Below are 55226 nucleotides of genomic sequence, written 5' to 3'. Positions count from 1 at the left end.
CCCGACGCCCTGCACGCGGCCGTGCACCCGTACCCGCCGCCGCACCGTGGTGCTCATCCGCCCTCCCGTGCTCGTCGCCGCCGCAGGCGCCGTCGTCCCCCTCGTACCCGCTGCGCCGTCGGCGTCAGTCGAAGATGTCGCCGATGTCCCCGATGTCGTCGAGGATGCCGCCCAGCACCATCCCGCCCAGGACGGCGCCGAACACGTCGGAGCCGCCCCGGGCACCGGGGCGGCGGCCGCCCTGCCAGCCGTACCCGCCGCCGTACCCGTCCGGTCCGCCGTTGTAGCCGCCGTCCCAGCGCTGCCCCTGGCCCGACCGGGCGATGTCGCGGTGCGCCAGGGTCGCGGCCTCCGCGGCGAGCGCCGCGCCCCGGCGGGCGGCGGCGACCCCGCGCTCGGGGTCCTCCGCGGCGTGGGCCTGCGCCACCTCCCGCTCGGCCTCGGCCAGGCGGGTGCGGGCGTCGGGGCCCACGGGGGCGCGGTAGTCGTCGACGACGGACCGCGCCGCGGCGAGCTGGCGCTCGGCGTCGTCGAGCGCGGGCCCGAGCCGCGACGCCGCCCGGCGCGCGCGCTCGTCGCGCTCCGCCCGCTCGGCCACGGCGTCGTCGAGGGCGGTGTTGGCCTCCCGGACCCGGGTGAGGGAACCCACCGGGTCGCCCGGGGCGCCCGGGGCGGGCAGCGCAGAGAGAGCGTCCTCGAGCGCGGTGACCGCGCCGTCGATGCGTCCCGCCCGCTGGGCCGCCGGGAGCGCGCGCGCCTGGGCGAGCTCGGCCCGGGACTCCGCCACGATCGCGCCGAGCGCCGCCTCCGCGCGCAGTGCCTCGGCCTCGTAGTCGTCGACGGCGCGCAGCAGCCCCTCGGCGCGGCGCACGGCCTCCTCCGCCGCGCGGGCCGCGGCACCGGCCTCCGCGACCTGCTGGGTCGTGAGGCGCTTGCGGGCGGCCGCGGTGCTGCGACCTGCGAACTCGAGCAGGCGCTCCGCCTGCTCGGGGTTGTCCGCGACGGGCAGCAGGGCCCGCTCGGCGTACTGCTCGCGCAGCCGCTCGAGGTCGGCGCGTGCCGCGGGCACGGCCTCGCGCACGCGCGCCAGCTCGGCGTCGACCCGGTCGACGGCGTCGGGGGTCGAGCGGACCGTCTGCCGCAGGGCGGCGAGCCCGCGGTCGAGCTCGTCCAAGGACGCGTCGGCCGACCGGCACAGGTCCACGACCCGCGCCGACCACTCCCGGCGCTGCTGGTCGGTGTCCGGGACGTGGTCGTGCAGGAGCTGGTTGTGGTGGAACGCCTCGGAGAGGCGCTCGCGCGCCCGCCGCAGCGTGGGCGCGAGCTCGCGCGTCTCCCGGTCGCCGAGCTCGGCCTGGGCGAAGGCGAGCTCGTCCTCGGCGAGGCGGGCCCGCTCGTCGGCGCGCACCAGGGCCGAGCCCGCCTCCACGCCGAGCCGCTGCAGCTCCGCCTCGAGGTCCTGTGCCCGCCCGCGCGCCGCCCTGCGGCGTCGTGCCGCCCAGAAGGCCACCGCCGTGACCAGCACGACCACCACGACCAGGCCCGTCACGATCCCGACGATCTGCCCCGCATCCATGCTCGGCATCGTAGGCGGCTCCGGCGGGGTGCGGGGACGACCCGACGACGAGGCAGACGCCCGGGAGCATCGACGAGGGCGACCTGTCAGGGCCAGCGCGCGGTATGCCCGGCGCTGACCCTGACAGGTCGCGGGGTGCGGTGGGTCAGCCGCGACGTCGGGCGAGCCGCAGCGCCACCAGCACCGCCGCGCCGGCGAGCACGACGACGCCGCCCGCGATGCCGAGCACCACGACCAGCTCGGAGGTGTCGCCGCCGCCCGCGTCCGCGGCGGCCGACGCGCCCTCCGTGGTGCCGTCGGACGCCTCGTCCGTGCCCCCGGCCGGGGCGCACGGCGTCGCGCCCGCCGGCGGGGCCGCCTCGGTCCCGGCGGGCGGGTCGTAGGTGAACGAGAACTCCCCGCTGGTGGGGTGCCCGTCGGCCGACACGATCCGCCAGCCCACCGTGTACTCGCCGCCCTCGCCCAGCGCGACGGGGACGGACACGGTGCGGTCCTGCGTCGTCGGGCACCCGGCCGCGTGGTCCGTGCCGTCGGCGTCCGTCACGGTGACCACCGTGCTGGAGCCCTCGCCGGACAGGTCGAGCACCACGTCGTCGAACGTCACGTCGACCGACTCGGGCGGCTCGGTCACGGTCGTCCCCGAGGCGGGCGACGTCCCGACGACGACGTTGTGGGCGCTCGCGGGCCCCGCCGCACCGACGACACCGGCCGCGCCGAGGCCCAGGGCGAGCGCGAACGACCCGGCCGCGGCGAGGGCGCGTCGCGCGGCTGTGCGGCCGTCCGGCGCGCTCACCGCTGCTCCGTGCCGGCGGCGCCGGCGGCGCCGGCGGCGCCGGTGGCCCGTGCGCGCGTCCGGGCGAGGGCGATCACGCCGGTGACGGCGCCGACCAGCCCGAGCCCGAGGCCCGCGGCGCCGAGCGCGAGCGGGAGGGTGCCGGAGCCGTCGTCCTCGGCCGCCGCATCCGTGTGCGCGTCCGTGCCGGCGTCGCCGGCGCCGGCCGCCGACGCCGCGCCGTGGCCGCCGTCCTCGGCGGCCGGGACGACCTGCAGGACGGGGGCCGGGAGCTCGGGCTCCGCGTCGCCGGACGCCTCCTGGTCCCAGGCGACGACCTCGCCGTCGGAGTAGGTCTGGGTGGCGGGGAGGACGATCTCCTCCACGCCGTCCGGGACGGCGCCGGCCGACACGGTGAACCGGAGGAACTCGCCCGGCGCGATGCCGGCGTCGGCGTCGTCGGCGGTCCACTCGATGCTCGCCGGCGCCTCGGTGACGGTGGTGCCGTGCACCTCGACGGGCTCGGGCAGGGGCGCCTGGGTGACCTTCGCGGTCCAGCCCGGCACGGGCTCGACGGACACGCTGGTGAAGGGGGTGTCGGTGGGCAGGTCGACCTGCACCGCGGTGGTCGAGGCCTCGGCGGACTCGTTCGGGACCTTGAAGGTGAGGGTGGCGTACGACCCGGCCTCGGCCGCGTCGGGGGTCACGGTCACGTGCGCCGACGCGGCGGTCGCGCCGAGCACGAGGGCGGGGAGGGCGAGCGCGGCCGCGCCGGCGAGGCGACGCGGGCGGAGGGCAGGGGTGGTCCTGGACATGGGTTCTTCTGCTCCTGGCTGTCAGGTGTGTCAGTCGGTCGTGGGACGGCGAGGGACCCGCCCCCGTCCGACGACGGACCAGGGCAGGGTCAGGCGGCGCGCGCGAGGGCGCCCGGGAGCAGCAGCGGGGGCCCGCGTGGGGGCGTGCGCCGGCGGACGCGGGCCGGGTGGGGGCGCCAGGTGCGCCCGACGACGACGGCGTGCTCGCGGACCACCGGAAGCGCCCGCGGCTCCTGCACGAGGAGCGCGACGTGCCGCAGGTGCCCCACCACGGTGAGGGCCGCCCGGTCGCCCGCCGCGAGCAGCAGGGCGGTGAGCAGCACCGCGGCGGCGTGCGCGGCGAGCATCCAGGTCGTCGTCCCGGCGTCGCCCGCGTGGTGCAGCAGCCCGCCGCCCGTCGCGGGCGCGAGGGAGCCCGGGCCCATGGCGTGGAGCGCGTGGCCGTCCGGGGTGGCGCCCGGGGTCGCGAGCGGAGCCGAGGGAGCACCCGTGCCCGCCGCGCCGAGCACGGACAACGTCGTGTGCTGCACGAACTGCAGCGCGACCATCGCCGGCAGGAGGCGAGGGAGGGTCAGACGGCGGCGCGCGGTCCACACCGCGAGCGGCGCCGTGAGCGCCGCGACGACGAGCCAGGCGAGGGGTGCCGCGGGGAGCGCGCCGCCGGCCAGGAGATGGGCGGCGGCCGCGATGCTGAGCGTCGTGCCGGCGACGAGGAGCTCGCGCACACGACGGACGACCACGGGCACCCCCGCACCCTACCGCGGCGTCGGCCGGGACCTGCAGCCCCGCCCCGGGCGGCCGTTCGGGCGACGGCGGAGCCGGCCACGACACACCGCGCGGGACGCCGGACCCGCCGGGGCCGTCCTGGGCTACGGTGGGCGCCACGACACGGGGTGCGTCCCGACCGGTCATCGCCGCGACTTCGTCACGGCCGGCCGGCGGGCGCTGAGAACACACCCGTCGAACCTGATCTAGCTCGTACTAGCGAAGGGATGTCGACATGAGTGCGCGCGCACCTGAAGACAGCTCCGCCGGCCGCGCCGGCACCACCACCCCTGCTCACGCCGCCCCCGCTCCCGTCTCGTCGCCGACGACGGCGCCGCGGACGGGCAGCAGGCCCCGGGTCCTGGCGGTCGCCGGGTCCGACCCGTCCGGCGGCGCCGGCATCCAGGCGGACCTCAAGTCGATCGCGGCCGCGGGCGGCTACGGGATGGCCGCCGTCACGGCCCTGACCGTGCAGAACACCCGCGGCGTGCGTGACGTGCACGTGCCGCCCGCCGCATTCCTGGCCGCGCAGCTCGACGCCGTCGCCGACGACGTGGCCGTCGACGCCGTGAAGATCGGGATGCTCGCCTCGGCCCCGGTGGCCCGGGCGGTGGCCGCGTGGCTCGACGGGCTGGCGCGTGCCGCATCCCACCCGTCCGGGCCGTCCGGCGCGACCGCGCGCCCCGCCGTCGTCCTGGACCCGGTCATGGTGGCGACCAGCGGGGACCGGCTGCTCGACCCGGCGGCCGAGGACGCCGTGCGGGACCTGCTCGGCCGGGTGGACGTCGTGACGCCGAACCTGCCCGAGCTCGCGGTCCTCGCGCAGGAGCCCCCCGCCGCGGACTGGCCCGCCGCCCTCGAGCAGGCGCGACGGCTGGCCGCCCGGCACGGGGTCCTGGTGGTGGCGAAGGGCGGCCACCTCCTCGCGCGGTCAGAGGCGAGGGACGTGGGCGCCCCGGACGCCCTCGTCGGTCCGCGGGGCGTGCTCGTGGAGCTCGCCGGCCCTCGACTGACCAGCACCTCCACCCACGGCACCGGCTGCTCGCTGTCCAGCGGGCTGGCCGCCCGGTACGCGCGCACGGGCGACTGGGCGGAGGCGCTGCGCGGCACGAAGGCCTGGCTGACCGCGGCGATCCGGGCGGGGGAGGCCCTGCGCGTCGGCGGCGGGAACGGTCCCGTCGACCACCTGGTGGGGCTGCGCGCGGGCGGCGCGGAACCCCAGGCGGCGTCCTGTGCGGCCCGTGCGTCCGGGGCGGGCGCGGAGGACGTCGTCGCCCGGTGGTGGGACGACGCCGCGGACGTGCGCGCCGCGATCGACGACCTGGCGTTCGTCCGGTCGCTGGGCGACGGGACCCTCGACGCCGACCACTTCCGCGCCTACCTGGAGCAGGACGCGCTCTACCTGCGCGACTACGCGCGCTGCCTCGCCCGGGCGAGCGAGCTCGCGCCCACGCGGGCCGAGCAGGCGTTCTGGGCCGGTGGCGCGCACGGCGCCCTGGTGACGGAGCTCGACCTCCACACGCGCTGGCTGGGCGGGGAGCCGCAGGACGTGCCCGCCAGCGCCACGACGGCCGCCTACCTCGACCACCTGCGCGCGGCCGGCGACGACTACGTGACCCTCGTGGCCGCCGTCCTGCCCTGCTACTGGATCTATCAGGACGTGGGGGAGCGGCTGGCCGCGCGCAACCACGCGGGCCACCCGTACGCGGCGTGGCTGGGCACCTACGCCGACGACGCGTTCGCGGACGCGACGCGGGAGGCCGTCGCGATCCTGCGCCGCGCCGCCGCGGCGTCCGACGCGTCCACCCGGGACCGGATGGCGGCGGCGTTCCGCGCGGCGTGCGAGCACGAGCTGGCGTTCTTCGACCAGACGGGCCTCCCCGGCACGACGGGCACCTCAGGCACAGCAGGCACAGCGGGCAGGGGAGGCACGACCGAGGGCGTCGACGGGCGCCCCGCCGATCGCGTCGCGGTGGGCTGACCGCGGCCGGCCGGATCCCCGTCGTGGGGCCCGTCGCGGGACCCGCCGTCCTGCCCGACGGCGGGATCCCGCGGCGGTAAGCGGTGTCCCGGTTCGGGGACCCACCGCGTGATCGGGGCAAGCGTGTCGGAGGCGAGTGAGAGAATGAGTGTGATGCCCGACACGAAGCGCACTTCGCGCAGCCGCAGCCGAGGCGCACGCCGCGCCGATCCCTCCGACAGTCCCAGGAGGAGCCCCGCCTCCTCCGCTCCCCGACGTCCCGCTGCGCCCGGCACCCCGCCGGGTCGCGCCGAGGGGCCGCCCGGCCCGCCGGGCGCCGGCCCTGCGGCGGCCGTCGCCCCTGCGGGCTCCGAGCTCTCCACGTTCGCGTCCGTGCGCCGGCTCTACCCGTACGTCCGGCCCGCGTTGCCGCGCATGGTCGGGGGCCTCTTCTCGGCGCTCGGCGCGAGCCTCGCCGCGCTGGCGATCCCGCGCGTGCTGCAGGCCCTCGTCGAGGGCCCGCTCGCGGAGGGCGCCGCCGCCCACGACCTCGGCGCCCTCGTGGTGCCGGTCCTCCTGGTGCTCGTGCTGGGGGTCGCGGAGGCCGGGTTCGTCCTGCTGCGCCGCAACCTCGTGATGTACCCCGGCACGCGGGTCGAGGCCGAGCTGCGGATGGCGCTGTTCCGCCACCTGCAGGACCTGCCCGTCGCGTTCCACGACCGGTGGCCCGGGGGGCAGCTGCTGAGCCGGATCATGGGCGACCTCGGCCTGCTGCGCCGCTGGCTGGTCTTCGGCGTCCTGCAGCTCGTCGTCAGCATCGTGACGATCGTGGTCGGCGTGGGCATCCTGCTGGCCACCGCCGGCTGGCTCGGCCTCGTGTACCTCGCGGGCGCGATCCCGGTGACGGTCATCGCGTTCCGCTTCTCGCGGCGGTACCGCGTCATCGCGCGCCTGTCGCAGGACCAGTCGGGCGACCTCGCCACGACGGTCGAGGAGTCCGTGCACGGCATCCGCGTGCTCAAGGCGTTCGGCCGCGGGCGCGACGCCCTCGACTCGTTCACCGACCAGGCGGAGGAGCTGCGTCGCACGGAGATCCGCAAGGCGGGCAACCAGGCCACCGTCACCACGTCGCTGCAGCTCATCCCCGAGGTCACGCTGGCCGTCTGCCTCGTGCTCGGCACGGTGCTCGCCGCCCAGGGGCAGATCACCGTCGGCAGCCTCGTCGCCTTCTTCCTGACGACGGCCGTGATCAACGGCCCCGTGGTCGACCTCGGCATGACCCTGTCGATGACGCTCAACGCGCGCACCGCCGTCGACCGCTTCTTCGAGGTGATGGAGACCCCGAACCCGCTGGCCGACCCGGCCGACCCCGTCGAGCCCGGCCCGGCGCGAGGCCACGTCGAGCTCCGCGACGTCACGTTCCGCTACGAGGACGCGGAGCGGCCGGTCCTCGCGCACGTCGACCTCGAGCTGCCCGTCGGCACGACGACGGCGCTCGTCGGCCTCACCGGCTCGGGCAAGTCCACCCTCGCGATGGTCGTGCCGCGCATCTTCGACGTCACCGGCGGCGAGGTGCTGCTCGACGGCGTGGACGTGCGGCGCCTGCGCCGGCACGACGTGCGCCGCGCCGTCGCGGTCGCGTTCGAGGACCCCACGCTGTTCTCCGCGTCGGTGCGGGACAACGTGCTGCTCGGCGTCCCGGAGGCGGGCCCCGACGCCGTGCCGGAGGAGGAGCGCGAGCGGCGCCTGCACGAGGCGCTCGAGGTGGCGCAGGCGGGCTTCGTCGCCGACCTGCCGCAGGGCGTCGAGACCCGCATCGGGGAGGAGGGGCTGTCCCTGTCCGGCGGGCAGCGGCAGCGGCTCGCGCTCGCCCGGGCCATCGCGGCACACCCCGCCGTGCTCGTGCTCGACGACCCGCTGTCCGCGCTCGACGTCGCCACCGAGGAGGCCGTCACCACGCGCCTGCGCGACGTCCTCGACGGCACGACCAGTCTCGTCATCGCGCACCGGCCGTCCACCGTCGCGCTCGCGGACCGGGTCGCCGTGCTGCAGGACGGCCGGATCACGGCCGTGGGCACCCATCGCGACCTGCTCGCCACCGACGCCCACTACCGGCACGTCATCTCCAGCCTGGAGCAGGACTGGGAGGAGTGCGCCGAGCACGCCGACCGGGAGCAACCCGAGCAGGCCCAGACCGAGGAGGTCCAGCGGTGAGCCGCCCCAGCACGCCGGAATCGTCCCAGCCCACGACGTCCGGGCCGGACGAGCGACGTCGCCCCACCGACGCGACCGCGGACGACACCACCCGGCTCGACGCCGAGACCTCCCGCGACGTCAGGTCGCGGTCGCTGCGCCTGCTGGGTGAGCTGCTGCGGCCGCGCCGCGGCGCCCTCGCCCTCGCGGGCCTCCTGGTCGTGGTGTCGACGCTCGGCCAGGTCGCGGGCCCGTGGCTCGTGTCCCTCGCCATCGACTCCGCGGTCCCCGACCTCATGGACGGCGACGTCGGCACCCTCGTGCTGGTCGGCTCCGTCTACCTGGTCGCCGCGGTCGTCGGCGGCCTGTGCGCCGGGGCCTACGTCCGCCAGGCCGCGCGCATCGCCCAGGGGGTGCTGCTGGACCTGCGCCGTCGGGTCTTCCGGCACACGCAGCTGCTGAGCCTGGAGTTCCACGAGTCGTACACGTCCGGCCGCATCATCAGCCGCCAGACGTCCGACCTCGAGGCGCTGCGCGAGCTGCTCGACGGCGGGCTCACCGGCGTCGTCTCCTCGCTCATGCTCATGGTCTTCACCGGGCTGAGCCTGTTCCTGCTCGACTGGCGCTCGGGACTCGTGCTCGCGGTGGCCCTCGTGCCGGCCTGGCTGCTCACCCGGTGGTTCCAGAAGCGCTCGCAGGTGTTCTACCGCGAGCAGCGCACCACGTCGGCGCGGCTCATCGTGAAGTTCGTCGAGACGATGACCGGGATGCGCGCCGTGCAGGCGTTCCGCCGGGAGTCGACCACCGAGGCGGAGTACGGCCGGCTCAGCGAGCAGTACCGCGACGCCAACCTCAACACCATGGGGCTCAACGGCCGCTACCAGCCGGGCCTCGTGCTCATCGGCAACGTCGCGGTCGCGGTCGCGCTCGCGATCGGCGGCTGGCGGGTCTACTCCGGTGGGCTGGACGTCGGCGTGCTGGTGGCGGCCCTGCTGTACGTGAAGCGGTTCTTCCAGCCGATCCAGCAGCTCGGGAACTTCTACAACTCCTTCCAGTCCGCCACGGCGGCGCTGGAGAAGGTCTCGGGCCTGCTGGCCGAGGAGCCGACGGTCGTCGAGCCGCGCCGCCCCGTGGCGCTGCCGCACGCGCGCGGCGCCCTCCGGCTGGATCACGTCACGTTCCGCTACGGCGACGGCCCGGTCGTGCTGCCCGACCTCGACCTCACGCTCCCGGCGGGGCAGACGGTCGCGCTGGTCGGCACGACCGGCGCGGGCAAGTCCACGCTCGCCAAGCTCGTGACCCGGTTCTACGACGCGAGCGAGGGCCGCGTGCTGCTCGACGGCGTCGACGTGCGGGACCTGTCGACGACGGACCTGCGGCGCGCCGTGGTCATGGTGACCCAGGAGGCCTACCTGTTCAGCGGGTCCGTGCGCGAGAACATCGCGCTCGGACGGCCCGGCGCACCGCAGGCGGACATCGAGGCCGCCGCACGGGCGGTCGGGGCGCACGAGTTCATCATGGACATGCCCGACGGGTACGACACCGACGTCAACAAGCGCGGCGGCCGCGTCTCGGCGGGGCAGCGGCAGCTGCTCTCCTTCGCGCGGGCGTTCCTCGCCGACCCGGCGGTGCTGGTGCTCGACGAGGCGACGTCGTCCCTCGACATCCCGGGCGAGCGGCTCGTGCAGCACGGCCTGCAGACCCTGCTGGCCGACCGGACGGCGATCATCATCGCCCACCGGCTCTCGACCGTCGCGATCGCCGACCGGGTGCTCGTCATGGAGCACGGCCGCGTCATCGAGGACGGCACGCCCGACGAGCTGGCGGCGGGGGACGGGCACTACGCCGCGCTCAACGCCGCGTGGCAGGACTCGCTCGTGTAGCCCCGCGTCCATGGCTGGGGGTCGAGCCGGCCGAGAGGTTCTTCGCGGGGACGCGTTCACGGGCGCCAGGGCGCCCTCCACTTCGGGAGGGATACGTCCCCGCGAAGAACCTCTCGTCCGGCGCGACCCTTGTCGGCTCACGGTTGTCGGCCCACGGTTGTCGGCCCACGGTCGTCCGCGAGCGACGGCCGGCAGGCGTGGTGTCACGACCGTCCTGGGCGCGACAGGAGCGCGAGGTCCACCGGGTCGACGATCGTCTCGAGCTCGTCGCGCACCCACCAGTCGCCCGTCCGGCGCCGCTCCTCCGGCGTCGTGTAGCGGTAGCGGAACAGGCGCATCCGTACCCAGCGCGGCGGTGCGCCGTCGAACGGGTCGTGCCGCAGCAGGCGGAGCGTCGCCCGGTCGGCCTCCAGCAGCCGCAGGCACAGCCGCGGCAGCCACGGCACGGGTGTGCCGAGCGGCACGAACCACAGCACCCAGTCGAGGCGCAGGTGGTACGGGGCGACCTGGGGCGGGCGCCGGCCCACGTTGCCGGGCTTGCCGCGGAACCCGTACTCCCGCCAGTCGTCGGGCCCGGGCTCGTCGGCGAGGGTGCCCTCGACGATCACCTCGTCGCGGCGCCGCGTCACGCTCCCGAACGCCCCGTACGCGTTCACGAGCCGCAGCGGATCGAAGCTCGCGTTCATCCTCTGGTGCGACGAGAGGAGATTGAGCGCCGGGCGCACGGACAGCACCGCGAGGAGCACGACGACCAGGGTCGCCGCGACGAGGTAGCCGGTCGGCACCGGGGGTGCCGGGCCGGCGGCCGGGGCGAGGCCGCCGAGCAGGGTGCGCCACACGTCGTCGGACACCATGGCCGCGCCGAGCACGATCGCCGCCCAGTTCAGCCAGGCGAAGTTGCCGGTGAGCACCAGCCAGCCCTGGGTCAGGACGACGACGCCGCCCGCGACGCTCGGCCACGGCTGCGGGAGCCACAGCAGCCACGGCACGAGCAGCTGGGTGACGTGGTTGCCGACCACCTCCGTGCGGTGCCACCAGCGCGGCAGATGGTGCGCGTGCCAGCTGAACGGGCCGGGCATCGGCTGGGACTCGTGGTGGTAGTCCATGGCGGTGAGGTCGCGCCAGGCGGGGTCGCCGCGCCACTTGATGAGGCCCGCGCCCAGCTCGAGGCGGAACAGCAGCCAGCGGGCGGCGAGCACGAGCAGGAACGGCACGGGCACGGCGGGGGAGCCGAACCAGGCGGCCAGGAACGCGAGCTCGCACAGCAGCGTCTCCCAGCCGAACGCGTAGAAGCGCTGGCCGACCGAGACGAGCGAGAGATAGCCCGCCCACAGCGCGAGCAGGACGACGGTGGTGACCCACCACGGCCCGGTCTGCGGCAGCCCCACGACCAGGGCGGCGCCCCCTGAGGTCCCGAGCACCCCCACCACGACCAGCAGGCGGTCGGAGTAGTGCAGGTGGAACAGCGACGGCGCGTCGCGGAACCGCACCCGCGCCGTGAACCGCCGCACCGGCAGCAGCCCGCGGTCGCCGAGCAGGGGGCGGAACTGGCCCAGGGCCTGGAGGAAGGCCAGGCACAGCAGCGCGCCGACGCCGCGCTGCAGCACCTCGCGGGCGACGTCGTAGTCGGCGGTGGCCCACCAGCCGCTGAGCTGGTCCACCTGCCATCCCCGCTGCTCAGGCACGCCTCCACGCTAGTCGCGGGCGGCGTCGCCCGCCTCGACCAGCCGCTGCACGAGGGCGTGCGCGGCCGGGGTCGGCGCGCCGACGGTGAGCGCGAGCACCTCGCGCGTGGCGCCGGGCAGGGGCTGCGCCACGACGTCCGGGTTCCGGTGCGCCCGCAGAGCGAGCGACGGCAGCAGGCTCACCCCCGCGCCGGACGCGACGAGCGCCTGCACGGCCACGTAGTCGTCGGTCTCGAACGCGATGCGGGGATCGAACCCGGCGGTGGCGCAGCGCGCGACCAGGTCGGCGCGGCACCGCTCGCACCCCGCGATCCAGGCGGCGTCGCGCAGGTCGGCCAACGGCGGCGGGACGTCGCCGGAGCCGCTCGACACGTCCGGTCCGTCGAGGGCGTCGGTCGCCCGCCGGACAAGGGCGATGGGCTCGGAGTGCACGACGGTCACCTCGAACCGCGACAGGTCCGTGTCCGGCCGGGCGGTCGGGGCGTCGGTGTGCCGGAAGACGAGGGCGACGTCGACGTCGCCGGCCTGGAGCGCGGCGATCGCCTCCGGGGGCTCGGCCTCGACCAGGCCGACCCCGAGCCCGGGGTGCGCGGCCCGCAGCCCGGCGACGGCGGCCGGCACCAGGGTCGCGAGCGCGGAGGGGAACGCGGCCAGCCGGGCGCGGCCGGCGCGGAGGCCGACCAGGGCGTCGAGCTCGCGCCGCGCGCCCTCGACGCGGCCGAGGATCTCCTCCGCACGCGCGGCGAGGAGGCGGCCCGCCTCGGTGAGGCGGACGCCGCGGCCCGCGCGCTGCAGCAGGGCGATCCCCGCCTCGGCCTCGAGCCGCGCCAGATGGTGGCTCACCGACGGCTGGGCGTAGTGCAGCTCGCGCGCCGCCGCGGTCACCGACCCGGTGCGCGCGACGGCGGCCAGGACGCGCAGACGCGTGAGGTCGAGGTGGGGCGAGGGAGCGGGTTCGACGGACACGGCGCCAGCCTACGACCAATCATCGGCCGTATCGATGACGGGAAGTCAGAACAGGCATTGGACCTATCGGTCGGCGCGGGGCGATCCTGCTGTGATGATGACGACGACGACCCCGCAGCCTGCCCCCGAGGTGCCCGCGCCGCCGACGATGCGCGACGTGCTGGCCGCCGCCCGGCGGATCGAGGGGCTCGTCGTCCGCACGCCCGCCCTGGCCCACCCGGAGCTCGACCGCGCCGCCGCGGAGGCCGGCGCCGCCGGCGCGAGCCTTGTCGTCAAGCACGAGAACCTGCAGCACACGGGCGCGTTCAAGGTGCGCGGGGCGCTGAACCTCCTGCTCGGGTTCGACGACGACGAGCGCCGGCGCGGCATCGTCGCCTACTCCACGGGGAACCACGCCCAGGCGCTGGCCCACGCCGCCCGCCGCACCGGCACGGGCTGCACGATCGTCATGCCCGAGCGCCCGAACCCCCTGAAGGAGCGGGCCGTGCGCGACCTCGGCGCCGACGTCGTGCTGCACGGGGCGACGTTCGACGACGCCCGGGCCCGCGCCGGCGAGGTGGCCGCCGGCACCGGGGCACGCCTCGTGGGCGCGGCGAACGAGCCGGTCCTCGTCGCCGGCGTGGCCACCGCGACGCTCGAGCTCCTGGAGCAGGCGCCGGACCTCGAGGTGCTCGTCGTCCCCGTCGGCGGGGGCTCGGGCGCAGCGGCCGCCTGTCTCGTCGCGAGCGCGCTCGCCCCGGGGCTGCGGGTGGTCGCCGTGCAGGCCGCGGCGTCGCCGGCCGCCCACGACTCCTGGCGCGCGGGCGAGCTGCGCACCGCCGCCAACGCCACCCGCGCCGAGGGGCTCGCCGTCGGGTGCGGGTTCGCCCTCACCCAGGCCGTGCTCCGCGAGCGGCTGGCGGACTTCCTGCTCGTGGACGACGACGCCATCGCCGCCGCGCAGCGCCACTACCTCACCGGCGCGCGGACCGTCGCCGAGGGGGCCGGCGCCGCGGCCCTCGCCGCCGTCCTCAGCCACCCCGCCGCGTTCGCCGGGCGACGCGTCGGCGTCGTCTGCTCCGGAGGCAACGCCAGCGAGACCGAGCTCCGCCGCGCCCTGGCGGCCTGACCCGACGGCCGCGTCGCGACCGCTCACCGGGTGGGATGGCACGGCCCGGGGATACGCTGCCCGGCATGGCCCGCTACTTCGACGTCCACCCCGTCGACCCGCAGCCCCGGGCGATCGGCCAGGTCGTCGCGCTGCTGAACGACGGGGGCCTCATCGCCTACCCGACCGACTCCGGGTACGCCCTCGGCTGCCGCGTCGGCCAGCACGACGGCACGGAGCGGATCCGCCAGATCCGGCACCTGGACGCCGGCCACCACTTCACCCTCGTGTGCGCGGACTTCGCCCAGCTCGGCCAGCTCGTGCGCCTCGACAACAGCGCCTTCCGCGCCATCAAGGCGGCCACCCCGGGGCCCTACACCTTCATCCTGCCGGCCACGCCGGAGGTCCCGCGGCGCCTCGCGCACCCCAAGAAGAAGACCATCGGCGTGCGCATCCCCGACTCCCGGGTGGTGCAGGCGCTGCTGCGCGAGCTCGGGGAGCCGCTCCTGTCGTCGACCCTCATCCTGCCGGGGGCCGAGCAGCCCCTCACCGACGGCTGGCAGGTCAAGGAGGAGCTCGACCACGTGGTCGACGCCGTCGTCGACGCGGGCGAGGTCCTGGCGGAGCCCACGACCGTCGTCGACTGGTCCGAGGGATACCCCGACGTCGTCCGCGCGGGGGCCGGCGACCCGTCCCGGTTCGAGTAAGGGTCCGAGCACCGACCCGGGCAGGCGTCCCGAGCGGCCGGACGTACCCCGCAGGCCTCCCCGGGCGCGGTTAGGGTGCTGCCCATGAGCGACCGCGGACTTGCCCTGGCCCGATCCAAGATGCAGGCGGAGGGCGTCGCCCCCGCCGCGATCGAGACCTTCACCCGCTTCTACCACCTGCTGGAGTCGGGGGAGACCGGGCTCGTGCGCGAGGCCGACGTCGACCCTCTCACCGACCTGCCGCGGCACGCCGACCTCGCGGTCTCGGACGCCGACGCCCAGGCCGCCCTCGCGCAGACGGCGATCATCAAGCTCAACGGCGGGCTCGGCACGTCCATGGGCATGGACAAGGCGAAGTCGTTGCTCACCGTGCGCGACGACGCACGGGGCGAGGAGGGCGGGGCACTCTCCTTCCTCGACGTCATCGTCCGCCAGGTGCGCGCCGCCCGGGAGGCGACGGGCGCCCGCCTGCCGCTCGTGCTGATGAACTCGTTCCGCACGCGCGACGACACCCTCGCCGCGCTCGCGCCCTACGACGACCTCGCCGTCGACGGCCTCCCGCTGGACTTCCTCCAGAACCGCGAGCCCAAGCTGCGCGCCGACACCCTCGAGCCCGTCGAGTGGCCCGCCGACCCCACCCTCGAGTGGTGCCCGCCCGGGCACGGCGACCTCTACCCGGCCCTGCACGCGTCCGGCGTCGTGCGCGCGCTCCTGGACGCGGGCTTCCGCTACGCCAGCGTCTCCAACTCCGACAACCTCGGCGCGGCCCCCGACGGCGCGATCGCCGCCTGGTTCGCGGCGTCCGGGGCTCCGTACGCGGCCGAGATGTGCCTCAAGTCGCCCGCCGACGTCAAGGGCGGCCAGCTCGTCGTGCGCAAGAGCGACGGCCGCATCGTGCAGCGCGAGACGGCGCAGACGCACCCCGACGACGTCGACGTCTCGCTCGACCCGACGGTGCACCGCTACTTCCACACGAACAACCTGTGGTTCGACCTCGAGGCGCTCGCGGCCGAGCTCGACCGCACCGGCGGCGTGCTCGAGCTCCCGCTGATCCGGAACGAGAAGACCGTGGACCCGACGGACGCGTCCTCGCCCGCCGTCGTCCAGATCGAGTCCGCGATGGGCGCGGCCGTGGCCGTCTTCGAGGGCGCGACGGCGATCGAGGTGGGGCGCGAGCGGTTCCTGCCGGTGAAGACGACGAGCGACCTGCTGCTCATGCGCTCGGACGTCTACGAGCTCACCGACGACTACCGGCTGGTCGCCCAGGTCGACGCGCCGCTGGTGAAGCTCTCGACGACCTACAAGCAGATCGCGGGCTTCGACGCGCGGTTCGCCCAGGGTGCGCCGTCGCTGCGGGCGGCGTCGTCGCTCACGGTCGAGGGCGACTGGACCTTCGGAGCCCGCGTGCGCGCCGAGGGCGACGCGGTGCTCACCGACGCCGGCGAGCCCGCCACCGTGCCCGACGGCGCGACCGTCGCCGCGGACGGCGTCACCCCCTGAGCGCCCCCCCACAGCCGGCGGGTCAGGCGGGGAGGACGATGACGCGGTCGGCGCCGGGGACGGGTGTGAGCGTGCCGGCGGACGCCGCGGCCAGGTCGTCGCGCAGGCGGGGGAGCTCGGCCGGCGGCACGAGCAGCGCCAGGCGGGCGACGGCGGCGTACGTCGGCTCCTCGAGGACGGCGCCGTGGGTCTGGGCCCAGTCGCGCAGCAGGTGGTCGACGCGGCCGGCGTCCGCGTGCGGGACGTCGACCGTGACCTCGGTGAGCACCTCGCGCCGGCGCAGCAGCCCGCCGGCCGCGGCCACGTCCAGGGCCTCGGCGACGGCGCCGGAGTAGGCACGCACCAGGCCGCCGGCGCCGAGCAGGACGCCGCCGAAGTAGCGCGTCACGACCGCCACGACGTCGGTGACCTCCCGGCGGCGCAGCACCTCCAGCATGGGCACGCCCGCGGTGCCGGAGGGCTCGCCGTCGTCCGAGGAGCGCTGCTGGTCGGCGTGCGTGCCGACGACCAGCGCCACGCAGTGGTGACGGGCGTCCCAGTGCTCCTTGCGCAGGCGGGCGACGACGGCGTCCGCCGCCTCGACCGACGGCGCCGGGGACAGGTGCGCCAGGAAGCGCGACCTCTTCACCACGAGCTCGTGGTCGACGGGGGCCGCGAGCGTGCCGGGGAGCCCGCCCCGGGGCGTCGCGGGGGCGGGGCTGTCGGGTCGGCTCACCGCACGAGGCTACGACGCCCGCCGACACGCCGGGCCTCCTCCCGGGAAAAAGTGTGCCAAGCGCCAGGATGGGCCCATGACGCGGAGCACGGGGGAGCCCCCCGCCCCAGAGGCTGACGGCGCCGACGCCGCACCGGTCGCCCGGTACCCACGACCGACGGTCACGCTGGACGAGGCGGAGTGGGTGTGGCGCGAGCTGTCCGTGGAGGCGCTGCGCCCGGGCGGGAAGCCGGAGGTCGTGCGGCTCGCCGTGATCGCCGGGCTGACGCGGGCGACCGGGGCGCGCTACGGCGACCTGCTCCGCGTGCGGGCGGAGGACCTCGACCTGGGTCCGGAACCGGACGCCGCCGCGCGCCGCGGGCGGGTCGGGGGCACGCGGGACCCGGCGGAGGGGAGGGTGCTGCTGCGGCACGGCAAGCACCGGACCCTCCGGGAGCACCGCCTGCCGGCGGAGGTGGTGCTGCTGCTGCGGCACTGGATAGTGGTGCGCGAGGAGCTGGCCGCCGAGCTGGAGGGCTCGGTGCCGCGCGCGCTGCTGCTCACGGTGCACCACACGCACGACCACGGCACGACGGTCTCCAGCGGGCTGCCGATCACGCGGCAGGGGCTTGTCCTGTCCTGGCGGCGCTTCGTCCACCGCACCAACGCGCGCTACGGGGCGGTGCGGGCGCCGTTGCCCACGCGGTTCGAGCAGGTGCGGCGGGCGTGGGTGGACGCGGGCGTGCCGGACCTCGGTCGGGACATGGCGCCGGCCTCGGACGCACCCGCGTCCGATGCCTCTTCAGAAAAATAGTGTGCCAAGCGCCCTAAAACACCAACTCGAGCCGCGACACCCTCACGGCAGCAGGGACGAACGGACCGGCCCCGCGACGTACGAGGCCGGCCCGTGGGCGCGAAGACGCGGCTGTGCGTCAGGCGGTGGCGATGCCCAGCAGCGGCGCGCCGGGGGAGTGCGACGGCAGCTCCTGGAAGCCGTACCGGTCGTAGAACGCGCGGGCGCGGGTGTTGCTCGGGTCCATGCCGAGGTGCACGCCGGGCACCCCGCGCGCGGCGAGCGCAGCGCGCAGCGTGTCCATGAGCGCGCGACCGAGCCCGCGGCCCTGGTTCTCGGGCAGCAGGTCGATGTGCAGGTGCGCGGGGTACCGGTCGAGCTCGCCGGGGCTGATGCCGCGCACCATGCGGCCGGGGTCCTTCCCGGCATCGAGCAGGGCCGCCTCCGAGAACCCGGGCTCGCGCCCCGACGGCGGGGCGCCGGCCTCCGGGTGGCGCTCGGCGAACCCGGGGCCACAGGCCCGCTCCCACCACGCCACGAAGTGGCGGGTGTCGGCGACGCCGATGACGTACCCGGTGAGGCGGCCGTCGTCGACACGCAGGACGTCGTCCGCGGGGTCCGCGGGGACGGCATCGCGCGCCGGCTCCTCGTCGGGGCGCACGACGACGAACGCGAGCTCCGGTGCGTACTCCAGGTACGGGAGCGCGAACACCTCGGGCATGAGGAGGTCGTCGGAGTAGTGGCCGCGGGCGTCGGAGCCGGCGGCGGCGGTGCGGACGCAGACCTCGGCGACGGCGGCCCGATCGGTGTCGCGGTAAGGGCGGATCACGGGGTCATCATGCCGCAGGGGTGTCGTCCACCGGAGCGGACGACACCCCTGCGGGCGTGGGCACGACGGCGGGTGCTGCGCCTACTTCTTCTTCCGCGCGCTCGTGGTCTTGGCGGACGTCGTGCTGGCCGCGGCCGTCTTGGCCGGCGCCTTCGATGCGGTCTTCGGTGCGGCCTTCGCGCCCGCGCTGCGGGTCGACGTCGACCGGGCGCCGGCTGCCGCCTTCTCCGCTGCGCCCGTCTCCGTGGTGGCACCTGCGGTCGAGAGGTCGCCGCCGGCGCTCTCCAGGTGGGCGCGGACGAACCAGTGGAACAGCTCGAGCTCGTGCAGGTGACCGATGAGGAGGTCGTTCGTCACGTCGTCGAGGGACTCGGTGTCCTTCGCCGCCTTCCGGTGCGCGGTGATCACGCCCTCGTAGACCTCGTCGAGCGCGCCCAGGTGCTCGATCGCGGACGCACGGCGGAGCGAGTAGTCGTCCCAGGCGCGGGCGGCGACGAGCGCGCCGGGGGTGCCGACGGGGGAGACGCCGAGCGTCGCGATGCGCTCCGCGACGGCGTCGGTCATGGCGCGCACGGCGTCCACCTGCGGGTCGAGCATCTCGTGCACCGCGATGAAGTGCGGACCCACCACGTTCCAGTGCACGTGCTTGAGGGTCAGGTGGAGGTCGGTCAGGGAGTTCAGCCGCTCCTGCAGGATGGCGGCCACCTCTGCGCCCTGCTGCGGCGTGAGCGAGGGCACCGTGTAGCGCGGGGTGTTGCGGTCAGCCATCGGGAGGTCTCCGTCCTCGTCGGGGTCGGCGCGGCCGGGAGGTCAGCGCGCCTCGCCATCGTCACGCCGGACGGCGATCCACGCGAGCGCGGCGAGGGCCACGACCCCGAGGGCCACGAGCCAGGACACCTGGCGCCCCGCCAGCGCCCACGCCGCGCCCCCGACGGCGAGAGAGGCCGCGACGACGACGCCGTCGCGCGCCAGGCCGTGCCGCAGCGCCGCGAGCTCCACGCGGTCCGTCGCGGCCACGTGCGACGCCCACCACCCCAGGCGCGTCACGAGGTACCCGAGCGGGGCGAGCCACAGCACGGCCGGGTCGAACGGCGCGGCGCCGGAGCCGAGCAGCTCGAGGGCCGCCGTCACGAGCGCGACGTGCGCGGGGGCCGGTCCCGGGCGGACCGCGGCCCAGACGGTGACGACGCCGGCGAGCAGGACGACCACCTCGGCGATCAGGTCCGTCCGCGCGCCCGCCGCGACCACGAGGGCGGCCACGGCGACGACGAACGCGACCCGGAGCACCACGCCGGGCAGCCGGCGCCCGAGCTCGACGCCGACCACGGGCAGCGGGCGCCCCGTCTCGTACCGCGACCGCCACCAGGCCCGGACCCGGGCGGGCAGGGAGCGCCTCATCGCGCCCCCACCGCGCCTCGCCGATGGCGTTCGTCGGCGCGGACCAGGGCCTCGAAGCGGAGGGCGGCGTCCTGGCGGGCGTCGCCGGCCCAGCGCACGACCGGCACGCCCTCGGCCGCCATGCGGCGCAGCCGGTCGTCCCGCTCGGCCCGGGTGACCCGCCAGGCGAGCCGCATGTGCTCCTCGTGCGCCCCCCGGACGTCGGGCAGCGTGTCGACCAGGACGACGGGGTGTCCGACGGCACGCCACGCCCGCACGAGCGCGAGCGGCTCGTCGTCGAGCACCGTGCTGAACAGGTACACGACGGCGTCCGCGGGGACCTGCGGCGCGCGCAGCCGCCGGGCGGGGGCACCGACCGGGCTGCTCAGCGCGAGCGCGTGCAGCACACGGCGCAGCTGGCGGCGGCCCGCGGCGGGCAGGAGAGGCCGACTGCGCCGGCCGAGGTCGTCCACCCCGACCCGGTCGCCGGCGGCGACGAGCGCGCCGGCCACGGACGCGGCGGCGTGCCGGGCGAGGTCGAGGGACGTCGGCTCGTCGACGCGCTGCGGGCCGGTGCCGCGCCAGGTGCGCAGGTCCGGCCCGACGTCGTCGCGCGAGTCGACGACGAGCACCGCGGTCGCCTCGGCCGTGGCGTAGGTGCGCCGGACGTACAGGGTCGACAGGTCGGGCGAGCGCCGCGCGGTGGTGTGCCAGTCGATGCGCCGCAGCCGGTCGCCGGGCGCGAAGGGGTGCACGTCGCGCAGCTCGTCGCCGTCACCGAGCCGCCGGGAGGTGTGCGGACCGGTGAGCCCTCGCAGACGGCGGGGCACGGGCACGCGCCCGAGCGGCATCGCCGTGGGGAGCACGAGCCGGTCGGGCGCGGTGACGGAGACGGGGTCCTCGGCCGTCGCCCCGCCGGCGCCGTAGCCGCGTGCGTCGACGTGGAAGGTGCGCTGCGGGCCGGTGCGCACGGTGCTCAGGGTGAGGGGCAGTTCGCGCGGGCCGGCGGCGACCACGACCCCGGCCGTGCGGTGCCCGGGCGCGGAGACCCGCGCGTGCACCAGCTCCGTCCCGGGTGCCGGGTCGAGGCGCAGGACGGCGGTGAGCTCCCCGGGCGCGGCGGCGGCCGAGGTCGGGTCGATCACCACACCGGTGCCCCGTCGCGGCGTGCCCGAGCGCCATGCCCCGGGTCGGCCGGCCCACAGCGCGCCGAGGAGGGGGGCCACGCCGAGCAGGGCGACGTCGGCCCGGCCCGCCAGCAGGCCCAGTCCGAGCACGAGCACCCCGGTGCCGAGCCCGGCGGCGGCCTGAGGGCTGCGTCGCCAGACGGCCGCGGCCGCGCTCGTGGTGGTGGGCCCGCTCATGCGCCCGTCACCCCCGCCGGCCCACCGTGGCGGGCCCGGGCACGGAGCCGAGGAGCTCCGAGACGACGTCCTGGGCGCGGACCGCAGACGCCCACGCGGTCGGCGTGAGGGTGAGGCGGTGCGCGAGCACCGGGACCGCGACCCGCTTGACGTCCTCGGGCAGCACGAAGTCGCGGCCGTCGAGGACGGCGACCGCGCGGGCCAGGAGCAGGAGGTTCTGCGAGCCGCGGGGCGACGCGCCCACCTCGAGCGCCCCGTGGGTGCGCGTGGCGGCGGCGAGGTCGACGCAGTAGCCCGCGACGTCCGGGTCCACCTCGGTCGTCTCGACGCCGGCCTGCATGGCGAGGACGGTCGCGGCGTCGACGACGGGGCGCACGGGGGCCGCCTCCTGGCGCCGCGCGACGCGGCGCAGCAGCACGTCCCGCTCCTGGGCCCGGTCCGGGTAGCCGACCTCGAGCCGGACCATGAACCGGTCGAGCTGCGCCTCCGGGAGCGGGTAGGTGCCCTCGTACTCCACGGGGTTGGAGGTGGCCATGACGTGGAACGGGCGCGGCAGCGGTCGGCTGGCGCCGTCGACCGACACCTGCCGCTCCGCCATCGCCTCGAGCAGCGCGGACTGCGTCTTCGGCGGCGTGCGGTTGATCTCGTCCGCGAGGAAGAGCCCGGTGAACACGGGGCCGGGGCGGAAGACGAACTCGCGGCTCGCGGGGTCGAACACCGACGAGCCGGTGATGTCGCTGGGCAGCAGGTCGGGGGTGCACTGGAGGCGCGCGAAGTCGAGGCCGAGGGCGGTGGCCAGCGAGCGTGCGGCGAGCGTCTTCCCGAGCCCGGGCACGTCCTCGAAGAGCACGTGCCCGCCCGCGAGCACGGTGGCCAGGGCGAGCTCGAGGGTGTCGCGCATGCCGACGACGGCCGTGCCGACCTCGTCCAGGACGCGGCGGCCCTGGGCCGCGACCTCTGCGACGGGGAGGGGGTGCGCCGGAGTCCTCGGTTCGGGGGCGTCGGGCGGGTCGACGGTCATCTCGGGGGCCTTCCTGCGGGGTGGTCGGGGGACGGGGCGGGTGACTGAGCGGTGGCGGGTGCGGTGGCGGGTGCGGTGGCGGGGGCGGTGGTCGGCACCGCGTCGATCGCGTCGATCGCGTCGAGCCAGCGGTGCACCTCGACCCTGCTCACGGGGCGGCGGGCGACCAGCCCGTCGACGACGTCGGCGCCGAGGAGCCGCGCGGCCGCCTCGGGGCCGCCGGGCGCGGCGAGGTCGACGCCCCGCTCGGCGAGCCGTGCCGCCGCGAGGTCCCGGACCCGGCGCAGCACGCGGTCGCCCACGGCGCCGCTGCGGGTGAACGTGGCCCAGCCCAGCTCGCTGACGTCGTTGCGCGCGCCCTCGCGGCGGTCCTGGAGGACGTCCGGCCACGGGGCCTCGTCGCCGTCGTCGAGGCGTCGCCACAGCGCGACGGCCGTCGCGGCCACGACGACGAGCAGCGCGGCGTGCAGCGGGTCGAGCACGCCCGTGAGGACGAGCGCCGCGCAGGCCGCGAGCGCCGGGAGGCCGACGGTGAGGAGGGCGCGCAGGGGCGTGGGACGCGGGGGTCGGGCGGGGGTCATGCGTCCGGGGCGGGGTCGAGGGCGCGGGCGATGCGGGACAGGGCGGAGCGGGCGGCGTGGACGTCGTCGGGGTGCACGGGGCGGTCGGTGAACCGGGCGTGCTGGTAGAGGCGGCGGAGGGTGTCCACGTCGGGGGCGGGGACGGCGCGGCCGTCCTGGCGGCGGGCGGTGAGGAGCCGTGCGGTGAACTCGGTGGCGGTCTGTGCGGGGTCGCGCCGGGTGCCGTGGCGGGCGGCGGCGTCCTCCAGGGCGACCCAGGCGGCGACGACGGCGTCGTGCGGGGTGGCGGCGTCGTCGATGCGGGCGAGGGCGGTCACCACGGCGTCCTGGAGCTCGGGCAGGGGGAGGTCGGCCACGGTGGCGGTGGTGGCGTGGCCGGGTGCGAGGCCGTCGGCGTCGTCGTCCTCGGGGGTGGCGAGGGCGCGGACGACGCGGCGGGCGAGGAACCACAGGAGGACGGCGACGAGGAGGGCCCCGGCGACGGAGAGGGCGACGACGATCCAGGTGATGACGTCGTAGGAGGGCGGGGGCTGGTCGCCGGGGACGATCTCGCCGGGCATCTGGGGCTGGACGGGGTCGGAGGTCGCAGGCTGGGGGAGGGCGACGTCGGGGAGCCGGAAGCGCCAGGGGGTGGCGGTGGCGGCGCCGAGCACGACGAGGAGGGCGAGCGCGGCCCCGGCGAGGGGCGCGAGGGCGCGGCGTGCCGCGTGCCGGGTCCGCGTCGGTGGGGCCATGCGCCGACGCTATCGGGTGGCGGGGTCCTCGTGGGTGAGGTGCTCGGCGTGCATGCCGGCGACGGCGGCGGCGACGAAGGCGGCGGGGTCGCCGTCGAGGGAGCGGCCCATGGTGGACAGGCGGGCGGGGGAGCCGCGCAGGGCGTCGAGGACGGCGGTGTCGGCGGGGACGTCGACGAGGCGGTGCCGGGGGGCGAGGGTGCCTGCCTGGTCGTGGACCTGGCGGGTGAGCTCGGTGCCCCAGGGGGCCAGGGACTCGAGGTCGCCGGTGGGGTCGGGGACGGGGACGTCGGCGGCCGCGAGCGCCACCCGCCCGTAGGCGGTGAGGCTGTGGTGGGAGACACCGCGGTGGCGGTCTCGGGGGTCGGCGCCGGAGACGCGCAGGGAGGCGACGGGGCGGCCGCCGAGGGTGGCGGCGGCGTTGACGGCCTCTCCGGCGGCGACGCCGGAGAAGCCCCACCGGGTGCCGGTGCCGAGGTTGCCGGGGCCCTGGGCGAGGACGACGAGGTCGGCGCCGGAGACGTGGCGGGCGGCGAGGAGGCCGGTGTGCACGGTGACGGCCTCGAGGTCGCCTCCGAAGGCCTGCCCGACGGTGACGGTGGTGTGGAGCCACCCGGCGTCGCGGAGGGTGGCGACGGTGCGGGAGAACGCGGCGGGCAGGGCGCCGCCGTCGGTCATGACGTAGGCGACTCGGGGGTGGGGCCGGCCGGCGAGGTCGGCGGCGTGGCGGGCGCCGGCGACGACGGCGGGCAGGGCGGAGTGCAGGTCGGCGACGACGACGGGGAGGCCGGCGAGGTCGTCGGCGTCGCGGAGGGTGTCGTGGTGGGCGGACTCCTGCTCGTCGACGCCGAGGACCATGGCCTGCAGGGGGGTGTAGCGGGCCTTGACGAGGTGGCCGGGGCCGGCGTGGGGGTCGGCGGGCAGGGCGGTGGAGTCCCCGGCGGGGCCGACGACGAGGGCGTACCCGCCGGTGCCGAGGCCGCGGGCGAGCGCGGAGACGTTGAGGAGCAGGCGGTCGCCGACGTCCGGGTCTCCGACGAGGGTCGTGTAGGCGAGGCCGCGGACCTCCCAGGGCGCGGTGGTGAGGTCGCGCGACGGCAGGGGGGCGTCGAGGCGGAGGGTGACCTCGCGGGCACCGGTCCAGGCGGCGCCGCGGGACGTGACGGTGCCGGTGCGCCAGGTGACGTGCCCGGTGGGCGCGTCGTCGCGGGGCGTGCGGGGCTGGGGCTGGTTCGGCGCTGTCGTCACCCACGAGAGGCTACCGGCGACTAAGTTGGTGCCGATGCCTGCGAACCCCGTGGAACCGGCCTCCGGCCCGCCCGTCGCCGCGCCGTCCGACCCTGCGCCGTCGTCGCGGGGCACCCCGCCGGCCGAGCGGCTGCTGAACCTCGTCATCGCGCTGGTGAACACGAGCGCGTCGATGACGAAGCAGCAGGTGCGCGCGGGGGTGGCGGGGTACGGCGACGCGCCGTCGACGGAGGCGTTCGAGCGGATGTTCGAGCGCGACAAGGACACGTTGCGGGCGCTCGGCATCCCGATCGTCACGGTGGACGCGGGCGGGCACAGCGACGAGGTCGGGTACCGCATCGACAACGACGCGTACGCGCTGGGTGCGGTGGACCTGACGCCGGCGGAGCTGGGCGTGGTGGCGCTGGCGGCGCAGCTGTGGTCGGACAAGACGCTGCGCACGGACATGTCGCGCGCGATGACGAAGCTGCGGGCGGCGGGCGCGGGGGAGGTCGCCGTGGACGCGGTGGCCGGGCTGGCACCGCGGGTGCGGGCGGCGGGCGACGCGTACGTGCCGCTGCTGGAGGCGGTCTCGGAGCGGCGGGACGTGTCGTTCCGGTACCGGGCCGCGAGCACGGGGCAGGAGCTGACGCGGCACGTGGAGCCGTGGCGGATCGCGGCGCGGGGCAGCGGCTGGTACCTGGTCGGATTCGACCGGGCGCGCGGCGCGGCGCGGGTGTTCCGGCTGTCGCGGATCTCGGGCAAGGTGCGCGTGGGTGCGCAGGCGGGCGCGTTCGACGTGCCCGACGCGGTGGACGTGGACGCCATGCTCGGGGAGCGGGTCGGGGCGCTGCAGCGGGCGCGGCTGGCCGTGGTGCCGGAGCGGGCGCAGGCGCTGCGGGCGCGGGCGGTGCCCGCGACCGACGGCGGCGACCCTGCCGACCATGACGACGGTGGGAACGGCGGCGACGGCGTGCGGCGCGCCGGCCGCCGCGACGGGCGGGACCTGCTGGAGGTGGAGTTCCGCAGCCTGTCGGCGTTCGCGGACGAGGTGGCGGGGTACGGGCCTGCGGTCGTGGTGCTGGAGCCGCCGCAGCTGCGCGCGGACGTGCTGCGCCGCCTGGAGGCGGCCGCGGGGCTCGACGCCGCGGGCGTCGCGGGCTCGGCCGGCGAGGACACGGGCACCGGCACGGACACGGCGGGGGAGGCGACGGATGGCTGAGCGGGCGGACGACCGGCTGGTGCGGCTGCTGGGGCTGGTGGCGTTCCTCGACGGCGCGGGGCCGGTGCGGGTGGAGGAGCTCGCGGACCGGTTCGGCGTGACGCCACGCCAGGTGCGCGAGGACGTGGACGCCCTGTGGGTGTCCGGCACCCCCGGGTACATGCCGGACGACCTCATCGACTTCGACGCGTTCTCGCTGGAGGACGGCGTCGTGACCCTGACGCAGGCGCGCGGCATGACCCGCCCGCTGCGGCTCGGCACCCGGGAGGCGGTGGCGCTCGTCGCCGCGCTGCGCGCGATGCACGCCTCGCCCGCGGTGCAGGCGGACCGGCGGCGGGCCGCCGTCGTCGCCTCCGCCCTGGACAAGCTGACCGCCGCGACCGGCGAGGCCGCGGGCGCCGTGGACGTCCAGCTCGAGGGCGACGGGGACCCGCAGGTCGTCGCGGCCGTCACGACCGCGCTCGCCGAGGGTCGCCGCCTGCACCTGCGCTACGTCAACGCCGCCGACGTCACCACCGAGCGCGACGTCGACCCGCTGCGCCTGCTCACCCAGGACGGCGCCATGTACCTCGTGGGCTGGTGCCTGCGGGTGGACGGGCGCCGCACGTTCCGGGTGGACCGCATCCTCGACGCCCGCGTGCTGGAGGAGCCGGTCGCCGAGCGCGACGTCGCCGTCGCGGGCGACCTGGGCGCCGACGTGTGGGCGTCCGTCGCGCACCGGGGCGCCCCGGCCGCGACGCTGCGGCTCGCGTCCGCGGCCCGCTGGGTCGCGGAGGAGGTGCCCGCGGAGTCCGTGCGCGACCTGCCCGACGGCACGGTCGAGGTGCGGCTGCGGGTCACGAACCCCGCATGGCTGCGGCGCCTGCTGCTCGCCAACGCACCCGACGTCGTCGCCGTCGACCCGCCCGACGTGGCGCACGACGTCGCGCAGTCCGCCCGGGCCGCGCTCGCCGCGTACGCCGCCACCACCGCGGACGGGCCCGCCGGCAGCGTGACCGGCACCGCCGAGACCGTAGGCTGACCGGCATGTGGGGCTGGATCTGGGCGGGGCTCGTCGTCGCGACCCTCGTGGGCGCGTTCTTCCTCGGACGCCACCTGTGGCGCACCGGCGTACGCGCCCTGCGCGAGGCGTCCCGCGCCGGGGAGGTGCTCGGGTCCGCCGCCGACCGCATCTCCGCCGCCGTCGCCGAGGCGGAGGCGCACCGCGTCGACACGTCGCCCACGCTCTTCGACGACCCGGTCGTGCTGCGCGAGCGCGTGGCCGAGCGCCGCCGCCTCACGGCCGAGCGGGCCGCGGCACGCCGCGAGCGCCGGGCCGCGACGTGGCGGCGGTGGCAGGACGAGAGCTGGCTCGCCGCCCGCACCGCCGACAAGGCGGCGCACGCCGACCTGAGGTCCCGCACCCGGGCGCGGAGGCGCTAGCCTCCCCACCACCGGCTGCGCCGCCCGGTGCAGCACCCGCAGCACCACCCGGGAGGGAACGATGACGTTCTTCGCACCGCAGACCTGGGACGGCGCCGCCTACGTCGGCGGCTGGACCCCGCTGACCGGCACCCGGCCGGTCGTCTCCCCGGCCACGGGGGCCACGCTCGCCACGGTCGCGGACGCGTCCCCGGCGGACCTCGACCGGGCGGTCGGGACGGCCCGCGCGGCCCAGGCCGACTGGGCGGGGCGACCCGCCGAGGAGCGGGCCGCCGTGCTGCGGCGGGCGGCCGCGCTGACGGAGACGCACCGGGACGTGCTGGAACGGTGGCTCGCGGACGAGGCGGGCTCCGCCCACGGCAAGGCGGCGTTCGAGGTGGGCCTCGTCGTGGACGAGCTGCACCAGGCCGCGGCGACCGCGCTCGTGCCGTACGGGCAGCTGCTGCGCTCCGGCCGCCCGCGGCTGTCGCTGGCGCGGCGGCGCCCGGTGGGCGTCGTCGGGGTGATCTCGCCGTTCAACTTCCCGGCCATCCTGTCCGTGCGGTCGGTGGCGCCCGCGCTCGCCCTGGGGAACGCGGTGGTGCTCAAGCCGGACCCGCGCACCGCCGTGAGCGGCGGGCTCGTCCTGGCGGCCGTGCTGGAGGAGGCGGGCCTGCCGGCCGGGGTGCTCGCCGTGCTGCCGGGCGGGTCGGACGTCGGCGCGGCGCTCGTGGAGCATCCCGACGTGCCGCTGCTGTCCTTCACGGGGTCGACGGCGGCGGGCCGGTCGATCGGCGCGACCGCCGGGCGGCTGCTCAAGCGGGCGCACCTGGAGCTCGGCGGGAACAACGCGATGGTGGTGCTGCCCGACGTGGACGTCGCGGCCGCGGCCTCCGCGGGCGCGTGGGGCTCCTTCCTGCACCAGGGCCAGATCTGCATGACCACGGGGCGCCACCTGGTGCACGCCGACGTGCACGACGAGTACGTCGAGCGGCTGGCGGCGTCGGCCCGCGCCCTGGTGGCGGGCGACCCGGCGTCGGGCGCCCCGCTCGGGCCGCTCATCGACGACCACCAGCGCGACCGCGTGCACGGCCTCGTCACCGCCACGACCGACGCGGGCGCCCGGCTCGAGGCCGGTGGCACGTACACCGACCGCTACTACGCGCCCACGGTGCTGTCCGGGGTGCGGCCGGAGCACCCGGCGTTCGCGCAGGAGGTGTTCGGGCCGGTGGCGCCCGTGCTGGCGTTCGACGACGTGGACGAGGCCGTGGAGCTGGTGCGCGGCAGCGAGTACGGGCTGTCGGTCGCGGTGCTGACCGGCGACGCGTTCGCCGGCTACGAGCTGGCGGACCGCCTGCCCGCCGGGATCGTGCACGTCAACGACCAGACGGTCGACGACGAGGCGCAGGCGCCGTTCGGCGGGGTCGGCGTCTCGGGCACCGGCGCCCGGTTCGGTGGCCACGACGCCAACGTGGAGGCCTTCACCGAGACGCAGTGGGTGACGGTGCAGCCCCGGGTGCAGGGCTACCCGTTCTGACCGGATCCGCCGGCCGGAGCGCCGTTCGGGCCGTGTCGTCACCCGAACGTCACCTTCGCGACCCCGGGGACCCACTAGGGTTGACCCCGACACACCCCCGCTCACGGGCGGACGAGAACGAGGAGCCATTCTCATGGGCATGCTCAAGCCCTGGCACATCATCGTGCTGGTGGTCGTGATCCTGCTGCTGTTCGGGGCGCGCAGGCTCCCTGACCTGGCGCGCAGCGTCGGCCAGTCGCTGAAGATCTTCAAGAAGGAGGTCAAGGACCTCACGGACGACGGCAAGCTCAACGACTCGAACGAGCCGCCGGCCGACACCACGTCGCCGTCCACCGGCACCGCCCCCTCGACGGCATCGACGCCGACGTCGACCACGTCGTCGACCGCGACGAGCACGGGCGACGGCGAGCAGATCCCGGGTCTCATCGACCCGAAGCAGCCGCGGGCGTAGTCGGTGCCCGGAGACACCCGGGACCCTGAGGGGCGCATGCCCCTGCGCGAGCACCTGCTGGAGCTGCGCAAGCGGCTCTTCCTCGCCGCGTGCGGCCTCGTCGTGGGTGCGGCCGCCGGATGGGTCCTGTACGAACCGCTGCTCGCCGCGCTCCAGGCGCCCCTGAAGGTCGCCGCGCTCGAGCAGGGCAAGACGATCGCGCTCAACTTCACGGGCATGGCGTCGGCGCTCGACATGAAGATCAAGGTCTCGCTCTTCCTCGGCGTCATCGTGACGTGCCCGTGGTGGCTCTACCAGCTGTGGGCCTTCGTGACCCCGGGCCTGACCAGGCGGGAGAAGGGGTACGCCTACGGGTTCCTCGGCGCCGCGGTGCCGCTCTTCCTCGGCGGCGCCGCGCTCGCATGGTGGGTGCTCCCGCACGCCGTGGACATCCTCGCGGGGTTCGTCCCCGACGGGGCGGTGAACTTCACCGACGCGCAGGGGTACCTCAGCTTCGTCATGCGCCTCGTGCTGGCGTTCGGCATCGCGTTCGTGTCGCCCGTGTTCCTCGTCGGCCTGAACATGGCCGGCGTGCTGCGGCACGAGACGCTCGCCAAGGGCTGGCGGTGGGCGGTGCTCGTCGCGTTCGTGTTCGCGGCCGTGATGACGCCGACGCCTGACGCGCTGACGATGATCTTCGTGGCCCTGCCGATCTGCGTGCTGTACTTCGGCGCCCTCGGGCTGTGCGTGCTGCACGACCGGCGGGTCGACAAGCGCAGGGTCGCCCCCACTGTCTGAGCGGGACCCGTCGCGGCGAGGTCCGGCCGGGGCGAGCCGCCCGCTGCGCCTCGGCGTGGTCGTGAACCCCACCGCGGGCAAGGGGCGGGCCGCGCACGCCGGCGAGGGCGTGCTCGCCGGGCTGCGCCGGGCCGGGCACGACGTCGTCGACCTGTCGGGCCCGCACGCGGACGCCGCGCTCGCGCGGGCGCGCGCCGCCGTGGACGGGTCCGGGGGCCCCGGGGTCGCGCCCGGCAGGCCCGTCGACGCGCTCGTCGTCGTGGGGGGCGACGGGATGGTGCACCTCGGGGCGCAGGCCGTCGCGGGGACCGACGTCCCGCTCGGGATCGTGCCCGTGGGCACGGGCAACGACTTCGCGGCCACGCTCGGGCTGCCCGTGCGCGACCCCGCGGCGGCGGGCGCCGCGCTGTGCCGGGCGCTGGACGCCGGCACCGCCGGACGTCGCCCCGTCGACGCGGCGCTCGTCACCGGCCCGGGCCTCGCCCCGGGCGCGGGCACCGGTCCCCGCTGGGTGGCCGGCGCCGTCTCGGCCGGGCTCGACGCCGCGGTGAACGCGCGCGCCAACCTGCTGCGGCGCCCGCGCGGCAGCGCCCGGTACACCGTGGCCGCGGCGCTCGAGCTGGTGCGCTACCGGCCCTGGTCGTACCGGCTCACCTTCGACGGCGCCGTCGACCCGGTGACGACCGGTGCGGCGACGGGCGACGCCGGTACCGGGCTGCGGCTGCGGCCCGGCCCGGCCGGCACCGCGACATGGACTGGCCGGGCGGCGCTCGTCACCGCGGCCAACGGCCCGCAGATCGGCGGCGGCATCCGCGTCGCCCCGTCGGCGTCCCTCGACGACGGGCTGCTGGACGTGCTGGTCGCCACCGACCTGTCGAGGGCGGGCGCTCTCGCCGTCTTCCCGAGCATGTTCACCGGCGGCCACGTGCGCCGCCGCAAGGTGCACGTCGTGCGGGCGCGCGCCGTGACGATCGAGCCGGGGCCGGAGGCCTGGGTCGCGGGCGAGCGACCCCTGCCGGTCGCGCACGCGGACGGCGAGCGCCTCGGGGCCCTGCCGCTGCGCGTCGAGGTGCGGGCGCGCGCGCTGCAGGTCCTGGTCGAGCCGCGCTGACGTGTGTGCCCGGCTGCGTGGCGAGCTGCGTGGCGAGCTGTCAGGCACGGGCGTCGTCGGAGTGCGCCGAGCGTCGGATGACACCCGGCCCGGGACGCGGCCGGGGCCGCAGGACGAGGGGTCGGTTCCGGCGCCTAGGCTGACGGTATGACCGCCCACCCCCGCCCCGACGCCGGCCAGGACGTCCTCAGCCCGGCCGAGCGGTACGCCGCCTCCCGGTCCCGCAGCGCCCGCGACAAGGCCGACGCCGAGGGTGAGCTGCGGCTGTTCCGTCAGGTGGTCGGTTTCGAGCTCGACCCGTTCCAGGTGGACGCCTGCGTCGCGCTCGAGGAGGGCCGCGGCGTCCTGGTCGCCGCCCCCACGGGCGCGGGCAAGACGGTCGTGGGGGAGTTCGCCGTCCACCTCGCGCTCGCGCGCGGCGGCAAGGCGTTCTACACGACGCCGATCAAGGCGCTGAGCAACCAGAAGTACACCGACCTGGTCGCCCGGCACGGGGTCGCTAACGTCGGCCTGCTCACCGGGGACACGTCCATCAACGCGGGCGCGCCCGTGGTCGTCATGACCACCGAGGTGCTGCGCAACATGCTCTACGCGGGGTCGTCCGCCCTCGACGGGCTGGCGTACGTCGTCATGGACGAGGTGCACTACCTCGCCGACCGGTTCCGCGGCCCGGTGTGGGAGGAGGTCATCATCCACCTGCCCGACCACGTGCAGCTGGTGTCCCTGTCCGCGACGGTGTCGAACGCGGAGGAGTTCGGCGACTGGCTCGCCACCGTCCGCGGCGACACGGCCGTGGTGGTCAGCGAGCGCCGGCCCGTGCCGCTGTGGCAGCACGTGGTCGTCTCGGCGCCGGAGCCGCGCGGCGTGCCACGCCTCATGGACCTGTACGCGGGGCACGTCGACCCGACCGACCCGGGCACGAACCCGCCGATCAACCCGGACCTGCAGGCGATGTTCCGCGTCTCGGCGCGGGCGGAGTCCTCGCACGGCCGGCACGGGAACCGGGGGCGGGGAGACCGCGGGTACCGGGGTCGCGGCGGCAACCGGCCGGGCGCCGGCGGGCCGGTGGCGCACCGCCGGACGCCGCCACGGTTCGCCGTCGTGGACTCCCTCGACGCGGACGCGCTGCTGCCCGCGATCTACTTCATCTTCTCCCGCGCCGGGTGCGACGGGGCGGTGCAGCAGTGCCTGCGCGCGGGCCTGCGGCTGACGAACGCGGAGGAGGAGGCGCAGATCCGGCGGGTGGTGGAGGAGCGCACCGCGACGATCCCCACCGAGGACCTCGACGTGCTCGGGTACTGGTCGTGGGCGGAGTCCCTGTCGCGCGGGATCGCCGCGCACCACGCGGGCATGCTGCCGGTGTTCAAGGAGACCGTGGAGGAGCTGTTCTCCCGCGGCCTCGTGAAGGTCGTCTTCGCCACCGAGACGCTGGCGCTGGGCATCAACATGCCCGCCCGCTCGGTGGTGCTGGAGAAGCTGGTGAAGTGGGACGGCACCGCCCACCAGCCGGTGACGCCGGGGGAGTACACCCAGCTCACCGGCCGCGCCGGTCGGCGCGGGATCGACGTCGAGGGGCACGCCGTCGTCGTCGACCACACGGGCCTGGACCCGGTGGCGCTGGCCGGGCTCGCGTCCAAGCGGCTGTACCCGCTGCGCTCCAGCTTCCGGCCCACGTACAACATGGCGGTCAACCTGGTGGGCCAGGTGGGTCGCGAGCGGGCCCGCGACGTGCTGGAGACGAGCTTCGCGCAGTTCCAGGCCGACCGCGGCGTGGTGGGTCTGGCGAAGCAGGCGCAGGCGCACGCGGAGGCGATGGAGGGGTACGCCGAGGCGATGGCGTGCGACCGGGGCGACTTCGCCGAGTACATGGGTCTGCGGCGGGCCATCAAGGACCGGGAGAAGGAGCTGTCGCGCGCGGCGACCGGGGCCCGGCGGGCCGACGCGGTCGCGTCGTTCGAGAGGCTGCGGCGCGGGGACGTCGTGGAGGTGCCGTCGGGGCGGCGGCGCGGGTACGTCGTCATCCTGGACCCGGGGCGCGACGACCGCGGGTTCGACGGGCCGCGGCCGACCGTGCTCACCCAGGAGAAGCAGGTCAAGAAGCTCACCCTCGCGGACGCGCCGGGCGGCGTGCAGGTGGTGACGACCGTGCGCATCCCGAAGGGGTTCAACCCGCGCCGCCCCGACCAGCGGCGCGACCTGGCCTCGAGCCTGCGCAACGCGCTCGGGGCGTTCTCGGGCGACGGCGGGTCCGGACGGCACCCGGGCGCGCGGCGCGGCGCGACGGCGGGCGGTCGCCAGGACGGGCACAGGGACGGGCACGGCGGGCGGCGCTCGGACGCGGCGTCCGACGCCGAGCTGCAGCGCCTGCGCAACGCGCTGCGCGCGCATCCGTGCCACGGCTGCCCGGAGCGCGACGACCACGCCCGCTGGGCGGAGCGGTGGGAGCGGCTGCGTGCCGAGCACGAGCAGCTGGTGCGCCGGGTCGAGGGGCGCACCGGGTCGATCGCGCGCACGTTCGACCGCACCTGCGACGTCCTGGAGCGGCTCGGCTACCTGGCACGCGCCGACGACGCCACCTCGACGCCCCCCGACGGCGGGACGCCCGGCACCCTGGCGGTCACGGACGACGGGCGGTGGCTGGGCCGCCTGTACGCGGAGGACGACCTGCTGCTCGCGGAGTGCCTGCGCCGCGGGATCTGGGACGACCTGGACGCGCCCGGCCTGGCGGCGGCGGTGTCGACGGTCGTGTACTCGGGGCGCCGCGAGGAGGCGTCCGAGCCGTTCGTGCCGGGCGGGCCGCACGGGCGGCTCGCCCGCGCGCTGGACGCCACCACGCGGGCCTGGTCCGAGGTCACCGACCTCGAGGCGGCGCACCGGCTGGAGGCGACGGGCCCCCTGGACCTGGGCCTGGTGGCGCCGGTGCACCGGTGGGCGTCGGGGAAGAACCTCGACGCGGTGCTGCGCGGCACGGACGTAGCGGCGGGGGACTTCGTGCGCTGGTGCAAGCAGGTGCTCGACGTGCTGGACCAGCTGGCCAAGGCGGCGCCGCGTCCGGCGCTGCGGGCCACGGCCCGCAAGGCGCAGACGGCCGTGCTGCGCGGCGTCGTCGCCTACTCCAGCGTGTGACGGGCGGCGGCCGCCCGCGTCGCCGGGTGCGGGGCCGGGTGCGGGGCCGGGTAGAAGGCCAGGTGCGAGGCCAGGTGTGAGGAATCCGTGCGGCCGGTGTGGGGGTGCGGTGGGCAGCGGTGCCATAGAGTGCAGGCCGTGACGTCCACCCTGTATCGCAACGGAGTCGTCCACTCGCCCGCGGACCCGTTCGCCGAGGCCCTGCTCGTCGACGACGGCGTCGTGACCTGGCTCGGCGCGGAGGACACCGCCGCGGGGCTCGCGGCCCGCGCCGACCGCGTCATCGACCTGGACGGCGCGCTCGTGGCGCCCGGGTTCGTCGACGCGCACGTCCACCTGCTGGAGACCGGCCTCGCGGCCGAGTCCGTCGACCTCACCGCCGCCGGCGGGGCGACGTCGCTCGCCGCGGCGCTCGACGCCCTCGCCCGCGGCGCCCGCGAGCTCGACGCGGCCGACCCGGGCGGCGAGGAGGTGCTGCTCGCGTTCGGCTGGGACGAGCAGACGTGGCCCGAGCGGCGCGCGCCCACGGCGGACGAGCTCGACGCGGCCTGCGGCGGGCGGCGCGTGTACGCGGCGCGGGTCGACGGCCACTCCGCCGTCGTGTCGGGGTCCTTCGCCCGCGCGGTGGGCATCGACCGCACGCCCGGCTGGGAGGCGTCGGGGATGGTGACGTCGGACGCCCACCACGCGGCGGCGGCCGCGGTGCGCCAGGTCTCGCCCGCGCGCCGGACGCGCGCCTACCGGCGTGCCCTCGCCGACGCCGCCGCCCGCGGCATCGTGGGCGTGCACGAGATGAGCGAGCCCACCATGGACACCCGCGAGGGCCTGGCCGAGCTGGTCGGGCTCACCGCGGACCCGGCGGGCGGGCTGCCGCACGTCGTCGCGTACCGGGGCGAGCTGTGCACGACGGCGGACGACGCGCGGCAGGTGCTCGCCGAGCTGCCGTTCCTCACCGGCATCGCCGGCGACCTGTGCGCGGACGGGTCGATCGGCTCGCGCACCGCGGCGCTGCGCCACCCCTACAGCGACCTGCTCGCCGCACCCGGCGGCGCCGAGCCCACGGGCCGCCTCTTCCTCACGGGCGAGGACATCGCCGCGCACCTGGCGGCCTGCTCGGCCGCCGGCACCCAGGGCGGGTTCCACGTCATCGGCGACCGCGCCATGGACGAGGTCGTGCGCGGGCTGGAGCTCGCCGCCACCGAGCACGGCGCGGGCCTGCTGCGCTCGGGCCACCACCGCCTCGAGCACGCCCTGTTCGTGGACGCGTCCGCCCTGGCGGCGCTGCTGCTGTACGGGGTGGCACTGTCCGTGCAGCCCGCGTTCGACGCCGCCTGGGGCGGCAGCCTCGGCATGTACGCGGCCCGGCTCGGGCCGGGACGCGCGTCGACCCTGTCCCCGTTCGCCGACCTCGCCGGGGCGGGCGTTCCGCTCGCGTTCGGCTCCGACACCCCGGTGACGCCGCTCGACCCGTGGCAGGCGGTGCGCGCCACCCTCACCCACGAGGACACCATGCAGCGCCTCTCCGCGCGGGCCGCGTTCCGCGCCCACACCCGCGGCGGGTGGCGGCTCGCCGGGCTGGACCACACCGGCGCGGGCGAGCTGCGCGTCGGAGCGCCCGCGCACCTGGCCGTCTGGCGCGCGGACACCCTGAGCGTCCAGGCCCCCGGGGACCGCCTGTCGGCGTGGAACCCCGAGGCGCGCGCCGGTCAGCCGCTGCTGCCCGACCTGTCCGAGGGCGAGCCCGACCCCGTGTGCCTGCAGACCGTGCGCGACGGCGTCGTCCTGCACGACACCTTCGACTGACCCCCGGCCGTCCGATGCCTTCGAGGAAGCGCTCCGTCGCGGCGACCACCCGGTTCCCGCGACGGATCGCCTGCTCGAGGGGCTCCCGGCAGCCCGACCGCGCCGCTGGGTCACGTACCCTGCGGGGGTGTTGCACGTGAGCCCGAACCCGGTCGAGGAGCCCTCCGACGGGTCAGCCGCCCCCGGCGTCGACGACAGCCGTGACGTCAGCCGTGACGACAGCAGTGACGCGGGGGCCGCCTCGCGCGGCACGTCGGCCGCCGACCGGTGGGCGAGCCGCCCCGCGACCCTGCTGCTCGCCGTCGCGGCCGGGGCCGCGCTGTGGGCCTCGTTCCCGGACGTCGGGGCGTGGCCGCTGGCGCTCGTCGGCGTCGCGCTGCTGTTCGCCGCGCTGCGCCGCGACGGGCGCCGGGCCGCCGGCTGGAACTTCCTCGTCGGCCTCGTCGCCGGGCTGACGTTCTGGCTGCCGCACATCTGGTGGGCGAACTTCGCCACGGACACCGTGCCCTGGGTGGCGCTGTCCGTGCTGGAGACGCTGTTCCTCGCCGCGTTCGGGTCGCTGTGGACGTGGGCGCGCCGCTGGGGCTGGGTGCGCCGGCACGCCGTCGCCCACGCCGCCGTGTTCGCCGTCGTGTTCGTCGCGGTGGAGCAGTGGCGCTCGGAGATCCCGTTCGGCGGGTTCCCCTGGGGCCGCCTCGCGTGGGCGATGGCGGGCGCGCCGACCGGGCGCGCCGCCTGGCTCGGCGGCACCACGCTGGTGTCCCTGCTGGTGGCCGCGGCGGGCGTGCTGCTCGCGCTCGCCGTCGGGCGCCTGCTGCGCACGCCGTGGCGCGACGCCCGACGTCGGGCGCGGTCGGCCGCGAGCGCCGCCGTGTTCGTCCTGGCCGCGGCCGCGCTCGTGACCGCGCCGCTGCTGCTGCCCCTGGCGCACGACCCGGGCACGCGCGAGGTGACGGAGGACCCGGGCCGCGCGGGGACCGTGGTGGACGCGGGCACGGGCACCGCGGAGGCGGGCGTGCTGCGCGCCGGGGCGGTGCAGGGCAACGTGTCGGAGCCGGGGGAGGGGTCGTTCGCGAACCGGGCGGAGGTGCTGAACAACCACCTGGAGGGCACGTACGCGATCGCGGACGAGCAGGCGTCCGGCGCGTTCGGCGACCAACCGGGCGACGCCGTCGACGTGGTGCTGTGGCCGGAGAACGGCTCGGACCTGGACCCGCAGACGACGCCGGAGGTGGGCGTGGCGATCGACGACGCGGCCCAGGCGGTGGGCGCGCCGATCCTCGTGGGCGCTCAGGAGTGGCCGGACACGGGCGGCCGGTACAACGTGGCCCTGCTGTGGGAGCCGGGGAAGGGCGTGACCCAGCGGTACGCGAAGCAGCACCCGGCGCCGTTCGGGGAGTACATCCCGATCCGCTCCTTCGTGCGGCTGTTCAGCGCCCAGGTGGACCGGGTGACGACGGACATGATCCCCGGCACCGAGCCCGCGGTGGTCGACCTGCCGGTGGACGGCGCGGCGATCGGGCGCGGCACCGGGCCGACGACGGTGCCGATGGCGACCGTGATCTGCTTCGAGGTGGCGTACGACGAGATCATCCGCGACGCCGTGCAGCGGGGCGCGCAGGTGCTGGTGGTGCCGACGAACAACGCGTCGTTCGGGTACACGGCGGAGTCGACGCAGCAGCTCGCGATGACGCGGCTGCAGGCGATCACGACGGGCCGGGCGGCGGTGCAGGTCTCGACGGTGGGTGTGAGCGGCGTCGTCGCCCCGGACGGGACCCTGGTGGCGCGCACGCAGCTGTTCACGGCCGACCACTGGGTGGCGGACCTGCCGCTGCGCACGGAGCTGACTCCGGCCGTGCGGGCCGGCTACTGGCCCGGCTGGGGGGTCGGCGCGGCGGCGCTCGTGCTCGTCGTCGGCGGGATCGTGTCCGCGGTGCGCGCCCGCCGGCGCTGACACCCGCGGAGCGGGGCGTGGGGAACGACGAAGGGCGGGCACCCGGTGGGGTGCCCGCCCTTCGTGCGGTTGAGCGTGTCGCGTGTCAGGCGCTGCGGCGCAGCTTGCCGGCGCGCAGCAGCTCGAGGCGCTCGTCGAGGAGCTCCTCCAGCTCGGCGACGGTGCGGCGCTCGAGCAGCATGTCCCAGTGGGTGCGCTGCGGCTTGCCGGGCTTCACCTCGGGGCGCTCGGCGTCGCGCAGGAGCGCCTCCTCGCCGCACCGGCACTCCCACACCGGCGGCACCTCGGCCTCGGTGGAGAAGGGCAGGATGATGGTGTGGCCGTTGGGGCAGTCGTAGTGCGCCTGGAACCGGGGGGCGAAGTCGACGCCCTCGTCGGACTCCATGCTCTTGCTGCCGATGCTCATGCCGCGCAGGGACCGGTCGGGCATGTCGTCCTCCTGGAGGTCGGTGGGAAGGGGCCTGAGGTTCCAACGCGGCCCTGCCGGGGGTTGTTCCGGCGGTCCGTGAAGGTCCCGTGAAGCACGGTCCGCACCGGTGCCGGAGACAGGCACAGTGGCGGGACGTGGCGGTTGCCTCCCCAGGCTGGCCAGTCGGCGCGCCGTGCGCAACTCGAGACCGCCCTGCGGGCACCCTTTGTGCGCGACGTCACCCGCGGGCCCGCGGGAGGGCCGGGGACCACCGGGAACAACCGGGAGCGGTGCACGGTTCACCGGCATGTACATGCAAATGCATGGACCCAGGCTTCACGTCAGAGTCCAGCAGCAAGAGACCACGAGCAGGGAGCGCAGCCGTGCAGTTCGGAATCTTCTCCGTCAGCGACGTCACCACCGACCCCACGACGGGCCACACCCCGGACGACACCGAGCGGGTGCGCAACATGCTCACCATCGCGCGGCACGCCGACGAGGCGGGCCTGGACGTCTTCGCCACGGGCGAGCACCACAACCCGCCGTTCGTGGCGTCGTCCCCCACGACGATGCTGGGCTACCTGGCCGGCGTCACGAAGCACATCACCCTGTCGACGGCGACGACGCTCATCACCACCAACGACCCGGTGCGCCTCGCCGAGGAGTACGCGATGCTCCAGGTCATCTCCGACGGGCGCATGGACCTCATGATGGGCCGCGGCAATACCGGCCCCGTGTACCCGTGGTTCGGGCAGGACATCCGCCAGGGCATCCCGCTCGCGGTCGAGAACTACGCGCTGCTGCGCCGGCTGTGGACCGAGGACGTCGTGGACTGGGAGGGCAAGTTCCGCACCCCGCTGCAGGGCTTCACGTCCACCCCGCGCCCGCTGGACGGCGTGCCGCCGTTCGTGTGGCACGGCTCCATCCGCAGCCCCGAGATCGCCGAGCAGGCCGCGTTCTACGGCGACGGCTTCCTGCACAACAACATCTTCTGGCCCATGCACCACACCCGGCAGATGGTGCGGTTCTACCGGCAGCGCTTCGAGCACCACGGGCACGGGCGCGCGGACCAGGCGATCGTCGGGCTCGGCGGCCAGGTGTTCATGCGCAAGCGGTCGCAGGACGCGTGGAACGAGTTCCGGCCCTACTTCGACGAGGCGCCCGTGTACGGGCACGGCCCGTCGATGGAGGACTTCACGCGCGAGACGCCGCTGACGGTCGGCTCGCCGCAGCAGGTCATCGACCGGTACGCGTCGTTCGTCGACGAGGTGGGCTACTACCAGCGCCAGCTGTTCCTCGTGGACCACGCGGGCCTGCCGCTGAAGTCCGTGCTCGAGCAGATCGACCTGCTCGGCGAGGAGGTCGTGCCCGAGCTGCGCAAGATCGTCGAGGCCAAGCGCCCCGCGGACGACGTCCCGCTGAACCCGCCGACGCACGCCGAGCGCGTCGCCGCCGCCCGCGCCGCGGGCGAGGCGGGCGCCACCCACGTCGGCGACACCGCCGACCCGTACACCGGTACCGTTGCCGAGGGCACCCAGCCCGCCGCATCGCAGGAGGCACGCGCATGACCATGTCCTCGGGGCCCTCGGGCCTTCACCCCACCCGCACCCTCGCCGTCGTGTCGGCGGGCCTGTCCCAGCCGTCGTCGACGCGCCTGCTGGCCGACCGGCTCGCGGACGCCACCGTGCGGGAGCTGGAGGACGCCGGCCACACCGTGCGGGTGGAGACGATCGAGCTGCGCGACCTCGCGCACGCCGTCGTCGACGCGATGCTCACCCGGTTCCCGACCGGCGACCTGGCCCGGGCGCTGGAGACCGTGACGGGCGCGGACGGGCTCATCGCCGTCTCGCCCGTGTTCACCACGAGCTACTCGGGGCTGTTCAAGTCGTTCTGGGACGTCGTCGACCCCGACTCGGTGACCGGCATGCCGGTCCTGCTCGGCGCGACCGGCGGCACCGCCCGCCACTCCCTGGCGCTGGAGTACACGATGCGGCCGCTGTTCACGTACCTGCGCGCCGACGTCGTGCCGACCAGCGTCTTCGCCGCCACCGACGACTGGGCCGCGAGCGCCGACGACCCGGGCGCCGGCCTGCCGAAGCGGATCGCGCGCGCCGGGCGTGACCTGGCGCAGCGGGTGGCGCGCCGCGAGAACGACGGCCCGGTCGACCCGTTCGCCGCGACGCCGAGCTTCACCGAGCTCCTCGGCGGCAGCTGACACGACCCGACGCGCACGGGCCCGGCCCGGGGTGCGGACGCCCGTCCGACGACGGCGCCCGACGCCCTAGGCTGGGCCCATGCGCGTTCTCGTCTCCGGCGGCGCCGGGTACATCGGCTCCCACACCGTCCTGTCCCTCGTCGCCTCCGGGCACGACGTCGTCGTGGTGGACGACTTCTCCAACAGCAAGCCCACGGTGGTGGGCCGCCTGGAGTCCCTGTCGGGGGCGCACGTGCCGGTGCACGCGATCGACCTCACCGACGCGGAGAAGACCGACCGGCTGTTCGCGCACGAGAGGTTCGACGCCGTCGTGCACTTCGCGGGCTTCAAGGCGGTGGGCGAGTCGGTGGCCAAGCCGCTGGAGTACTACCGCAACAACCTCGACTCGACGCTGTCGCTGCTGGAGGCGATGCGCCGCCACGACGTGCCGCGCCTGGTGTTCTCCTCCTCGGCCACCGTGTACGGGGAGAAGGCGCCCGTGCCCTACCGCGAGGACTACGAGTACCTGTCGTCGTCGTCCCCGTACGGGCAGACGAAGGTGATGATCGAGCGCATCGCGGCCGACGCGGCGGTCGCGGTCGGCGGGCTCAAGGTCGCGCTGCTGCGCTACTTCAACCCGGTGGGCGCACACCCGTCGGGCCGGATCGGGGAGGACCCGCAGGGCATCCCGAACAACCTCATGCCGTTCCTGGCACAGGTCGCGGTCGGCAAGCGCGACAAGCTCGTGGTCTTCGGCGACGACTACCCGACCGCCGACGGCACGTGCGAGCGCGACTACCTGCACGTCGAGGACCTCGCCGCCGGGCACGTCGCCGCGCTGAACCACCTGGACGCCATGGCCGAGCCCGTGCGCGCCTTCAACCTCGGCACCGGCACCGGCACGTCCGTGCTGCAGATGCTGCACGCGTTCGAGCGGGCCGTAGGCCGCGAGCTGCCCTACGAGGTCGGCCCGCGCCGCGCGGGCGACCTCGCCGCGTTCTGGGCCGACCCGACGCGCGCGCAGACCGAGCTCGGCTGGCGCGCCGTCAAGACGATCGACGACATGTGCGCCGACACCTGGCGCTGGCAGTCCGAGAACCCCCAGGGCTTCCCCGGCGCCTGAGCGTCCTCGGGGCCGTCCCCGGCCTTGCGGCGGCCACGCCGCCGCGCCACGATGACCTCATGCAGGCCCCGACCCCCGACGACGCGAGGCAGCGCCGCCACCCGCGGTGGGACCCGGGCGCCCGCTACCGGCCGTCCGTGCTCGCCGGCCTGCCGTCCCTGAAGCCCGCGCCCTCCGCGCCGGCGCCCGCCACGAGCCGTCTCGCGGGGCGGCTGCGCCGCGGCCCCGCCACCCGCACGGCCGTGTTCGACCGCGACCTGTGGCGCCCCGTGCAGCACGTGACCACGGGGCTGGTGCGCGTCGTCGGGCGCGCGCTCGGCCGCTGAGCGCGGCGGCGTGTCGCGACGCGAGCTCGTCGTGCTCGGCACCGCGAGCATGGTGCCCACGCGCACCCGCAACCACAACGGGTACGTGCTGTTCTTCGACGACGCGGCGATCCTCTTCGACCCGGGGGAGGGCACGCAGCGGCAGATGACGCTCGCGGGGGTGTCCGCCACCGACCTCACCCGCATCGCGATCACCCACCTGCACGGCGACCACTCCCTCGGCCTCGCGGGCGTCGCCCAGCGCCTGTCGGGGGACCAGGTGCGCCACACCGTGCCGATCTCGTTCCCCGCCTCCGGCGAGCCCTGGGTGCGCCACCTGCTCGACGCCAGCGCCTACGACCACCACGAGCGGGTCGCGCTGCAGCCCGTGGCCTTCCCCGGCGCGGCGACCTCCGCTCGGTCGCCCGGTCCGTCGCCCAGTCCCTCACCCGTGGTGACGCTGCCCCGCCTGGACGGCGAGCGCGGCGCCGGCCCGGGCGCTCCCGTCCTCACCGCGCGCCCGCTGGACCACCGCGTCGACGCCGTCGGCTACCGCCTCGACGAGCCGGACGGCGTGTCCCTGGACCCGGCGGCGCTCGCGGCCGCGGGCGTCCCCGCCGGCCCGGCGGTGGGGCGGCTGCTGCGCGACGGCGTCCTCGTCCTCGACGACGGCCGCACCGTGCGACGCGACGCCGTCTCCGTGCCGCGGCCGGGGCAGTCGGTCGCGTTCGTCATGGACACCCGCCTGTGCGACGCCGTCCTCGAGCTCGCCGACGGAGTCGACCTGCTCGTCGTCGAGTCGACGTTCCTGCACCGCGACGCCGAGCTGGCCGCCCGGTGGGCGCACCTCACGTGCCGACAGGCCGCGATCGTCGCCGCGCGCGCCGGCGTGCGCCACCTCGTGCTCACGCACTTCTCCCAGCGCTACCGCGTGCCCGACGAGCTGCCGGACGAGTTCGAGCGCGAGGCGCGCGAGGTGTTCGACGGCGGCCTCACCGTCGCGGCCGACCTCGACCGGGTGCCCGTGCCGCCGCGCACCCGGCCTCGGTAGGCATCGGGGATGCTGAGCGTGCCGCCTCGCGGCGCGACCGTCAGAGGACGGCGGCGACGTCCACGTGCTCGAGGGAGTGCGCCTCGGCCACGCCCGCGTTGGTGACGCGCCCGTCGTGCACGTTGAGGCCGCGGGCCAGCACCGGGTCGCGGCGCAGGGCCTCGCGCCAGCCGTGGTCCGCGAGCGCCACGGCGTACGGCAGCGTCACGTTCGTCAGCGCGTACGTGGAGGTGCGGGGCACGGCGCCCGGCATGTTCGCCACGCAGTAGAAGACCGTGTCGTGGACGGGGAACGTGGGGTCGGCGTGCGTCGTGGGGCGGGAGTCCTCGAAGCAGCCGCCCTGGTCGATCGCGATGTCCACGAGGACGGCGCCCGGCCGCATGCGCGCCACGACGTCGTTCGCCACCAGCACGGGCGCCTTCGCGCCGGGGACCAGGACGGCCCCGACCACCAGGTCGGCCTCGAGCACCGCCTCGGTGAGGGTGAGCCGGTTCGAGGCGAGGGTCTGCACGCGGCCGCCGAACTCCCGGTCGGCGGCCTTGAGCGCGTCGGCGCTCGTGTCCAGGAGGGTGACGCGGGCGCCCAGCCCGACGGCGATCCGGGCGGCGTTCATGCCCGAGACGCCCGCACCGATGACCACCACGTGCCCGGCGGGCACGCCGGGCACCCCGCCGAGCAGGACCCCGCGACCGCCCGCGGCGCGCAGCAGGGTGGCGGCCCCGACCTGCGGCGCGAGCCGCCCCGCGACCTCCGACATGGGGGCCAGCAGCGGGAGCCGCCCGTCGGGGGTCTGCACCGTCTCGTACGCGACGGCGGTCACGTCGCGGGCCAGCAGCTCCTCGGTGAGCGCCTTGTCCGCCGCGAGGTGCAGGTAGGTGAACAGCACGAGCCCCGGCCGCAGCCGGTGGTACTCCTCCTCGACCGGCTCCTTGACCTTGAGCACCGTCTCGGCGCCGGCCCACACCTCGTCCGCGTCGGCGACGACGTCCGCCCCGGCGGCGCGGTACTCGTCGTCGGTGATCGCGGACCCCGCCCCGGCACCCGCCTCCACGGCGACGTCGTGCCCGCGGGCGACGAGCTCGTGCACGCCGGCCGGCGTGATCGCCACCCGGTACTCGTGGTTCTTGACTTCCTTCGGGACGCCGATGCGCATGGTGAGTCCGCCTTCGTGGCTCGGCACCGACCCCCTGCTCGTGGCCAGGGATCGGCGGGTGCGTGGCGCGGGGCGTGTGACCCCGCTCACGTCCCAGTCTGACGGGCAGATTCGGCTGCACGCCACGAATCCGCACATCCTTCGGTAGATTGCCAAGATGTCGACACGACGCCCGGCTCAGCCCGCGCCACGCCAGCCCCGCGCGAAGGATGTTCGATCCGGGCAGCGGCGGGGGCAGGACGTCCGCACGCAGGAGGTCCGGCCCGCGGACGTCCGGCCGGACCCGTCGTGGGGGCTCGAACGGCGCGGGCCCGCCCCCGCACGGCTGGACGACGTCGACCAGCGGATCCTCGCGGCGCTCGCGGACGACGCGCGGCTGCCGAACAACGCGCTCGCGGCGCGGGCGGGGATCGCGCCGTCCACCTGCCTGACGCGGGTGCGTCAGCTGCGCGAGCGCGGCGTGATCCGCGGCTTCCACGCGGACGTCGACCCGGCGCGGACCGGGCACCCCCTGCAGGCGATGATCGCGGTGCAGATGCGCGGCGCGGCCCGCACCCGCCTGAGCGGCTACCTGCAGCGCCTCGCCGAGCTGCCCGGGGTGCTGAACGTCTTCCTGCTGGGCGGGGCGCACGACTTCTTCGTGCACGTGGCCGCGGCGGACTCCGACGCCCTGAACGAGTTCGTCATCGAGCACCTGTCGACCGACCCGGACGTGGCGCTCACCGAGACCAACCTCATCTTCCAGCACGCGCGGGCGAGCTGGTACTGACTGGTACCGACTAGTACTGACTGTCGGCCGGGCACCGACTGTCAGCGGGACGCGGACAACCAGCGCTGCAGCTCGACGGCGAGCGCGACGGGTGCGTCGAGCTGCACCAGGTGCCCGGCGCCCGGGAGCATCCGCACGTCGGCGTCCGGCAGGGCCTCCGCCAGCCGCCGCGCGCGGTCCGGCGGGATCCACGCGTCCTCCTCGCCCCACAGCACGCGCACCGGGACGTCGAGGTCGCCCAGCAGCGGCTCGAGCTCGGCGGTGTACCGCTCGTCGGCCTGGGCGATCTGCCGGTAGAACGCGGCCTGCCCGGCCTCGCCCGTCCACGGGGCGACGAGCGCGGCCAGGTGCTCCTCGCGCAGCGGCCGGTGCGCGGCCGTGCGCACGTACGCCTCCAGCGCGCCCCGGTGCACGGCGGCGGGCGTGGCCGCGAAGACGTCGGCGTGCTCGCGCACCAGGGCGAAGTACGGCGAGCCCCACGGGCGCAGCGCCACCACGTCCACGAGGCACAGGGACGCGTACCGGGCGCCGTGCAGCAGCGCGGCGCGCAGGCTCACCGCGCCCCCGTAGTCGTGCGCGACGACGTGCGGCAGCGGCGGCGTGCCGGCGTCGCCCCCGCCGTCGCGCCCGGTGGCTGCGGTCGCGGCCCAGGCGGGGCGCCAGTGCTCCAGAAGGGCGGCGAACAGCTCGCCCTGCGTCCCGAGGTCGACGTCGTGCGCGGGGTCCTTCGACGAGTCCCCGTAGCCCGGCATGTCCCACAGGTGCACGGTGAACCCGCCGGCCAGGGCGCGGGCGTACGGCTCCCACAGCCAGGACGACCACGGCGTGCCGTGGCAGAACACCAGCGGCGGGCCGGAGCCGAACGCCGTCCACGCGACCTCGCGGCCCCGCCACGCGAACCGCCGGTCCAGCAGGGGCGCCGTGCCCGGCGCGTCGCAGGTCGGGGTGTCGGTCATCCCGCGAGGCTAGGCGGCGGGGCCGACAGCCGCGTCCGTGCGGTCGTCCGTCAGGTCGAGGGTGCGGAACACGCTGCACGGGTCGGGGGAGTAGGAGCCGAACGGGCCGCAGGGCACGAACCCGTGCCGCGCGTACAGGCGCCGCGCGGCCGCGAAGTACTCCTGCGGCCCCGTCTCCAGGCTCACGGAGGCGTACCGGCGCTCGCGGGCCAGGGCGACCAGCCGGTCCAGGACGGCGCCCGCCACGCCGCGTCCGCGCGCGGGGCGCGCCGTGCGCATCGACTTCACCTCGCCCTGCCCGGGGGACGTCGCGGTGGTGGGCCGGAGCTCGCTGAGGGCGCCGCAGCCGAGCAGGGTCCCGTCGTCGTCGCGCGCGGTCAGGAACGTCACCGCGGGGGCGAGCAGCGCCGTGAGGTCGAGGGCGTGCACCGACTCGGCGGGGGACGTGGCGTACATGTCGGAAAGGTGCTCCTCCAGCAGCGCGCGCACGTCGACGGCGGCCGGGGACTCCGGGGCGATGATCACCCCCGCATCCTCGCCCCCCGGTGTTTCGCGCACGTGTCCTGCGGGCGGCTGGTCCCTGCCGCGGAGCGTCATCGTGCGGGCCGCGAGCGCCTACCCTGGGTGGTCATGAGGACCCGCGAGCGCCACGGCACCCGGTTGTCCGGGCCGCGGCACGGCCCGCCGATGGTGTTCGCGCACGGGTTCGGCTGCGACCAGTCGATGTGGCGGTGGGTGGCGCCCGCGTTCGAGCCCGACCACCGTGTGGTGCTGTTCGACCACGCGGGCGCGGGCGCCGCGGACCCGTCCCTGTACGACGTGGCGCGGCACGCGACCCTCGAGGGGTACGCGTCCGACGTGATCGACCTGCTCGACGACCTCGACCTCGGACCCGTGGTGTTCGTGGGCCACTCCGTCAGCGCGATGATCGGCCTGCTCGCGGCCGTGCGCAGGCCGGACCTGTTCGAGCGCATGGTGCTGGTCGGTCCCAGCCCCCGCTACGTCGACGACGGCGGCTACCGCGGGGGGTTCACCGCCGGCGAGATCGACGAGCTGCTGGCCACGATGGACGCCAACTACCTCGGCTGGTCCCGGGCGATGGGTCCGGTCATCATGGGCAGCCCGGACCGCCCGGAGCTCGGCGAGGAGCTCGCCGACGCGTTCTGCCGCACCGACCCGGTCATCGCGCGACGCTTCGCACGCACCACGTTCCTGTCGGACAACCGCGCCGACCTCGCCGCCGTGCGCACGCCGGCCCTCGTCGTCCAGTGCCGTCAGGACGCGATCGCTCCGCCCGAGGTGGGCCGCTACGTCCACGAGCACCTGACAGGTTCGAGGTTCACCCTCCTGGACGCCGTCGGGCACTGCCCGAACCTCAGCGCGCCCACCGCTCTCGTCAGCGCGATCCGTGACTACCTGGCCCTCGACGGCGCGCAACCGGCGCCCCTGGACGAGCAGCCCGTCGCATGAGCGACGGCAGCCTCGCGGACGCCTGGTCCAGGGCACCCGTGGCCATGCTGCGCCTGGACGAGGACGGCACGGTCCTCGACGCGAACGTCACCTTCCTCCGCTGGCGCGCGGGGCACGCGCCCGGCCAGCCGTCGCCCCCGTCCCACGAGCTGCCGGACCCGGTGGTCGGCCGGCCGCTGGGCAGCCTGATCACCGCCGGCGGCCGGCTCTACTGGGAGGCCTACGTCGCCCCCGCCCTGGCGCTCAACGGCAGGGTGGAGGACGTCTCCCTGGCGCTGCGCACGCCCGGCGAGCCGCTGCCCGTGCTGGTCACCGCCCACCGTCGTGGCCCCGCCGGACCCGGGAGCGGCGCCGAGATCGACGTGGCCATGTTCGCCTCCCGCGGCCGCGCCGAGTTCGAGCAGGAGCTGGTGCGCGCCCGCACGAGCTCCGACCGGTGGGCCGAGGGGCTGCGCTGGGTGCAGGAGGCCACCGCGGCGCTCTCGCGGGTCGCGGGCGTCGACCAGGTGCGCGACGCGCTGCTCGGCGTGGTCGCACGGCACCCCGGCGTCGCGCGGGTCACGCTCGAGACCACCGCGCCCCGCCCGTCCGCCGGGGAGGCCGGGCTCCTGGTGATGCCGGTCGACGGCGTCCAGCGTTCCTGGGGACACCTCGTGGTCGTCCCCCACGAACGTCTCGGCGACGTCCCGCCCGACAGGGAAGCCCTGACCACGGTCGTCCGCCAGGGTGCCATCGCCCTCGACCGGGCACAGCTCGCCGAGCAGAGCGTGTCGGTGGCCCACGAGCTGCAGCTCGCCATGCTGGCCGGTGACCTGCCGGAGCGCCCCGACCTGGACGTCGTCGCCGAGTACCGGCCGGCGACCAGCGGTCTCACCGTCGGCGGCGACTGGTACGACGTCTTCGACCTCGACCGAGGCGCCTCCCACCGCGCCGACCGCGGCGCGGCCCACGGTCACGGCGTCCTCCACGTCGTCATCGGCGACGTGGTGGGGCACGGGCTCGCCTCCGCGACCGCCATGGGTCAGCTGCGCACCGCGACCCGTGCCCTCGCCGAGCCCGGGATCGGCCCCGCCAAGGTCCTCGACCGCCTCGACATGTTCGTCCGCCACCACGACATCGGCTTCGGATCGACCGTCGTCTACGCGGAGCTGGACACCGCCAACGCCACCCTCACGTACGCGAGCGCCGGGCACCTTCCCCCGCTGCACGTGCGGCGTGCCGGCGCCGCCGAGTTCCTCTGGGCGGGACGGTCCCTCCCGCTCGGCGTCGGCAGCGCACCCGGCGAACGCACGGAGGGCACCGTCCCGCTCGCCCCCGGGGACACGGTCGTGCTGTACACCGACGGCGTCGTCGAACGCCGCGACGCCCCCCTGCGCGACGGACTGGAGCACCTCGCCGAGCACGCCGCCCGCCTCGCGCAGTCGGGGGAGTCCGCCACCCACCTCGTCGACCTCGGGACCCACCAGCGCGACGATGCCTGCCTGATCGCGCTCACCTGGCACGGGCCCACACCGCGACCCTGACCGGTCAGGGCGCGTGCACCGTCGGGTCGTCGCGCAGCACGTCCAGCAGCAGCGCCAGGATCGCGTCCGGCCGCTCCAGCACCGGCAGGTGCCCCGCCCACTCCAGCAGGGACAGCTCCGCGCCGGGCACCGACGCCGCCACGTGCCGGGCGCACGCCCGTAGCGCGTCCATGTCGTGCGCGCCCTCGACGACGAACGTCGGCACGCGGATCCCCGCGAGGCCCACCTCGACGCCGTCCGGGCCGGGCTCGGGCAGCCCGGCGGCGCTCGCGGCCGCGTCGGCCGCGAGCTGCACCTCGAACGCGCGGCGCTGCATGACGGTGAGGGCCTCCGCGGCGTCGTCGTCGGCGTCCGGGCCGAGCCACGTCGACACGTTGAGCCGGACAGCGCCCTCGACGTCGCCCTCGGCCAGGAGCCGTGCCTCCTCGGCGTCGAACGCGTCGGACGTCTCCGTGTCGGGCACGCCAAGGGCGGCGGGGCACAGCAGCACGAGCTCGCGCACCCGGCCGGGGTGGGTCGTCGTGAGCTCGAGCGCAACCTTCCCGCCGAACGACGACCCGACGACGGCGGCGTCCGCGACGCCGAGGTCGTCGAGGAGTGCGACGACGTCGCCCGCGTTCGTGTACCGGCCGCCGTCGGCCGGCAGCGGGGAGTCCCCGAAGCCGCGCAGGTCCGGGCGCACCACACGGAACGTGTGCGCCAGGGCGGGGGCGACGGCGTCCCACATGCGACGGTCGGCCACGCCGGCGTGCAGGAGGACGACGGCGGGGGCGCCGGGGTCCCCGGCCACGTCGTGTGCAAGGGTCATGAGCACAGGCTAGGCGGGGGTCGCACCTCGGTCCACGACGATGTCCGCGCAGCGCGCGCGGGCCACGGGCCGCGAGGCGACGATCGAAGGGGCACCCGGGAAGCACCCGGGCCCGCAGGAGGTTGACGCCCCCGTGAAGCACCTCGGATTCCTGTCCTTCGGCCACTGGACGCCGCACCCGCAGTCCGCCACCCGCTCGGCGTCCGACGCGCTGCTGCAGTCGATCGACCTCGCCGTCGCGGCGGAGGAGCTCGGCGCCGACAGGGCGTACTTCCGCGTGCACCACTTCGCGCGCCAGCTCGCGTCCCCGTTCCCGCTGCTCGCCGCCGTCGGCGCGCGCACGAGCCGCATCGAGATCGGCACCGCCGTCATCGACATGCGCTACGAGAACCCCCTGTACCTCGCGGAGGACGCCGGCGCGGCGGACCTCATCGCCGGCGGCCGCCTGCAGCTCGGCATCAGCCGCGGGTCGCCCGAGCAGGTGATCGACGGGTTCCGCCACTTCGGGCACGAGCCGCGGGCGGGGGAGTCCGACGCCGACATGGCCCGACGGCACACCGCCCGCTTCCTCGAGGTGCTCGACGGCGACGGCTTCGCCGAGCCGAACCCGCGCCCCATGTTCCCCAACCCGCCCGGGCTGCTGCGCGTCGAGCCGCACTCCGAGGGTCTGCGCGAGCGCATCTGGTGGGGCGCCGGCACCCGCGCCACCGCGGAGTGGACCGCCGCGCAGGGCATGAACCTCATGAGCTCCACCCTCCTGTCCGAGGACACGGGCGTCCCGTTCCACCGCCTGCAGGCCGAGCAGATCCAGCGCTTCCGCGACGCCTGGGCGGACGCCGGGCACGGGTGGGAGCCGCGCGTGTCCGTGTCGCGCAGCATCTTCCCGATCACCGACGACCGCGACCGCGCCTACTTCGGCCTGGAGACCGCCAGCACCGACCAGGTCGGCGTCCTCGAGGGCGTGCGCGCCCGCTTCGGCAAGACCTACGCCGGCGAGGTCGACGACGTCGTCGCCGACCTCGCCGAGGACGAGGCCGTCGCCGCGGCCGACACCCTCCTGCTCACCGTGCCCAACCAGCTCGGCGTCGAGTACAACGCGCACGTCGTCGAGAACGTCGTCCGGCACGTCGCGCCCGCCCTCGGCTGGCGCTGAGCGCCCGCACCTCGGGCGCACCCTGCCGACGCGGGGGATGGCACAGGGGACGGCACGAGGGACGTCACCGGGCGACGTCGTCCGGCACGCGCAGCGCCCGGCACAGCGCCGCCCACGCCGCCTCGCCCAGACGACGGTCGGCGGTCTCGCTGCCACCACGACGCATCGCCATGCCCGCCGACACCCGCGGCTCCCCGGACAGCGTCGCGCGGTGGCCGGCCTCCTGGTCCGTCACCAGGGTCGTCGCCAGCCCGTGCGCCTCCCGGCGCCGGACGATCTCCTTCGCGTGCCGCACCGCGGGCCACACCTGGTCGTCCCCGCCCGCCACGAGGACCACCTCCGCGATCCGCTCGACCGCGATGGCCGCCGCCGTCGTGCGGGCCGCGTCCGCCTCCCGCGACCGCAGGTACAGGTCGCGGAACGCCGGCGGGTCGTCGACCGGGGCCCACCCCGGCACGAACGGCACGAACGGGAGCGGCCGCCCGCCCCACGTCCAGTGCGACGTCTGCCGACCACCCGGCGCCACCCCCGCCCACACCACGTCCGACGGCGCGAGCGCGACCACGGCGTCCACCGGCGCGCCCGTCCCCGCGGCGAGCGCCGCCGTGACGAGCGCGGCCTCGGCCCCGAACGACGTCCCCACCAGCACCACACGGTCGCACTCCGCCGCGAGCGCCTCGACGCGGCGCACGAACGTCTCCACGGGGACGTCCCACGGCCCCGCAGGCTGACCGGGACCACCGAACCATCGCACCGACTCCGCGAGCACCCCGCGTCCGGCCAGCAGGCGTGCCCGGCCCTCGTCGACACGGCCGCTCGACCCGGCGAGCACCAGCGCCCCCGTCCCCACCGGACGCCGTGGCGCGAGCCGCACCCCCTCAGGGTCCACCAGCCGCACGACCCGGGGCACCTCAGGCACGCCCACCGCCCACGAGCTCCACGACCACGGGGGGAGAGGGGCGGTGGTCGCCCCAGCGCGCCCACCGCACCACCACCCGCACCACCACGATCCCCGGGTCGTCCAACGACGCCGCGAAGTGCGGGAACGCCGACCGGTAGGCCTCCGCGCACCGCTCGCGGTCCGCGCCGTCCGGGAGGTCCGCCACGCCCTCGACCTGCAGGGTCGTCCCGTCCGGGCCGCCCACCACCACCGCCACCCGCGGGTCGCGGCGCAGGTTCGCCACCTTGCGCGACCCCTCCCGCGCGTCGAACACCAGCTCGCCCGACTCCGTGACCGCCAGCGTCAGGTACGCCGCCTGCGGGGCGCCGTCCGGGCCCAGCGACGACACCACGCCGTCGCCCACCGCACGCACCTGCGCGACCACCCGCTCCAGCGCACCACCCGACAACCCAGAGGACGTCATGACCGCGACCCTAGCGGGCACCGCGCACCCCGACCGGCGGCGCCGCGTCCACCACCCCCACCAGCACCGACACAGCCTCACCCCGGCCCACCACGTGCACCTGCGACCACCCGGCGGCCGAGCCCTCCCTCGACCCGCCCGACGCCGCCAGCAGGCCCGCACGCTGCGCCGCCCACCGCCGCCAGTGCCGCGCGAACGCCCGCCCCCGCACCACCCGTCCCCGCGCCTCCTGCCCCGACAACGCCTCGCCGCGCCCCACGTCCACCATCACCAGCACCGGACGCCACCCCGCCCGACGCGCCAGGCACGCCCACCACCACCGCCGCACCCGCGACGTCGCCGGGTCGTGCACCACCAGCACCCCCTCGCCGCCCCGCTCCCGCGGGCCACCCAGCACCGCCCGCACCACCCCCGCCAGGTGCCGCACGTGCACCACCGGCCGGTACACCCCGTACGGCACCCCGCGCGGCACCCGCCCCCGCAGGTCACGACGCGCCGCCTCGCTGTCCAGCACCCGCACCCCCGGACGGCACCCCGCCACCCGCGCGAGCGCCGTGCTCTTGCCGGCGCCCGGCACGCCGCCCACCAGCACGAACGTCCCGACCCCGGCGTCGCACGCCGTCGCACGCTCCCGTACCACCACCGTCATGCGGCGCGCACACCCCTTCCCGTACCGACCCGTACCGCCCTCCGGCGGGGCGCCCAGCGTGCCAGGCGCGCATGAGCGCCAGATGAGACCGTCCCCGCGACGACCGCGCCCGCCCGGTGGCACGATGCGAGACGATGCGAGACATGCGAGAGACGGCCCGCACCACCCTGCTCGGCACCGACCTGCCCCTCGTCGCCGCACCCATGGCCGGCGGCGCCACCACGCTCGACCTCCTCGCCGCCACGACCGACGCCGGAGCCCTCGCCTTCCTCGCCGGCGGCTACCAGGAACCCGACGCCCTCGCCGACCAGGTCCGCCGCGCCCACCAGCGGGCACACCTCTTCGGCGTCAACCTCTTCGTCCCCGCCACCACGCCCGCGCCCGACCCCGCGGCGCTCGCGGCCTACGCGCGGCGGATCGCGCCGGACGCCGCGGCGCACGACGTCGACCTCGACGCCGCGCTGGCCGCCGTTCCGGCCACCGACGACGACGGCTGGGCGGCGAAGGTCGACCTGTTGCGCCGCGACCCCGTGCCCGTGGTGTCGTGCACGTTCGGACCCCCGCCGGCGGCCGACGTCGCGGCGCTGCGCGCCGCCGGGTCCGTCGTGCTCGTCACGGTCACGACGCCGCAGGAGGCCGCGGCCGCGGAGGCGCTCGGGGCCGACGGTCTCGTGGTCCAGGGGCCCCGCGCGGGCGGGCACAGCGGCACGTGGGACCCGGGACGCACCGTCGTCGACGGCACGACCGACGACGCCGTCGCCGCGGTCGTGGCGCGCTCGCGCCTTCCGGTCGTCGCCGCCGGGGGTGTGGACGGCCCTGCGGCCGTCACCCGGCTGCTGCGGGCCGGGGCGCAGGCCGTCGCCGTCGGGACGCTGCTGCTGCGCACCGACGAGGCCGGTACCTCCAGGACCCATCGGGACGCCCTCGGCGACCCCCGGTACACGACGACGGCGGTCACGCGCGCCTTCACGGGACGCCCCGCCCGGTCGCTGCGCAACGGCTTCCTCGACCGGCACGACGCGCACGCCCCGGCCGCCTACCCGCAGGTGCACCACCTCACCCGCGAGCTGCGCCGACGCGCGGCCGCCGCCGGGGACGCCGACCGGCTGCACCTGTGGGCCGGGACCGGCCACCGCAGCGCCGCCACCGGGCCCGCGGCCGACGTCGTCCGCGCCCTCGCCGCCGACCTGTGACGCCCGCGCGCGTCACCGCCGCGGCCGTACGCCGGTTCGCTAGGTTGCCGTCATGAGCGACGCCTGGGACCCGCCGACCGTGCTGCGCGCCGCCACCGAGTGGTCGTGGGTGCCGCCCGACGCGGACTGCGTCGTCACGGACGTCACCCTCACCCGGTGGCCCGCATGGGCACAGGGCCGCGTCGTGCTCACCGGGCTCGCGTCCGCCCGCGCGCCGGAGGACGTCCTGCGCGACGCCGTCGAGCGAGCGCGTGCCTGGGGCAGCGACACCCTCGGCGTCTGGGACTCGGCCAGCAGCACCCCCGACCTCACCGACCTGCTGCTCTCCCGCGGCGCCCGGCTCGAGGACACCGTGGACGTGCTCGCACGCGGCCTCGAGCAGGGGATCCGCGAGACGCCGGAGCGCGACGGGCGCCTCGTCGTGCGACGCGTGACCGACGTGGACGGGCTGCGCGACGCCGACCGCGTCGACACCGCGGTGTGGGACCAGCAGCCCATGGACGACGACCGGCTCGCCGCCGCCGCGCGCACGCTGCTGTCCGGGGACAGCAGCGAGATCCGTGTCGTGGCCTACCAGGACGCCGAGCCCGTGGCGTCCGCCGGGGTCACGCTCGCGCCGGCGCCCCGACCCGAGCTGGGCACCGTCGCCCGGCTGTGGGGCGCGGGCACCGTGCCCGACCGTCGCGGCCGCGGCGCCTATCGGGCCGTGCTCGAGGAGCGGCTGCGCCTGTCGGCCGCCGCGGGCGCGTCGCTCGCCCTCGTCAAGGGCCGGGTCAGCACCTCCGCCCGCCTCCTGCGCCGGGCGGGGTTCGAGCGGTACGGCGAGGAGAACTACTACCGGCTCGCGCTCTGAGGCGGCCCTGACGCGGCGGCGACCAGGACGACCACAGCTTCGACGAGGAGGACGGACGTGACAGGACCTTCGGCAGGACGCTTCGACGGCCGCGTGGCGCTGGTCACCGGCGGCGCGCACGGGATCGGCGCGGCCGCGGTGCGCCGGTTGCACGCGGAGGGCGCCACCGTCGTGGTCGCCGATCTCGACGCGGACGCCGCACGGCGGGCCGCGGACGGCCTCCCCGCCGGCGGGCCGCCCGCCTCGGCCGTCGCGTGCGACATCACCGACACCGCGTCGGTGGAGGCCGCCGTGGCCGCGACGCTCGACCGGCACGACCGCCTCGACGTGCTCGTCGGCGTG

Annotated in this window: 53 protein-coding genes and 1 riboswitch (2 of these 54 only partly in view); of the genes, 29 read left to right on the top strand and 24 right to left on the bottom strand. The window is 76.4% G+C overall.

The window, feature by feature from the left end; all coding sequences use genetic code 11:
• The 5 genes from ACFQ8T_RS05590 to ACFQ8T_RS05570 all read right to left on the bottom strand — a co-directional run.
• Window positions 1-57 carry the start of an acylphosphatase gene (locus tag ACFQ8T_RS05590; protein ID WP_430545556.1) on the bottom strand. Its footprint begins 222 nt before the window's first position, so the window shows 57 of its 279 coding nt (coding positions 1-57); its start codon is at window positions 55-57; the stop codon falls past the left edge of the window.
• A gap of 67 nt (window positions 58-124) precedes the next feature.
• A complete protein-coding gene (locus ACFQ8T_RS05585; protein ID WP_430545555.1) occupies window positions 125-1576 on the bottom strand; it encodes a hypothetical protein in 1452 nt (483 codons plus the stop codon).
• Window positions 1577-1721: 145 nt separating this feature from the next.
• Entirely contained in the window at window positions 1722-2369 is a 648-nt protein-coding gene (locus ACFQ8T_RS05580) for a copper resistance protein CopC (protein WP_430545554.1), read from the bottom strand.
• Window positions 2366-3163: a YcnI family protein gene (locus tag ACFQ8T_RS05575; RefSeq protein ID WP_430545553.1), complete on the bottom strand. Its 798-nt coding sequence runs from the start codon at window positions 3161-3163 to the stop codon at window positions 2366-2368. The genes ACFQ8T_RS05580 and ACFQ8T_RS05575 overlap by 4 nt, the downstream gene beginning before the upstream one ends.
• Before the next feature lie 89 nt (window positions 3164-3252).
• Window positions 3253-3909 carry a hypothetical protein gene (locus ACFQ8T_RS05570; RefSeq protein WP_430545552.1) on the bottom strand — a complete coding sequence of 219 codons (657 nt, stop codon included), beginning with the start codon at window positions 3907-3909 and terminating at the stop codon, window positions 3253-3255.
• Between the two features lie 133 nt (window positions 3910-4042).
• A riboswitch (TPP riboswitch) is annotated at window positions 4043-4173 on the top strand.
• Here ACFQ8T_RS05570 and ACFQ8T_RS05565 point away from each other — a divergent pair.
• From ACFQ8T_RS05565 to ACFQ8T_RS05555, 3 genes are all read left to right on the top strand, one after another.
• Window positions 4164-5909, top strand: a complete 1746-nt coding sequence (locus tag ACFQ8T_RS05565; RefSeq protein WP_430545551.1) for a bifunctional hydroxymethylpyrimidine kinase/phosphomethylpyrimidine kinase — start codon at window positions 4164-4166, stop codon at window positions 5907-5909. (Overlaps the previous riboswitch by 10 nt.)
• Window positions 5910-6323: 414 nt before the next feature.
• Window positions 6324-8102 (top strand): ABC transporter ATP-binding protein, encoded by a 1779-nt coding sequence (locus ACFQ8T_RS05560; RefSeq protein ID WP_430545615.1) that lies wholly within the window; start codon window positions 6324-6326, stop codon window positions 8100-8102.
• Window positions 8099-9964: an ABC transporter ATP-binding protein gene (locus tag ACFQ8T_RS05555; RefSeq protein ID WP_430545550.1), complete on the top strand. Its 1866-nt coding sequence runs from the start codon at window positions 8099-8101 to the stop codon at window positions 9962-9964. Before ACFQ8T_RS05560 ends, ACFQ8T_RS05555 begins: the two co-directional genes overlap by 4 nt.
• Before the next feature lie 203 nt (window positions 9965-10167).
• Here ACFQ8T_RS05555 and ACFQ8T_RS05550 read toward each other — a convergent pair whose 3' ends face one another.
• On the bottom strand, window positions 10168-11649 hold the full coding sequence (locus ACFQ8T_RS05550; RefSeq protein ID WP_430545549.1) for a lipase maturation factor family protein: 1482 nt from the start codon (window positions 11647-11649) through the stop codon (window positions 10168-10170).
• Between the two features lie 9 nt (window positions 11650-11658).
• Window positions 11659-12615, bottom strand: coding sequence for a LysR family transcriptional regulator (locus tag ACFQ8T_RS05545; RefSeq protein WP_430545548.1), 957 nt, complete (start codon window positions 12613-12615; stop codon window positions 11659-11661).
• 94 nt (window positions 12616-12709) lie between these two features.
• Here ACFQ8T_RS05545 and ACFQ8T_RS05540 point away from each other — a divergent pair, with 94 nt between their 5' ends.
• The 3 genes from ACFQ8T_RS05540 (at window position 12710) to ACFQ8T_RS05530 (ending at window position 15909) form a co-directional block, all read left to right on the top strand.
• Window positions 12710-13723 carry a threonine/serine dehydratase gene (locus tag ACFQ8T_RS05540; protein ID WP_430545547.1) on the top strand — a complete coding sequence of 338 codons (1014 nt, stop codon included), beginning with the start codon at window positions 12710-12712 and terminating at the stop codon, window positions 13721-13723.
• A 65-nt stretch (window positions 13724-13788) separates the two neighbouring features.
• On the top strand, window positions 13789-14409 hold the full coding sequence (locus tag ACFQ8T_RS05535; protein ID WP_430545546.1) for an L-threonylcarbamoyladenylate synthase: 621 nt from the start codon (window positions 13789-13791) through the stop codon (window positions 14407-14409).
• An 84-nt stretch (window positions 14410-14493) separates the two neighbouring features.
• Window positions 14494-15909, top strand: a complete 1416-nt coding sequence (locus ACFQ8T_RS05530) for a UTP--glucose-1-phosphate uridylyltransferase (RefSeq protein WP_430545545.1) — start codon at window positions 14494-14496, stop codon at window positions 15907-15909.
• Between the two features lie 22 nt (window positions 15910-15931).
• On the opposite strand, the gene ACFQ8T_RS05525 is transcribed toward ACFQ8T_RS05530, so the two are convergent.
• Entirely contained in the window at window positions 15932-16624 is a 693-nt protein-coding gene (locus ACFQ8T_RS05525) for an IMPACT family protein (protein ID WP_430545544.1), read from the bottom strand.
• 76 nt (window positions 16625-16700) lie between these two features.
• Here ACFQ8T_RS05525 and ACFQ8T_RS05520 point away from each other — a divergent pair, with 76 nt between their 5' ends.
• Window positions 16701-17417 carry a hypothetical protein gene (locus tag ACFQ8T_RS05520; RefSeq protein WP_430545543.1) on the top strand — a complete coding sequence of 239 codons (717 nt, stop codon included), beginning with the start codon at window positions 16701-16703 and terminating at the stop codon, window positions 17415-17417.
• A 118-nt stretch (window positions 17418-17535) separates the two neighbouring features.
• Here ACFQ8T_RS05520 and ACFQ8T_RS05515 read toward each other — a convergent pair whose 3' ends face one another.
• From ACFQ8T_RS05515 to ACFQ8T_RS05480, 8 genes are all read right to left on the bottom strand, one after another.
• On the bottom strand, window positions 17536-18225 hold the full coding sequence (locus tag ACFQ8T_RS05515) for a GNAT family N-acetyltransferase (protein WP_430545542.1): 690 nt from the start codon (window positions 18223-18225) through the stop codon (window positions 17536-17538).
• Between the two features lie 81 nt (window positions 18226-18306).
• Window positions 18307-18993 carry a Dps family protein gene (locus ACFQ8T_RS05510; protein ID WP_430545541.1) on the bottom strand — a complete coding sequence of 229 codons (687 nt, stop codon included), beginning with the start codon at window positions 18991-18993 and terminating at the stop codon, window positions 18307-18309.
• A 42-nt stretch (window positions 18994-19035) separates the two neighbouring features.
• On the bottom strand, window positions 19036-19623 hold the full coding sequence (locus ACFQ8T_RS05505; RefSeq protein ID WP_430545540.1) for a hypothetical protein: 588 nt from the start codon (window positions 19621-19623) through the stop codon (window positions 19036-19038).
• Window positions 19620-20966, bottom strand: coding sequence for a DUF58 domain-containing protein (locus ACFQ8T_RS05500; protein ID WP_430545539.1), 1347 nt, complete (start codon window positions 20964-20966; stop codon window positions 19620-19622). The genes ACFQ8T_RS05505 and ACFQ8T_RS05500 overlap by 4 nt, the downstream gene beginning before the upstream one ends.
• 7 nt (window positions 20967-20973) lie before the next feature.
• Window positions 20974-21987 carry an AAA family ATPase gene (locus tag ACFQ8T_RS05495; RefSeq protein ID WP_430545538.1) on the bottom strand — a complete coding sequence of 338 codons (1014 nt, stop codon included), beginning with the start codon at window positions 21985-21987 and terminating at the stop codon, window positions 20974-20976.
• The gene (locus ACFQ8T_RS05490; RefSeq protein ID WP_430545537.1) at window positions 21984-22568 is read right to left on the bottom strand and encodes a hypothetical protein; all 585 of its coding nucleotides are present in this window, start codon (window positions 22566-22568) and stop codon (window positions 21984-21986) included. The genes ACFQ8T_RS05495 and ACFQ8T_RS05490 overlap by 4 nt, the downstream gene beginning before the upstream one ends.
• On the bottom strand, window positions 22565-23302 hold the full coding sequence (locus tag ACFQ8T_RS05485; RefSeq protein ID WP_430545536.1) for a DUF4129 domain-containing protein: 738 nt from the start codon (window positions 23300-23302) through the stop codon (window positions 22565-22567). The genes ACFQ8T_RS05490 and ACFQ8T_RS05485 overlap by 4 nt, the downstream gene beginning before the upstream one ends.
• A 9-nt stretch (window positions 23303-23311) precedes the next feature.
• Entirely contained in the window at window positions 23312-24550 is a 1239-nt protein-coding gene (locus tag ACFQ8T_RS05480; RefSeq protein ID WP_430545535.1) for a DUF3866 family protein, read from the bottom strand.
• A gap of 34 nt (window positions 24551-24584) precedes the next feature.
• Here ACFQ8T_RS05480 and ACFQ8T_RS05475 point away from each other — a divergent pair, with 34 nt between their 5' ends.
• The 10 genes from ACFQ8T_RS05475 (at window position 24585) to lnt (ending at window position 37911) form a co-directional block, all read left to right on the top strand.
• Window positions 24585-25751, top strand: a complete 1167-nt coding sequence (locus ACFQ8T_RS05475; protein WP_430545534.1) for a helix-turn-helix transcriptional regulator — start codon at window positions 24585-24587, stop codon at window positions 25749-25751.
• On the top strand, window positions 25744-26772 hold the full coding sequence (locus ACFQ8T_RS05470; RefSeq protein WP_430545533.1) for a helix-turn-helix transcriptional regulator: 1029 nt from the start codon (window positions 25744-25746) through the stop codon (window positions 26770-26772). Before ACFQ8T_RS05475 ends, ACFQ8T_RS05470 begins: the two co-directional genes overlap by 8 nt.
• 5 nt (window positions 26773-26777) lie before the next feature.
• On the top strand, window positions 26778-27173 hold the full coding sequence (locus ACFQ8T_RS05465) for a hypothetical protein (protein ID WP_429763481.1): 396 nt from the start codon (window positions 26778-26780) through the stop codon (window positions 27171-27173).
• A gap of 61 nt (window positions 27174-27234) precedes the next feature.
• Window positions 27235-28689 carry an aldehyde dehydrogenase family protein gene (locus tag ACFQ8T_RS05460; RefSeq protein ID WP_430545532.1) on the top strand — a complete coding sequence of 485 codons (1455 nt, stop codon included), beginning with the start codon at window positions 27235-27237 and terminating at the stop codon, window positions 28687-28689.
• A gap of 133 nt (window positions 28690-28822) precedes the next feature.
• Entirely contained in the window at window positions 28823-29140 is a 318-nt protein-coding gene (tatA, locus tag ACFQ8T_RS05455; protein ID WP_430545531.1) for a Sec-independent protein translocase subunit TatA, read from the top strand.
• Between the two features lie 36 nt (window positions 29141-29176).
• On the top strand, window positions 29177-29917 hold the full coding sequence (gene tatC / locus ACFQ8T_RS05450) for a twin-arginine translocase subunit TatC (RefSeq protein WP_430545530.1): 741 nt from the start codon (window positions 29177-29179) through the stop codon (window positions 29915-29917).
• Window positions 29918-29978: 61 nt separating this feature from the next.
• Window positions 29979-31028, top strand: a complete 1050-nt coding sequence (locus ACFQ8T_RS05445) for a diacylglycerol/lipid kinase family protein (RefSeq protein WP_430545529.1) — start codon at window positions 29979-29981, stop codon at window positions 31026-31028.
• Window positions 31029-31175: 147 nt separating this feature from the next.
• Entirely contained in the window at window positions 31176-34154 is a 2979-nt protein-coding gene (locus tag ACFQ8T_RS05440) for a DEAD/DEAH box helicase (protein ID WP_430545528.1), read from the top strand.
• A 138-nt stretch (window positions 34155-34292) separates the two neighbouring features.
• Complete coding sequence (locus ACFQ8T_RS05435) at window positions 34293-35957, top strand: amidohydrolase (RefSeq protein ID WP_430545527.1); 1665 nt, start codon at window positions 34293-34295, stop codon at window positions 35955-35957.
• Between the two features lie 127 nt (window positions 35958-36084).
• Window positions 36085-37911, top strand: a complete 1827-nt coding sequence (lnt, locus tag ACFQ8T_RS05430; protein ID WP_430545526.1) for an apolipoprotein N-acyltransferase — start codon at window positions 36085-36087, stop codon at window positions 37909-37911.
• A gap of 85 nt (window positions 37912-37996) precedes the next feature.
• Here the strand turns inward: lnt and ACFQ8T_RS05425 are convergent, their stop codons facing one another.
• A complete protein-coding gene (locus ACFQ8T_RS05425) occupies window positions 37997-38341 on the bottom strand; it encodes an RNA polymerase-binding protein RbpA (protein WP_079575180.1) in 345 nt (114 codons plus the stop codon).
• Window positions 38342-38703: 362 nt separating this feature from the next.
• Between ACFQ8T_RS05425 and ACFQ8T_RS05420 the strand changes: the two genes are divergently transcribed.
• From ACFQ8T_RS05420 to ACFQ8T_RS05400, 5 genes are all read left to right on the top strand, one after another.
• Entirely contained in the window at window positions 38704-39888 is a 1185-nt protein-coding gene (locus ACFQ8T_RS05420; RefSeq protein WP_430545525.1) for an LLM class flavin-dependent oxidoreductase, read from the top strand.
• Window positions 39885-40535, top strand: coding sequence for an FMN reductase (locus ACFQ8T_RS05415; RefSeq protein WP_430545524.1), 651 nt, complete (start codon window positions 39885-39887; stop codon window positions 40533-40535). Before ACFQ8T_RS05420 ends, ACFQ8T_RS05415 begins: the two co-directional genes overlap by 4 nt.
• Before the next feature lie 79 nt (window positions 40536-40614).
• Entirely contained in the window at window positions 40615-41637 is a 1023-nt protein-coding gene (galE, locus tag ACFQ8T_RS05410) for a UDP-glucose 4-epimerase GalE (RefSeq protein ID WP_430545523.1), read from the top strand.
• 59 nt (window positions 41638-41696) lie between these two features.
• Window positions 41697-41963 carry a hypothetical protein gene (locus ACFQ8T_RS05405; RefSeq protein ID WP_430545522.1) on the top strand — a complete coding sequence of 89 codons (267 nt, stop codon included), beginning with the start codon at window positions 41697-41699 and terminating at the stop codon, window positions 41961-41963.
• 10 nt (window positions 41964-41973) lie between these two features.
• A complete protein-coding gene (locus tag ACFQ8T_RS05400; protein ID WP_430545521.1) occupies window positions 41974-42993 on the top strand; it encodes a ribonuclease Z in 1020 nt (339 codons plus the stop codon).
• Window positions 42994-43033: 40 nt separating this feature from the next.
• Here the strand turns inward: ACFQ8T_RS05400 and ald are convergent, their stop codons facing one another.
• Window positions 43034-44146, bottom strand: coding sequence for an alanine dehydrogenase (gene ald, locus ACFQ8T_RS05395; protein WP_430545520.1), 1113 nt, complete (start codon window positions 44144-44146; stop codon window positions 43034-43036).
• A gap of 157 nt (window positions 44147-44303) precedes the next feature.
• Between ald and ACFQ8T_RS05390 the strand changes: the two genes are divergently transcribed.
• Complete coding sequence (locus tag ACFQ8T_RS05390) at window positions 44304-44915, top strand: Lrp/AsnC family transcriptional regulator (protein ID WP_430545519.1); 612 nt, start codon at window positions 44304-44306, stop codon at window positions 44913-44915.
• Between the two features lie 41 nt (window positions 44916-44956).
• Here ACFQ8T_RS05390 and ACFQ8T_RS05385 read toward each other — a convergent pair whose 3' ends face one another.
• The gene (locus ACFQ8T_RS05385) at window positions 44957-45871 is read right to left on the bottom strand and encodes an alpha/beta fold hydrolase (RefSeq protein WP_430545518.1); all 915 of its coding nucleotides are present in this window, start codon (window positions 45869-45871) and stop codon (window positions 44957-44959) included.
• A gap of 9 nt (window positions 45872-45880) precedes the next feature.
• Window positions 45881-46396, bottom strand: coding sequence for a GNAT family N-acetyltransferase (locus tag ACFQ8T_RS05380; RefSeq protein WP_430545517.1), 516 nt, complete (start codon window positions 46394-46396; stop codon window positions 45881-45883).
• Between the two features lie 105 nt (window positions 46397-46501).
• Here ACFQ8T_RS05380 and ACFQ8T_RS05375 point away from each other — a divergent pair, with 105 nt between their 5' ends.
• Together ACFQ8T_RS05375 and ACFQ8T_RS05370 are read left to right on the top strand one after the other, a co-directional pair.
• Window positions 46502-47341: an alpha/beta fold hydrolase gene (locus ACFQ8T_RS05375; RefSeq protein WP_430545516.1), complete on the top strand. Its 840-nt coding sequence runs from the start codon at window positions 46502-46504 to the stop codon at window positions 47339-47341.
• A complete protein-coding gene (locus ACFQ8T_RS05370) occupies window positions 47338-48864 on the top strand; it encodes a PP2C family protein-serine/threonine phosphatase (RefSeq protein WP_430545515.1) in 1527 nt (508 codons plus the stop codon). The genes ACFQ8T_RS05375 and ACFQ8T_RS05370 overlap by 4 nt, the downstream gene beginning before the upstream one ends.
• Before the next feature lie 4 nt (window positions 48865-48868).
• Here the strand turns inward: ACFQ8T_RS05370 and ACFQ8T_RS05365 are convergent, their stop codons facing one another.
• Window positions 48869-49672 carry an alpha/beta fold hydrolase gene (locus ACFQ8T_RS05365; protein ID WP_430545514.1) on the bottom strand — a complete coding sequence of 268 codons (804 nt, stop codon included), beginning with the start codon at window positions 49670-49672 and terminating at the stop codon, window positions 48869-48871.
• Between the two features lie 133 nt (window positions 49673-49805).
• On the opposite strand from ACFQ8T_RS05365, the gene ACFQ8T_RS05360 reads away from it, so the two are divergent.
• The gene (locus ACFQ8T_RS05360; protein WP_430545513.1) at window positions 49806-50825 is read left to right on the top strand and encodes an LLM class flavin-dependent oxidoreductase; all 1020 of its coding nucleotides are present in this window, start codon (window positions 49806-49808) and stop codon (window positions 50823-50825) included.
• 64 nt (window positions 50826-50889) lie between these two features.
• Here the strand turns inward: ACFQ8T_RS05360 and ACFQ8T_RS05355 are convergent, their stop codons facing one another.
• The 3 genes from ACFQ8T_RS05355 to ACFQ8T_RS05345 are packed head-to-tail and all read right to left on the bottom strand — an operon-like array spanning window position 50890 to window position 52838.
• A complete protein-coding gene (locus ACFQ8T_RS05355; RefSeq protein WP_430545512.1) occupies window positions 50890-51744 on the bottom strand; it encodes an alpha/beta fold hydrolase in 855 nt (284 codons plus the stop codon).
• On the bottom strand, window positions 51737-52189 hold the full coding sequence (locus ACFQ8T_RS05350) for a pyridoxamine 5'-phosphate oxidase family protein (RefSeq protein ID WP_430545511.1): 453 nt from the start codon (window positions 52187-52189) through the stop codon (window positions 51737-51739). The genes ACFQ8T_RS05355 and ACFQ8T_RS05350 overlap by 8 nt, the downstream gene beginning before the upstream one ends.
• 10 nt (window positions 52190-52199) lie before the next feature.
• Entirely contained in the window at window positions 52200-52838 is a 639-nt protein-coding gene (locus ACFQ8T_RS05345) for an AAA family ATPase (protein WP_430545510.1), read from the bottom strand.
• A gap of 143 nt (window positions 52839-52981) precedes the next feature.
• Between ACFQ8T_RS05345 and ACFQ8T_RS05340 the strand changes: the two genes are divergently transcribed.
• The 3 genes in view from ACFQ8T_RS05340 to ACFQ8T_RS05330 are tightly spaced (at most 57 nt apart) and all read left to right on the top strand, a layout consistent with a single transcriptional unit that may run on beyond the window.
• A complete protein-coding gene (locus ACFQ8T_RS05340; protein WP_430545509.1) occupies window positions 52982-54031 on the top strand; it encodes a nitronate monooxygenase in 1050 nt (349 codons plus the stop codon).
• Between the two features lie 52 nt (window positions 54032-54083).
• Complete coding sequence (locus ACFQ8T_RS05335; RefSeq protein ID WP_430545508.1) at window positions 54084-54884, top strand: hypothetical protein; 801 nt, start codon at window positions 54084-54086, stop codon at window positions 54882-54884.
• A gap of 57 nt (window positions 54885-54941) precedes the next feature.
• On the top strand, window positions 54942-55226 hold the 5' end (the start) of the coding sequence (locus tag ACFQ8T_RS05330; RefSeq protein ID WP_430545507.1) for an SDR family NAD(P)-dependent oxidoreductase. The gene runs 510 nt beyond the window's last position; the window shows 285 of its 795 coding nt (coding positions 1-285); the start codon lies at window positions 54942-54944; the stop codon falls past the right edge of the window.

Source organism: Isoptericola sp. NPDC056618, from assembly GCF_042792715.1.
GTDB lineage: Bacteria > Actinomycetota > Actinomycetes > Actinomycetales > Cellulomonadaceae > Isoptericola > Isoptericola nanjingensis.
The sequence above is the reverse complement of the archived record's forward strand: the minus strand, read 5'-3'. Positions and strand labels throughout refer to the sequence as shown.

Coding starts and splice junctions, on each gene's coding strand:
- ACFQ8T_RS05585 (WP_430545555.1), bottom strand. CDS start 1,576: ATGGATGCGGGGCAGATCGTCGGGATCGTGACGGGCCTGGTCGTGGTG.
- ACFQ8T_RS05575 (WP_430545553.1), bottom strand. CDS start 3,163: ATGTCCAGGACCACCCCTGCCCTCCGCCCGCGTCGCCTCGCCGGCGCG.
- ACFQ8T_RS05565 (WP_430545551.1), top strand. CDS start 4,164: ATGAGTGCGCGCGCACCTGAAGACAGCTCCGCCGGCCGCGCCGGCACC.
- ACFQ8T_RS05560 (WP_430545615.1), top strand. CDS start 6,324: ATGGTCGGGGGCCTCTTCTCGGCGCTCGGCGCGAGCCTCGCCGCGCTG.
- ACFQ8T_RS05540 (WP_430545547.1), top strand. CDS start 12,710: ATGATGACGACGACGACCCCGCAGCCTGCCCCCGAGGTGCCCGCGCCG.
- ACFQ8T_RS05535 (WP_430545546.1), top strand. CDS start 13,789: ATGGCCCGCTACTTCGACGTCCACCCCGTCGACCCGCAGCCCCGGGCG.
- ACFQ8T_RS05530 (WP_430545545.1), top strand. CDS start 14,494: ATGAGCGACCGCGGACTTGCCCTGGCCCGATCCAAGATGCAGGCGGAG.
- ACFQ8T_RS05520 (WP_430545543.1), top strand. CDS start 16,701: ATGACGCGGAGCACGGGGGAGCCCCCCGCCCCAGAGGCTGACGGCGCC.
- ACFQ8T_RS05510 (WP_430545541.1), bottom strand. CDS start 18,993: ATGGCTGACCGCAACACCCCGCGCTACACGGTGCCCTCGCTCACGCCG.
- ACFQ8T_RS05505 (WP_430545540.1), bottom strand. CDS start 19,623: ATGAGGCGCTCCCTGCCCGCCCGGGTCCGGGCCTGGTGGCGGTCGCGG.
- ACFQ8T_RS05500 (WP_430545539.1), bottom strand. CDS start 20,966: ATGAGCGGGCCCACCACCACGAGCGCGGCCGCGGCCGTCTGGCGACGC.
- ACFQ8T_RS05495 (WP_430545538.1), bottom strand. CDS start 21,987: ATGACCGTCGACCCGCCCGACGCCCCCGAACCGAGGACTCCGGCGCAC.
- ACFQ8T_RS05490 (WP_430545537.1), bottom strand. CDS start 22,568: ATGACCCCCGCCCGACCCCCGCGTCCCACGCCCCTGCGCGCCCTCCTC.
- ACFQ8T_RS05485 (WP_430545536.1), bottom strand. CDS start 23,302: ATGGCCCCACCGACGCGGACCCGGCACGCGGCACGCCGCGCCCTCGCG.
- ACFQ8T_RS05475 (WP_430545534.1), top strand. CDS start 24,585: ATGCCTGCGAACCCCGTGGAACCGGCCTCCGGCCCGCCCGTCGCCGCG.
- ACFQ8T_RS05470 (WP_430545533.1), top strand. CDS start 25,744: ATGGCTGAGCGGGCGGACGACCGGCTGGTGCGGCTGCTGGGGCTGGTG.
- ACFQ8T_RS05465 (WP_429763481.1), top strand. CDS start 26,778: ATGTGGGGCTGGATCTGGGCGGGGCTCGTCGTCGCGACCCTCGTGGGC.
- ACFQ8T_RS05460 (WP_430545532.1), top strand. CDS start 27,235: ATGACGTTCTTCGCACCGCAGACCTGGGACGGCGCCGCCTACGTCGGC.
- tatA (WP_430545531.1), top strand. CDS start 28,823: ATGGGCATGCTCAAGCCCTGGCACATCATCGTGCTGGTGGTCGTGATC.
- tatC (WP_430545530.1), top strand. CDS start 29,177: ATGCCCCTGCGCGAGCACCTGCTGGAGCTGCGCAAGCGGCTCTTCCTC.
- ACFQ8T_RS05440 (WP_430545528.1), top strand. CDS start 31,176: ATGACCGCCCACCCCCGCCCCGACGCCGGCCAGGACGTCCTCAGCCCG.
- ACFQ8T_RS05425 (WP_079575180.1), bottom strand. CDS start 38,341: ATGCCCGACCGGTCCCTGCGCGGCATGAGCATCGGCAGCAAGAGCATG.
- ACFQ8T_RS05415 (WP_430545524.1), top strand. CDS start 39,885: ATGACCATGTCCTCGGGGCCCTCGGGCCTTCACCCCACCCGCACCCTC.
- galE (WP_430545523.1), top strand. CDS start 40,615: ATGCGCGTTCTCGTCTCCGGCGGCGCCGGGTACATCGGCTCCCACACC.
- ACFQ8T_RS05405 (WP_430545522.1), top strand. CDS start 41,697: ATGCAGGCCCCGACCCCCGACGACGCGAGGCAGCGCCGCCACCCGCGG.
- ald (WP_430545520.1), bottom strand. CDS start 44,146: ATGCGCATCGGCGTCCCGAAGGAAGTCAAGAACCACGAGTACCGGGTG.
- ACFQ8T_RS05390 (WP_430545519.1), top strand. CDS start 44,304: ATGTCGACACGACGCCCGGCTCAGCCCGCGCCACGCCAGCCCCGCGCG.
- ACFQ8T_RS05385 (WP_430545518.1), bottom strand. CDS start 45,871: ATGACCGACACCCCGACCTGCGACGCGCCGGGCACGGCGCCCCTGCTG.
- ACFQ8T_RS05375 (WP_430545516.1), top strand. CDS start 46,502: ATGAGGACCCGCGAGCGCCACGGCACCCGGTTGTCCGGGCCGCGGCAC.
- ACFQ8T_RS05370 (WP_430545515.1), top strand. CDS start 47,338: ATGAGCGACGGCAGCCTCGCGGACGCCTGGTCCAGGGCACCCGTGGCC.
- ACFQ8T_RS05365 (WP_430545514.1), bottom strand. CDS start 49,672: ATGACCCTTGCACACGACGTGGCCGGGGACCCCGGCGCCCCCGCCGTC.
- ACFQ8T_RS05350 (WP_430545511.1), bottom strand. CDS start 52,189: ATGACGTCCTCTGGGTTGTCGGGTGGTGCGCTGGAGCGGGTGGTCGCG.
- ACFQ8T_RS05345 (WP_430545510.1), bottom strand. CDS start 52,838: ATGACGGTGGTGGTACGGGAGCGTGCGACGGCGTGCGACGCCGGGGTC.
- ACFQ8T_RS05340 (WP_430545509.1), top strand. CDS start 52,982: ATGCGAGAGACGGCCCGCACCACCCTGCTCGGCACCGACCTGCCCCTC.
- ACFQ8T_RS05335 (WP_430545508.1), top strand. CDS start 54,084: ATGAGCGACGCCTGGGACCCGCCGACCGTGCTGCGCGCCGCCACCGAG.